This is a genomic window from Agromyces sp. NPDC055661, assembly GCF_053618135.1.
The window spans coordinates 2,212,912-2,268,618 of sequence record NZ_JBSHHC010000001.1 but is presented as its reverse complement, the minus strand read 5'-3'; the positions used below and the strand labels follow the sequence as shown (position 1 = coordinate 2,268,618).

Sequence of the window (55,707 nt, the reverse complement as noted above, 5' to 3'; positions counted from 1 at the left end):
CGACCGGTGCGTCGAGAGCGGATGCCGCGCGCCTGATCGCCGTGGGCACCGCGACGGCCGAGCGTCAGAGCATCAGCGGTGAGCGGCTCCCCTCGAGGCATCCTCACGTCGCCGCGGCGCTCGATTCGGGCACTATCGGTGTCGATGCGGCATCCGCGATCACCGCCATGCTCGATCGCGTGCGCATGCGCGCCGATCCGGTGCTGGCCGACTCCATCGAAGCGGTGCTGGTGGACCTCGCCGGCAGGGTTCCGCTCGAGCTGCTCATGCGCGCGATTCGCGAGGCCGAGGCGAGGCTCGACCGTGATGGGGTCGAGCCACGTGAGGAGGAACTCCGCAGCGAACGGTCGCTCACCATGCGGCAAGACAGTGCGGGCATGGTGCACCTGCATGCGCGCCTCGATCCCGAGAATGCGGCCCCGGTCAAGGCCGCGATCGAGGCGCTGGTGAGCGATGTGCTCCGACGCCGCGAACCCGCCGAGCAGGATTCGGGCGTCGTGGTCGCCGACCAGCGGTCGATCCCGCAGATCCAGGCCGACGCGCTCGCCGCGCTCGCCCGTCATGCCCTCGGTTGCGAGCAGACACTCGCACCGCTCGCGAAGACGACCGTCGTGATCCGGCTCGATCTCGACACCCTTCGAGAAGGCCTCGGCCACGCCTGCATCGACGGCCTCGACCAGCCCGTCTCCGCAGCAACCGCCCGGCGCATGTCGGCGGATGCTCAGCTCATCCCCGCCGTCCTCGGGGGCGAGAGCGTTCCGCTCGACCTCGGTCGGTCCGCCCGACTCTTCAGCCGCGCGCAGCGCCTCGCCCTCGCCGAGCGCGATGGCGGCTGCGCCTCGTGCGGCCAGAACATCGCGTACGTCGACGCTCACCACATCAGATGGTGGGATCGCGATGCTGGGCCGACCGACCTGAGCAACGGCGTCATGCTCTGCAGCTTCTGCCACCACCAGATCCACCGGGAAGGGTGGGGCATCCGCGCCAGCCGCAGCGAGGTCTGGTTCATCCCGCCACCGCACGTCGACGTCACGCAGACACCGCGGCTCGGGGGACGAGCGCGGTTCTCGCTGGCCCCGACCGACGTCGCGGCATGAGCTTCAGCGAGTCCGCCGCCTCACCTCGACGGATCGGAGTGCGTCGGTGCGCTCGAGCCAGTGCGCGTGGGGCTCGACACCGCTTCGTGCCGTCCCGGATGCCGCGGCATCCGTCACTTGATGTATCGGTTCTCGTCGACGACGAGTTCCTGCACGGTCTTCGGGGCGTACTTGCGTGGCCTCAGCCTCATGGCCTGCTTCTCGATGATGAACCAGCTAGCCGCCGCGAGGGGGATCGTGCACGCCAATCCCACGAGCGCGAACGGGAGGATGCCCCACCGGTAGACGCCGAGGGTCGCGAGGATCTGCTGCACGGGGAATGCGTACACGTACACGCCGTAGGAGATGTCGTTGGCGAATCGGAGCCTGGGCGACTTCACGAGCGCTCCGACGCCGAGGAGCAGGACGGCGAGTGGCAGCGCGCCGAGCACCCGGTAGTCGGGGAGGAACATCGTCGCGACCACGGCGACCGCGCAGCCGGCCATGACCGGCCAGTTCACTGGGATCCGCGACTGGTACAGGTACACGACGGCCCCGGCCAGGAACATGAGTGCGAACCGGGCGACGACGTCGAGCTGCACGAACGAGACGTCGACGAATCGGGCTGCGATCGATCCGACGACGGCGAGCAGGAACAGGGCGGGGACGACCAGCCGCCTGGTGAGGAGACGCGTGAGACCGAGGACGAGCACGCCGAGATAGCAGAGGAACTCCCAGCGGAGCGTCCAGAGGGAGCCGTTCCACGCGTCGGGATACGGCACGTCGGTCAGGGTTCCGTCGATACCGGTCTGGTTGATCGAGAGGACCGCGTTGGAGACCACGTAGGACCCGTTCGAGGGGCCGATGGACTGCCACGGCCACAGCCCGCCGGCGATCAGTGCAGAGAGCGGCGCCAGCACGAACGCGGTGATGATGAGGCACGTCCAGTAGCCGGGGAAGATCCGCAGCACCCGCGCGGCGAGGAACCGACCCCAATCCGGATCGCGCATCCACGCGCCCACGATCAGGAACCCTGAGACCGCGAAGAAGCCGTCGACCCAGATCTGGCCCATGAGCTGCCGGGCGGGCGCGAACTCCACCTCCGCACCCGACAGGGGGAAGGCGTGCCAGAAGATCACGCCGGCCGCGAGCACGAGCCGGATGAAGTTGAGTGAGTTCGCCTTCGGGTCGAACACCTCGGCGAGTGAACGACGCGCCATCGCGTCGAACGTACCGCTCTCGCGGGTTATATGCGAGGATTCCTCAGGAATTGCAGCTGCTCAACCAGGGCTCCGCCGGGCCAGCCTGGAGGGGAGCGGCCCGCGGCATCCGCTCGGTTCGTCAACCGTCAGCTCACCGACACGCGCCCATATGCGTCGACCCGCACGATCTTGGTCTCGATCTTGCGGTTGACGACGCGGATGATGATCACGATGAGCCAGAGGCCCGCGGTGATGAGTACGAGAAGGAGGTTCCAGAACCAGCCGATGCGCTTCTTGCGCTGGAGCACGGCCTGGCCGGCGGAGACCGAGCTCACGGTCCAGCCCTGGTTCGCGTAGCGGGCGACCTCGGCGTTGAGGATCGCGGCACGGGTGGTGTCGTCGACGGGGACGGGAGCTGAGCTGGGCTTCGGATTCGTCACAGGGTCGAGCGTACGCGTCGGATGCCGCGCGGCTGAAGCCCTTCTGCGCCAATCGCGAGGCGCGAGTTCAGTCGCCCGCCGGCGCCGTCGGCGGCGGATCGTCCGGCACGAGCTCCGCGGCGAGCGACAGCGCGAGCGGCTCGGCGAGGTTCGGCAGCGAGCCCGCCCAGTCCTCCTGCGAGTCGTGCGTGTAGGTCACCGCGACCGCGATCGTGACCGATCGCTCGTCCGAAGCCCGCGAGGCGGGCAACGTCACGACCGCGCTCGCGTAGCCGCCGAACGAGGGCGTCTGCTTCACCCAGTCGCCGCTGAGGACGACGCCGAGCCCGTACGAGTAGTTCTCGTCCAGGGTGTGGCAGGCGCGGCATCCGTCGAGCGGCTCGCCGAACCCGATGAGCACCGGATCGATCATCGCCTGCCACGACTCCTCGTCGAGCACCTCGCCGCGGCCGACGATCGCGTCGAAGCTCGACGCCATGTCGCTGATCGTGGTGGTCTCGACCGCGCCGTCCGCGATCGTCCAGGAGGGGTTCCAGAAGGTCGAGTCCTCCCACGTGCCGCGCTCCGCGGTGAAGGCGTGCACGGCGGGCGCGGGGATCGCCGGGCCCTGGTCCGCCACGATGTCGTCGAGGTCGAGCGGGTCGAGCACGTACTCGGCGATGAGGTCCTCGAGCGACGTCCCGGTCGCCTCCTCGAGCAGCTGCCCGAGCACGACGTAGCCGCTGTGCGAGTAGTCCCAGTTCTCGCCGGGCGCGAACGTGCGCCCCTGGTCGATGCTGAGCTCGAGCAGCTCCTCCGTGGTCCACGGGAGGAACGGGTCCTTCACCAGCGTGTCGACGAAGCCCGGGTTGGCGACGTGGTCGGGGTAGCCGGCGGTCATGTCCGCGAGCATCCGCGGCGTGACCTGGTCGGACTCGGGCAGGTCGGGCAGGTACTCGTCGATCGGCTCGTCGAGGTCGATCACGCCCTCCTCGGCGAGCGCCAGCATCACGGTGCTCATGTACGTGATCGCGACCGCGCCGTTGCGGAACCGCCCGTCGAGCGTCACGGGCACCCCGCTCATCGCGTCGCCGAGCGCGGCCTGCGCCGCGACCTCGCCGTCGATCCGGATCTCGACGAGCAGTGAGCCGAGGGCGTGGTCGTCGAAGTGCTGCTCGGCTGCCTCGTCGAGGAGCGCCTGCACCGCGGCATCCGTCGTCGTGGCGCCCCCGTCGTCGGGCGTGGGCAGTGCGGTCTGGGTGCTTCCGGCGTCGGTGGCGTCGGTGCCGGTCGGGCCCGCGGTGCATCCGGCGAGCACGAGCACGGATGCCGCGACGGCGGCGATCCCGCCCGCGAAGTGTCGAGTCGAGCTGGGCATGATCGGCTCCGATCCCCCGGTGCACGGCCGCAGCCGGCCGTGCGGCTCAGTTTTCTCCCCGGCTCGGATGCCCCGCAAGGCCCGCGTTCGGGCCGGTGCGGCCGGCCGGCTGTCGACCGGCCGACGGCGGCCGCGACCCGCACGCTTCCCCCTGCGTGCGGGCCGCAGCCCGAGGCATCCGCTCACGCTCAGCGCTCGCGCCTCGCCTCAGTCGCCCTTGACGTTCACGAGCTGCCGCAGCACGTGCCGCACCTTGACCAGCTCGGACGCGTCGGACATGACCCGGTCGATCGGCTTGTAGGCCTGCGGGATCTCGTCGAGGAACGCGTCGGTGTCCCGGAACTCGATGCCGACCATGGCCTCCCGCAGCTGCTCGTGGGTGAACAGCTGCCGGGCCTTCGTCCGCGAGTACTCCCGGCCGGCTCCGTGCGGCGACGAGTTGAGCGACATCGGGTGGCCGAGCCCCTCGACCACGTACGACGCGGTGCCCATCGAGCCGGGGATGAGGCCGGGCCGACCGAGGTCGGCCTGGATCGCGCCCTTTCGCGACACCCATACCCGCTTGCCGAAGTGCTCCTCGCTCTCGGTGAAGTTGTGGTGGCAGTTGATCCGCTCCTGCTCCTCCACCGGCGTGCCGACCCACTCGCCGACCTGCCGCGCGACGCGGTCCATCATCTCCTCCCGGTTGAGCAGCGCGAAGTGCTGCGCCCACCGGAGCTCGGCGATGTACCGCGTGAACTCGGGCGTGCCCTCGACGAGGTACGCGAGGTCGGGGTCGGGCAGGTCGATCCACCACTGCTTCGCCAGCCGCTTCGCGACGGCGATGTGGTGCTGCGCGATCTTGTTGCCCACGCCCCGGCTTCCCGAGTGCAGGAACAGCCACACGCGGTCGAGCTCGTCGACGGACACCTCGATGAAGTGGTTGCCGCTGCCGAGCGAACCGAGCTGCTCTCGCCAGTTCCCCGCGTACCGTGCCGGGTCGAAGCCCTTCGCCTCGGCGAGCGCCTCGAGCTCCGCGATCCGCGGCTCGGCGGTCGCGACGATCTTGCGGTTCTGCTTGCCAGCCGAGAGCGGGACGGCCCGCTCGATCTGCTCCCGCACCGGTCGCCGGTCGGCGGGCAGGTCGGATGCCGCGAACTGCGTCCGGACCGCGATCATGCCGCAGCCGATGTCGACGCCGACGGCCGCCGGCATGATCGCGCCGAGCGTCGGTATGACGGACCCCACCGTGGCGCCGAGGCCCAGGTGCGCGTCGGGCATCAGCGCGAGGTGCGGGTAGATGAACGGCATGGTCGACGAGGTGCGGGCCTGGTCGACGGTCTTGCCGTCGATCAGGCTCGCCCACGAGACGAGCCGCTTCGAGATGGTCTCCATGTTCCTTTCCTGTCTGGTGTGCTGTGCGGATGTCCCGAGCCCGAGGGCTCCCGTCGCGCGCAGACAGGAAAGCACCCCGGGCCTCGAACGGGCACCGGGGTGACGAAGGTCGCGGTCGGATGCCGCGGCGTCAGGGTGCCTGGTCGAGGAGCTGGTCGAGTTCGCTCGGGCGATTCATCGCCCTGCGAGCTTGCGCCGTGCGGGCGCGCTCGATGGAAGGCTGATCGAACGTGCGCTGCAGATACACGGCCGTGTCCTTCCGTCCAGTTCCGGGGATGCTGCGCGGGATGCGCAGCTTTCGAACACTAGTGGTGCGGGTGGCGGGGCGTCAACGATCCCGTTCGGCGATTCGGACTGCCGGGCGGATTCGAGAACCAGGTACCGAAGTTCCGAAGTTCCGAAGTTCCGAAGTTCCGCACCTTCCGGCGAGGAACTCTCCCGAGCACCAACCGGAAGTCGTGGCCGGCGCTCGCGGACATCACCGCGCCGACGCTCATCGTCGGCGGCGGACCGACGAGCCACGTGCCGCAGGAACTGCTCGTCGAGGCATCCGAGCGCATCGCCGAGTGCACGCTCGTAACGATTCCGGTCGGCCACAACGTGCACGAGGCGGCATCCGACGCCTTCATCGAGGTCGTCGAGCGTTGGCTGCGGGACGCGAGCTGACCTCACGCCGCGGTTGACGTCGGTGCGATGTTCTGGTTCACCCGGAAGAAGTTGTCGGGATCGTAGGCGGCCTTGACTCGGGCCAGCCGCTCGAGGTTGTCGCCGTAGGTCGCGCGGAGCCGGTCGGGCGATTCATCCGTCATCATGAAGTTGACGTAGCCGCCGCGGTCGGAGAAGGGGTGCACGGCGTCCCAGTAGTCGCGGACCCAGTGCTCGAGGCCCGCCGCGGCATCCGGGTCGGGATGCGCACCCAGGATCACCATGTTCCAGGTGGTGTCGCGGGTGTTCCAGGCCGTGTCGTTGCGGCCCACGCCGTGCACCGCACCGTCGATCGGGTAGAGGTGCATCAGGGACACGGCCCCCGGGGGAATGCGCCCCGCCTGCTCGATGTGCGCCTCGATGGCCTCGTCGGGCAGGTCGCGGACGAAGTCGCCGCGCCAGTAGCACTGCAGTCCCTTCGGGAAGAGCGGATCGAACGCCTGGTTCCATGCCGGGAATGGCATCTCCCCCCGCCAGTCGAACAGGGGCTCCGGCAGAAGGTCCATCAGCGGGGCCAGCGCCGCGGCGCCCGCCTCGGCCGTCCCGCTGAAGCACGTGATCAGGGCGCACGCATGCTTGCCCCGGTGCTCGGCCGGGAACGGATCCCCCGCCGGCACCGTCTTCAGCCCGAAGAACGTGGCGAGCTCCACCGGTGAGTCCGGGAGGAAGTCCCGGTACGCACGCGCCACGGTGCGCGCATCCGCGAGGTCGAAGAAGACCGGTCCTGCGAAGACCTGGTCCACCGGATGGGCCTGGAAGAGGAAGCTGACCACCACGCCGAAGTTGCCGCCGCCACCGCGAAGCGCCCAGAACAGGTCGGCATTGGTCGACTCGTCGGCGATGACGATCCGTCCGTCGGCCAGCACGACGTCGGCCTCGAGCAGGTTGTCGATGGTGAGCCCGTACTGGCGCGTGAGGTACCCCGTCCCACCGCCGAGGGCCAGGCCGGCCACGCCGGTGCTCGCGACGATGCCGAACGGCACCGCCAGTCCGTAGGCGTGCGTGGCATGGTCGACGTCGCCGGCGGTGCAGCCGGCCTCGACCCGGACGGCCCGCCGGACCGGGTCGACGCGGATGCCGCGCATGGCCGACAGGTCGATCACCAGTCCGTCGTCCACGGTGCCGAGGCCGGGGCCGCTGTGTCCGCCGCCCCGCACCGCCACGATCACGTCGTGCTCGCGCGCCCAGTTCACCGCGGCCACCACGTCGGCGACGTCCGCGCATCGGGCGACGGCGAGGGGGAACTTGTCGATCATGCCGTTGAAGACCGATCGCGCCTCGTCGTACTCGGGGTCGCTCCGGTCGATGACCCGCCCCCGCAACAGCGAGCCGAGCTCGCCGACGGCGTCTGCCGTCGTCAGTTCGATGGTCATGGTTCCGTTCCTTCGTTGTCGCTCATCCGCCCCGGTGGGAGGATGTACCTCGACGCTAGGCACCGGCACCACGGCGCGGAACGCCCGTGCGTCCAGAGGTCTTGGCCGTTCGTCCGAACCATGCCTACGCCCGTTGCCGTGGATCCGCCACCGATGCCCCGGCGTCCGGAGGTGGGCCATGGATGTCCTGTCCGATGTGCTGCTCGCCGTTCACCTCAACGGTGCGGTGTTCTTCGACGTCGACGCCCGGTCGCCGTTCACGACGGAGAGTCCGCCCGCCGCCGTGATCGCGGAGCGGTTCGGCACCGAGGCCGACCACGTCATCGGATTCCACGTGGTCACCGAGGGCAGCTGCTGGGCCGAATCGGTCGACCGCCCGGGACCCCCGGTGCTGCTGCACACGGGGGAGATGGTGATCTTCCCGGCCGGCGACGCCAACACGATGGGATCGAGCCCCGGGATGCGCGGAAAGCCCGACCTGTCGCTCTTCTACCACCCGCTCGAGTCCGCCCTCCCGATCAACATCGACATGAACCAGGGAGCGGATGCCGAGCGCTGCCGGTTCGTGTGCGGCTACCTCGCCTGCGACGCCCGTCCGTTCAACCCACTGCTCGAGTCGTTGCCCGACGTCGTGCACGGCCCGGTGTCCGCCGAGGCCTGGCGCTGGATGTCGGCGCTCCTGGACGCCGCGATCGAGGCGAGCGCCGTCCACGATGCGGGACGTGAGGCGATGCTGGCGAAGGCGTCGGAGCTGGTGTTCGTCGAGGCGCTCCGAGAGCACATCGCCGGCCTCCCGCCCGAGACCCGGAACTGGGTGGCGGGCCTCCGGGACGCCCAGGTCGGTGCCGCGCTCCGGCTCATCCACCGGCGCTACGCCGAGCCATGGACGATGGACCTCCTGGCCCACGAGGTCGGGATGTCACGTTCGTCGTTCGCGGACCGGTTCACCTCCTTCGCCCAGGTGCCGCCGATGGGGTATCTCACCCGCTGGCGCCTCCAGCTCGCCGCACGCCTCCTCCAGGACGGCTCGCGCAGCGTCTCGCAGGCGGCGGCAGCGGTGGGCTACCAGTCCGAGTCTGCGTTCAATCGCGCATTCAAGCGAGAGGTCGGCGTGGCGCCGGGCGTCTGGCGCCGTCACCTGCAGCCGGACTGAACGGGTCGGCGCCGCGGCACGGCGCGCGAAGACGTGGCGTGTCACGGATGCCGCGGCATCCGCCCGCGACCATAGGCTGGCCTGAGCGTCAGCCGAACGAGGGGGAATGAATGGCCGAGCGTGTCAACATCGACGACTTCGCGGGGGCGGAGACGAGCCGGATGTTCGCGGCGATCGCCGCGCAGGCGGGCGGGACGGGGACGTGGTTCCACAACCGCACGCCGACGCCGCTCGACAACCAGCCGGTGATCCGGCAGAACCGTGACACGCTCTACAGCGCGTACCTGCTCGACGCGTCGGAGGGCGCGACCCTGACGATCCCCGATGCGGGCGACCGCTACCTCTCGGTGATGATCGTGAACAACGACCACTACATCCCGCTCGTGCTGCACGAGCCCGGCGAGCACCGGCTGCACGCCGACGACCTCGGGACCCGGTACGTGCTGATCGGGGTGCGCATCCTCGTCGACCCCGACGATGCCGAGGACGTCGCCGCGGTGAACGCGCTGCAGGACGCGTTCGCGGTCGACGCGGCATCCGCCGAGCCGTTCGTGCTGCCCGAGTACGACCAGGCCTCGTTCGACGAGACGCGCAACGCGTTGCTCGCGCTCTCGCGCGGGCTCGACGGGTATGCCGGCGCGTTCGGCACCCGCGACCGGGTCGACCCGGTGCGTCACCTCATCGCATCGGCGGCGGCGTGGGGCGGCCTGCCCGAGTCGGAGGCGTTCTACACGAACGTCGACCCGCGCCTTCCGGTCGGCGAGTACGCGATCAGGGTGGGCGACGTGCCGGCCGACGCGTTCTGGTCGGTGTCGCTCTACAACGCCGCCGGCTACTTCGAGCAGGTCGACGGCGGCCTCGTGAGCGTGAACAGCGTGACCGCCGAGCGGAACGACGACGGCACCGCGACGATCAGCTTCGGCGGACCCGACGACGGTCGTCCGAACCGGCTCGGGCTCATGGAGGGATGGAACTACCTCGTGCGGTTCTACCGTCCGAGGCCCGAAGTCGTCGACGGCACGTGGACGTTCCCGGAGGTCGAGCCGGTCGGGTGAGCCCGATGGATGCCGCGGCATCCGTCACGGCTGAAGCGAGCGGATGCCGCGGGGCGCCCTACGGGAGCGGCACCCGGTGCTCCTCCTCGTCGAGCACCCAAGCGTGCGAAGCGGTCGCGCGGTAGAGGCGATGCGGCGCGAAGCCGCTCACGTCCGACGGCCTCCACGCCCGCAGCCCCTGCGCCACGGAGCGTTCGTTGAACACCTCGAGTGGGCCCGACAGGTCACCCTCCGAGAGCTCCTCGGCCGTCGCCTCGACGTAGACGGCGATCGCGCCGCCGACCGAGACCGTCGAGTCGAAGATCGCGATCGAGACCTCGGGCCGCTCGGTGACGTTGCGCGAATGGCGGGTCTCGAACCGCGACACCCAGATGAACTCGCGCAAGTCGCGTTCGGCGAACCACACGGGAGTGGCCCACGGGCGACCGGCAGCGTCGGCGGTGGCCAGCGTCATGTAGGTGATCGCGTCGAGCACGCGGCGCGCGGCATCCGTCGCCGATTCGCCTCGGACGAGCGGGGCGCTCGGCTCGGGGGGCGGGCTCGTGAGGTTGGTGGCCATGCTCATGGCTACCAGTTCGAGCCTGCCGCAGGGAAGGGCCGACGTCGTAGGCTTCGATCGCGAGGAGGTGCCCGATGACGAAACGGATGCCGAAGGCGCTGTACGAGCGCGAGCTCATGTCGCTGCAGGCGGAGCTGGTGGACATGCAGGCGTGGGTGCAGCAGACGGGTGCGCGCGTCGTGGTGATCTTCGAGGGACGGGATGCCGCCGGCAAGGGCTCCACGATCAAGCGGGTGTCGGAGTACATGAACCCGCGCGTCACGCGCATCGTGGCGCTGCCGACGCCCAGCGCGCGCGACAAGACGCGCTGGTACTTCCAGCGATACGTGCCGCACCTGCCGGCGGGCGGCGAGATCGTGCTCATGGACCGCTCCTGGTACAACCGGGCCGGCGTCGAACGGGTCATGGGCTACTGCACGAACGAGGAGTACCACCGGTTCCTGCACCAGACGCCGATCTTCGAGCGGCTGCTCGTGGAGGACGGCATCATCCTGCTGAAGTACTGGTTCAGCGTGTCCGACGTCGTGCAGGAGGAGCGGTTCCGTTCGCGCCTCGAGGACCCGATGCGGCGCTGGAAGCTCAGCCCGAACGACGTCATGTCGATCACGAAGTGGGAGGACTACTCGCGCGCCAAGGACACCATGTTCGTGCACACCGACATCGCCGAGGCCCCCTGGTTCGAGGTTCGCAGCGATGACAAGCGGCGCTCGCGAATCAACATGATGACCCACCTGCTCTCGCAGATCCCCTACGAGCGCGTCGAGCCCGAGCCGATCGTGATCCCGCCGCGTCCGGCGCCGGGCGGGTACGAGCGGCCGCCGCGGGACTGGTCGAACATCGTGCCCGACTACGCGCAGGAGCTCATCGACGGGCACACGTCGGACGGATGAGCGGCAGCGGCGCGGGCGCTACTCGGCGCCGAGCGCGTGCCGCGCGTAGCGGTACTTCTCGGCGAGGCGCAGCTGCATCTCGAAATCGAGCCGACGCAGTCGCCACGGCGCCGTGTTGTCGTCGATGTCGGCGAGCTTCACGCGCAGGGCGACCGGGTTGCGGCGGATGCCGGCGTAGTACTCGTCGGGCGAGACCTCGGGCGTGCGCGTCAGCAGGAGCACGACCTCGATGATCTCGGGCAGCACGCCGGCCTCGTGCAGCTCCTGCACGGTGACCGGCGTGTCCTCGAGCACGTCGTGGAGCCACGCGGATGCCGCCTCGATGGGCTCCTCGACGGGGTCGAACTGCTCGGCGACGCGACCGGGGTGGTCGACGTAGGCGGCGCCGCTGCGGTCGAGCTGCCCGCGGTGGGCGATGAACGCGATGCCCTTCGCGAGTGCCACTTGCGCGATGGCGCCGGCCGCCTGCAGCGAGATGCCCGTCGGGTGCGTCGGCGCCGGTGCGGGCGCGGCATCCGCGACGTCCGTGTCGCGGGGAACCCCGCCGATCGGCCCCTCGAATCCGACCGTGGTCGTCTCCATCATCATCGCCTCGAACTCCCCGGTCATCGGATCCACGTCGTCGGTCTCCCCCTCGTCGGTGTGGTCGGTCGGTTCGGCAGGCTCGGGTACATCGGATGCCTCGGCTTCCGTCGCGGGAACCGGCTCGCCCCCGTCGGCATCGTCGTCTTCAGGTTCCGGCTCCTGCGCCGGTGTCCCCTCGATGTCGGCATCCGCCGCCAAGTCGGACTCCGCAGCGACGGTGCCGTCAGCCTCGATCTCTCCATCCGGGTCGACCTCGTCCGCTTCGGCGATCGGATCCCGCCCGCGCACCGGACGCACGAACCGCAGCTCGGCCTCGAGCTCGCCGAGTTCGCGTTCGTCGAGTTCGAGCAGCGACCGGGTGCCGCTCTCGCGGCGGCGCTCGAACGAGACCTCGTCCACCTCGGTGAGGTCGTCGCCGTCGCGGGTCGTGAAGTACCGGCGGCGCGAGCCGTCGGTCACGGCGACGATGACGGAGTCGTAGTCGCCGCTCGGCTCGAACGAGCTCAGGAAGTACCGACGACGATCGGGCAGCGGATGCCGCACCACCTCGACCGGGGCAACCTCGGGTCGCCGCGCGTGCGCACCGGCCCGGCGCGAACGCTCCCCCGGACGCTCGAGCTCCGCCGAGGGCGCGCCGAATCCGGACACGTGCTCGTCTTCGGCGGGGGCGGTCAACCGTGCTCCATGGGGCGGCTGGTCCGTCGGGTCGGCGGAACTGGTGGGGACTGCGGGCTTGGCGGTTCGGATGCGGCGGGCGGGGCACCCGCGCACGATTGATGGTAGGGCGTAACCACCATCGCCGCAGCCGCGCGGCACGGCATGGCCCAACTTCACCGGATGCCGCGGCATCCTGCAGGAGTACCGTGGACGGGTCGGCGGCGCCCGGCCGCCGGGACACGAAGGGGGAACCACCGTGGCCGATTTCGAAGCGCAGGCGGCGATCTCGAAGGCGCGTGAGGCCGCGAGCCTCGCGAGCTACGACATCCAGAAGCTGCCCGAGGACTCAGTCGAGCGCCAGGCGCTCCACAACCTGCTGACCGCGGTCGACTCGCTCATCAACGCGGTCGACGCCGACGACGACGCGGGCTGAGCGCACCCCGGGCGCGGGCGGCGTCGACGCGCAGCGACGAGAGTCTCCCGCTGCGCAGCACTGTGGCGTTGTGGCGTTGTGGCGTTGTGGCACGCGATCCCGGAAGACGGACTCGGTTCGATGCGTCGACGATCACGGGCGAACGGGCAGTGGCGCGGGGCATCCGCGTGCCGTGATCTGGGGCGCGCGCGATCGGTGCGGACCCGCGCCGCGTCTGCCACGATCGAGGCATGAGCGACCCGACGAAAGCGCCGGCCGGGTGGTACGAAGACGGCTCGGGTGGGCGGCGGTACTGGGACGGTGAGGCCTGGACGCCGTACACCGCGCCGGCGGATGCCACGGCGACGACGCCGATCGGGACCGACGACCCGACCGTGTCGTTCGACGGGCCGACGATCCCCTACGTCTGGGGCGGGGGCGCAGCGACGGGCGACGCCTCCGCGTACGGGGAGGGCGTGCCGGCGGCATCCGGGTACGGCGACTCGGCGACCGTGCCGAGCGGGTGGAACGACCCGACCGCGCGATACGACGACCCCGACCTGAGCGCGTTCACGGCGAGCCCCACCGCGCCGACCGAGAACTACGGCACGCAGTACGTCGCGCAGAACGGCCCGCAGTACGGCCCGCAGCCGACGATGGTCATGGCGCCGCAGCATCCGTTCACCGAGCCGTCGAACCCGGGGCCGAACGTGGTCGGCATCATCGCGCTCGTCGTGGCGATCGTGGGGTTCGTGTTCGCGTGCATCCCCGACGTGATGGGGGTCGCGTGGATCCTGCTGCCCGTCGCGTTCGTGCTGTCGCTCGTCGGGCTGTTCGCGCGGGGCGCGAAGTGGCCGGCCGTCACGGGGCTCGTCATCTCGATCGTCGCGACGGTCGTCGGCATCGTGGTGTTCGTCAACGCGCTCGTCGGCTCGTTCGGCGACGTGTGGGACACGATCGACGACGCGATCCCCGACGCGACCGACATCCCGCAGCCGGGCGACCCAGCTCCATTCGGCGAGCCGGAGCAACCGGCCGCACCCGTCGGGAACCTCGTCTTCGGCGACACCATGACGTGGGACGACGGCGTCGCCCTCACGGTCTCGGCGCCCGAGGCCTACACGCCGAGCGCGTTCGCGGTCGGCTCGACGCTCGCGAGCAACGTCGTCTTCACGATGACGATCACGAACAACTCGAACGAGAACCTGCAGCCCGTGCCGTTCCCGACGCTGACGTCGGGCGACCAGGAGGCCAGCCAGATCTTCGACGTCGGCGAGGACCTCGAGGGCAACGGCGACGACGTCGGCATCCCGCCCACCGCCATCGTTCCGCCGGGCGGGTCGATCTCGTGGCGCGTCGCGTGGTCGGTCGCCGATCCTGCCTCCCTCACGATGGAGGCGTCGCCGAGCTTCGCCTACGCGAACGCGACGTTCACGATCGTGCCGTAGCGACCGACCGGATCCGCTCGCGCCGCCCGGGCACGCCGTCGGCGACCGGTTCCCACACGCCGCCGCGCTGCACCTCGTAGGCGCGGAACGCGCAGGGGATGCCGTTCGCCGAGAGGAGGTCGGGCGAGTCCATGAGCTGGAAGTGCAGGTGCGGCGACGTGGAGTTTCCGGTGTGGCCGACGCGTCCGAGCAGGTCGCCCGCGGCGACGCGCTGTCCCGGCTCAACCGCGACCGTGTCGGGCGCGATGTGGGCGAAACCCGCGTAGACCTCGCGCCCACCCGCCGCCGGCAGGGTCGCGCGCAGGATCACGTGGTTCCCCATGATCGACGGCAGCTTGTCGGGCGTGAACGTCACGGCGTTCTTGAGCATTCGGAAGACCTCGCCGGTCGGCACGATCCACTCGCGCTCGGCCATGCCGTCGACCGCGGCCACGACCTCGCCGTCGAACGGCGCGTGGATCGGCTGGCCCCACGCGTAGCACTCGCGCGTTCGACCGCCGACCGTTTCGGTGCGCCAGGATCCGCCGGGGTGCACGTGCACGCCCGGCCGGTCGTCGACCTTCACGAAGTCGTACGCGTAGCGCTGCCCGAGCATGTCGGTGCCGTGGCTCGGCACGCGATACGCGGGCGTCGTCACCGCCATCCACCCCTCGCCGCGCAGCGGGAAGTCCACGACGACGGGCGCGTCGAGCTCGGCCGGCCGACCCACGGCAGCGGCCGCCGCCGCCACGTCAGTACCGCCAGCGCACGGCGTCGGCCACGTTCTGCGGCGGGCGTCCGCCGTACGCGTCGGCCTCGTGTCGCCGCACCGCGACGTACGCGTCGAGCAGCACGTCGCCGAACACCTCGCGGTAGAACGCGCTCCCGTCGAGCAGGTCGAGCGCCGCGGCGAGGTCGGCGGGCAGGCGACGGATGCCGCGTGCCGCGCGCTGCTCGTCGGTCAGCCGTCCGGGGTCGATCTCGACGGGCTCGGGCAGCCGCGCGCTGCGGCGCACGCCGTCGACGGCCGCCGCGAGGACCGCCGCCACCGCGACGTACGGGTTCGCCGCGGCATCCATCGGCTTCACCTCGAGGTTCGCCTGGCTCGCGTGCGCGAGCACGTCGACGGTCTGCCCGGTGACGTACCGGATCGCCGCCTCGCGGTTCGCCGGCCCCCAGCAGATGTCGGCGCCGGCCCAGGTGCGCGGGCTCAGGCGCACGAACGAGAGGACGCTGCCGCCGAGCAGCGCGACGCTCTCCTCGAGCCGGTCGAGGATGCCGGCGATGAGGTGGCCGCCCTCCCACGTGACGCCGAGCCGGGTCGCCGGGTCGACGAGCAGCGCCTGCCCGTCGCGCGTCGCCGACAGGTGCACGTGGCATCCGTTCGTCGCGCCGCCGACCAGTGGCACGGGCGAGAACGACACGAGCAGCCCGTGCGCGGCGGCCGTGCGCAGGATCACCACCCGGGCGAGCGCGAGGTCGTCGACCGCGCGCAGCGGCTCGCGCGGCGCGAGCGCGAGCTCGTACTGCCCTGGCCCGAACTCGGGGTGGAACTGCGCGACCGGCACGCCCGCGGTGTCGAGCGCGGCGAGCACGTCGAGCATCCACGCCTCGACGTCGAGGGTCGCGCGCGTCGAGTACCCCGGTCCCTGTGCGGCGAGCTCGGGCTCGGCCGGGGTGCCGCGGAAGAGCGTGAACTCGAGCTCGAACCCGATCAGGAAGTCGAGGCCGGCAGCCGTGGCATCCGCTGCCACCCGGCGCAGCGCCGAGCGCGTGCAGGTCGGATGCACCGTGCCCTCGAGCGTGTGCAGGTCGGCGGGCGCCCATGCGAGCCCGGTCGCCGGGTCGAGCATCGCGACGGCCGACAGGTCGGGGATGCCGCGCAGGTCGCCGACGATCGGGTCGAGCGCCGCCGTCTCGTTGAGGTGGTCGTCGACCGAGAACAGGAATCCGACGCTGTTCGAGATCGTGATGCCGTGCGCGGCCGCGCCGGCGAGTGCCCGCGCCGGCAGCACCTTCGCCCGCGCGATCGAGGCGTTGTCGTGGTAGCTCACGAGCAGCGCGCGCACCTGGTCGAGGTCGACGGATGCCGCGCCGACGCTGTCGTTCGAAGTCCCCATGTCGTTCCTCCCCGGCGGGCCGAACCTATCCCGGGGCAGGCGCTTTCGGCAACGGTGGGGCATGTCGGTGCGGCAGGGGTGGGTCATGTCGGTTCGGCCGGGGGTGGGGAGGTTCCCTGCGGCGCAGGACGGAATTCGTCGACCAGTCGACCAGTCGATTTGTCGATTTGTCGATTTTGTCGATTTGTCGATTTGTTTACTCGTGAACTTTGCGACCGATTCTGCCGAAAGAACATGTACCCCGATCTGGGGCGGGCCCGTCCCCCACGCGCGGAAGGCCCTCTGCCAGCATCGAAGGCATGAGTGACGCACGGACACCCGCAGGCTGGTACCCCGACGGATCCGGCAACCTCCGCTACTGGGACGGGAACGCCTGGACCGAGCACACGGCGCCCGGTCCGGCTGCCGCGGTGCCGGGTGAGGCGACCGCTGCACCCGCCGACGCGGCATCCGCCGGCGACACCGCGGTGCTCTCCGAGGAGACGACGTGGCGTGAGTCGCCGACCGAGGTCGTGCCGCCGGTCGCGCCCGCCGCGTCCGTCCACGCGGGCGGCGTCCCGCCGATCCCGCCGGCACCGGACGCGCCGACGCAGCCGTACGGGCCCGCCGCCGGCCAGACCCAGCCGTACTACGCCGTCACCGGCGCGCCGGTCGCGGTCGCGGAGCAGCCCGGCGCTGCATCCTCGACGAAACCGCACGTGCTCGCGATCGTCGCGCTCGTGGTCGCGGCGGTCGGCTTCATCTTCGCGTGCATCCCGGGCGTCTTCATCGTCGGCTGGGTGCTGCTGCCGATCGCGTTCATCCTCTCGATCGTCGCGTTCTTCCTGAAGGGCGCGAAGTGGCCGGCGATCACCGCGCTCGCGCTGTCGGTCGTCGGCACGATTGTGGGCGTGGTCATCTTCGTCGTGCTGGTGTCGGGGGCGTTCAACCAGGCGGTCGAGGAGTTCGACGACGCGATCGCCGAGGCGTCCGAGGCGGCCGAGACCCCGCTCGACCAGGAGGAGCCGGCCGAGGAGCCCGACACCGCACCGGTCGGCAATCTCGCCTTCGGCGACACCATGGTGTGGGAGGACGACGTGGAGCTGACGGTCTCGGCGCCCGTGCCCTACTCGCCGACCGAGTTCGCGGCGGGCGCGACGCTCCCGAACAACATCGTCTTCACGATGACGATCACGAACAACTCGACAGAGAACCTCGAGCCGCTGCCGTTCGCGCAGCTGTCGTCGGGCGGCCAGGAGGCCAGCCAGATCTTCGACATCACGGCCGACGGCGAGGACGTCGGCGTGCCGCCGACCACGGTGATCCTGCCGGGCGAGTCCGTCACGTGGCGCACCGCCTGGTCGGTCGCCGACCCGGCGTCGCTCACGATGCAGGTCGCCCCGAGCTTCGCGTACGAGGACGCCGTCTTCACCAACATCCCGTAGCGACCCGGCGGCTCACCCGGCCGTGTCGGCCATGGTGAACGCCGGCACAGCCGGGCGGATGCCGCGGGGTCGCGCCCCGCGGCATCCGATCAGTCGTCAGGCGACGGCGGGCTCCCGCGTCAGGGCGGCGTAGCGGCCGGCGTGCAGCCGCGCCAGGTCGAGGTCGCCGGCGAGCAGGGCCTCGGCGCAGCCGCGAGCGGCCTCGTCGGTCTCGAGCTGCCGCGTGACGTCCTCGGCGTTGGTCCGGAGGGCGCGCAGGAGGCGGTCCCGGTCTTCGTAGATCATGTTCTCCTCGATTTCCGTCATGGCGATCATGACGACGTCCCCCGGTGCAGGCGAGGATAGCTCAGATGGCTGGAGATAGCCAACGCCGGTTGGTTTTCGGCCGGCAGCGGGCGCTGCGGCGGGCACGACCGAGCGGATGCCGCGAGGTCGCCCCGCGGCATCCGCTCACCGTGCGCTGCTGCGCCGCTGCGCTGCTGCGCAGTCGCGAGTCAGCGCTCGACGTCGTAGACGTACTTGACGACGCCGTTCGGGTACGCCTCGAACTCGACGAGCTTGAGCGTGCCCTGCTCGCGTCCGTTGAAGAGGCGCTTGCCCTCGCCGAGCGTGACGGGGAACTGCAGCAGGTGGTAGCGGTCGACCAGGCCGGCCTCGGCGAGCGCCTGCGCGAGCGTCGGGCTGCCGTGCACCAGAATGGTGCCCTCGCCGTCGCCCTCCTTCAGCGCGGCCACCTCGTCGAGGGAGCGCAGCACCGAGGTGTTGTTCCACTCGGGGTCGGTGAGCGTGGTCGACACGACGTACTTCGGCATGGCGTTGTACTCGGCGAACTCGTCCATCTTCGGCCAGATCGGCGCGAACTCGTCGTAGCTCTGGCGGCCGATGAGCAGGGCGCCGGCCTCCTCCTGCTCGGTGCCCTTGATCTCGTAGGCCTCCTCGACGAACGGGACCTCCTTGAAGGTCCAGCCCGCACGCGGGTGATCGCCGCCTCCGGGGGAGTCGACGACGCCGTCGAGGGTGATGAACTCGGTGACGATGAGGGTGCGCATGGCGGATCCTTCTCCTGGGCCGTTTCGAGGCGGACGATCCGTCTCATTCTGGACGTCGAACGACCCCGCGCCCAGATCGACATCGGGCGCGGATTCCTTGTCGCACCGTCGGGTCGGGCCGATACTGGCAGCATGCCCACCGCCGGAGCGGCGCGGGCGGTCGATTGGGTGGCCCGCTACGACGAGCTCTCCGCCGGGCGCGAGGCGCTCGGCGCCGAGGAGCTCGACGAGCTCGGCCTCGCGGCGTGGTTCCTCGGACGCGAGGCCGACTCCGTGCAGGCATGGAGCGACGCCCACGAGGCCTACCTCGCCGCCGGCGACACGGATGCCGCGATCCGCTGCGCGTTCTGGCTCTGCTACACGCTCGGTCAGCATGCCGACTACGTGCGGGCCGGCGCCTGGATGGCGCGGCTGATCGATCTCGCCGGCGACACTCCCACGGCGCGGTCGGGCGCCGCCGCACTGCTCTGCCGTGCCGTCGCCACCTTCGAGTTCGGCGGCGTCGAGGAGTCGGTCGAGCTCAGCGGCCGGGCGATCCGGCTCGCGCACTCGGCGGGCGACCTCGACCTCGAGGTGCTCGCCACCATGGCGCTCGGCCGGTCGCTCGTCGCGAGCGGCGACCCGCGTGCGGGCTTCGCCTGCCTCGACCGCGTGATGCTGACGATCTCGACCGAGGGCGTCAGCGACCGGGTGGCGGGCCCGGCCTACTGCGCGGTCATCGCGAGCTGCCTCGACCGCTGGGACGTGGAGCGGGCGCGTGTCTGGACGCGCGACCTCAGCGACTGGTGCGACGCGCAGCGCGGACTCGAGCCGTTCCGCGGCGAATGCTCGGTCCATCGCGCGACCGTGCTGCAGCTCGTGGGCGAGTGGACGGAGGCGGCCGTCACCCTGTCGGAGGTCACGCTGCGCGAGCGTCGCGAGCAGACGCTCGAGAACGCCGTCTACGGTCTCGGCGAGCTGCACCGGCTGGCGGGCCGCGCCACCGAGGCCGAGGACGCCTACCGGCAGGCCGGCGCGCTCGGCCGCGAGGTGCAGCCCGGGCTCGCCCTGCTCCGCCGCGACAGCGGCCGCGCGGCGGCGGCTCGCAGCGGCATCGCGCGGGCGCTCGAAGCCGGTCCGGCACCGCGGACCCGTACCGAGCTCCTCGCCGCGCAGGTCGAGCTCGAGCTCGACGGCGGCGACCGCGCCGTCGCCGAACGCGCGTCCGCCGCCCTGCGCGACCTCGCGAACACCTTCGACACGCCCTACCTGCAGGCCCAGGCCGACCGCGCCGAAGCCCGGGTGCGCCTCGCAACCGATGCACCGGATGCCGCGCTGCCCCTGCTGCGCCGATCGTGGGCCGCGTGGCGACGGCTCGACGCCCCGTACGACGCCGCGATCACGCGCGTGCTCCTCGGCCGCGCGAGCCGCGCCCTCGGCGATGAGGAGGCCGCCCAGCTCGAGTTCGACGCCGCCCGCACGGTGCTCACCGACCTCGGCGCGGCGCCGGACCTCGCCCGGCTCGAGCGGATCGCGGTGCCGGGCGCGCGATCCGACGCCGCGGGCGGCCTCACCCGGCGCGAGGTCGAGGTGATCCGCCTGATCGCGAGCGGGCGGTCGAACCGCGAGATCGCCGACCACCTGTTCCTCAGCGAGCGCACCGTCGCCCGGCACGTGAGCAACATCCTCGCGAAGCTCGGCGTCGCCAATCGCGCGGGCGCCACGGCGTTCGCGTTCGAGCACGGGCTCGCCGCGTCCGCCTGAGGCATCCGGGCACCGGGGGGGGCCCGCGCGCACGGCTCGCCCGTGCCCGGAATTGGTCATTTCTGCCGACGCCGCCGCCTCGCGGCATCCGTACGTTCGCGTCAGGGACGCAGCAAGGGCGTCCGAGCAGACCGAGGAGGCCGCCATGTCCACCACCGTTCTCGACACCGCCGTGATCGGCGCGGGCGCCGCCGGGCTCATCGTGGGCAAGCGGCTCGCCGACCGGGGCATCCGCTTCGAGCTCTTCGACGAGCATGCCCGCGTGGGCGACGCGTGGCGCGAGCGCTACCGTTCACTGCGCCTGTTCACGCCGCGACGCTTCGCGAGCCTGCCCGGCATGCTCCTCGACGTCGGCCGGTTCGAGTACCCGACCGGCGCGCAGTTCGGCGACTACCTCGAGGGCTACGCCCGACGGTTCGACCTGCCCGTGCGCACCTCCTCGCGCGTCGCCTCCCTGAACCGGGAGCCCGACGGGCGCTTCCGGCTCGAGCTCGCCGACGGCGACGAGGTGCTCGCCGAGCGCGTGATCGTCGCGTCGGGCGCGCACCGCATCCCGGTCACGCCGGCGTTCGCAGCCGGCCTCGATCCGTCGATCCGCCAGCTGCATTCGCTCGACTACCGGGGCCCCGAGCAGTTCGCGGACGGGCCGGTGCTGGTGGTGGGCGCCGCGAACTCGGGCACGGATGTCGCGCTCGACGCCGCCCGCGCCGGCCACGCCGTGACGCTGGCGGGCCGCCACCCCGGCCATGCGCCGGTCGACATCGACACTGCGATCGGCAACGCGATGAGCGGCATCTTCCTCCGTCGACTGCGGCGCATCACGATCGACACCGAGCGAGGCCGCAGGATGCTGGCCGCCGTGCGCGGGCACGGGGTGATGCTCATCCGCAACTCGCTCCGCGACCTCGAGCGCGCGGGCGTCGTGCAGGTCGGCCGCGTGCGCGGCGTCGAGGCGGGGCATCCGGTGCTCGATGACGGCACGGTCGTCGACGCCGCGACCGTGGTGTGGTGCACGGGCTCTCGGCCCGACCTCTCCTGGATCCGCGTCGACGGCATCGTCGGCGCCGACGGCGAGCCCGAGACGACCCGCGGTGTCGTCGACGGATGCCCCAGGCTCGCGTTCGTGGGCATGGAGTTCCAGTACTCCGTGGCCTCCGCGGCCCTCATCGGCATGGACCGGGATGCCGCGTTCGTCGTGGACGCGCTGTTCGGGGACGTGGCGCGTGTCGGGCTCGCGGAGGCGGTCTCAGCCCAGGCAGCCGACGTGACCGCCTAGCCACGACACGGAAGCGGGGGCGGAGCCTCGCGGCATCCGCCCCCTGGGAGGGTCTTCGTCACCCTCGGTCTCATCGCTGGACGCGCTGCATCCGCTCCTGGTGCAGGTATCCGAGACTCATGTCGTCCTCCACCTGCTCTGCGATCAGCCGGTCGAAGTCGGTGCCGCACACCCCCTTGGGCACGGCCTGCCGCACGTAGTCGGGCGCGTTGCACACCTCGGTCGAGGACTTCGGCACGCTCAGCTTCGCAGAGCCGGACCCCGCCGACGTCTGCCCGCACCCGGCCAGCAGCAGCACGGCCGCAGCTGCTGGAACCGCCCATCGGAGTGTTCGAGTGTTCATGGTCGTTCCCTTCCCCGCCGGCTCGCTGCCGCGGCCGGTCGAGGGCGACGCTACGGATGCCGCGAGCCCACCACATGACGTGGATGGGTCATCTTCCACGCCCGACGCCATAGTCAATTCGGGTCATCGACCCCCCGCCGCTGACGGCGCTATCGTGTGGAGCATGCGGAGCTGGCCAGCTCCCGCCCTGCCTTCGAGTTGGACGAACACCGGCGCCCCGCCCTTCGTGGCCCGACGCGAGGAGCTCCGTGCGCTGCACGAGGCCTACACGGCGGTCGAGGCCGGAGCCGGGGGAGCGGTCTTCCTGAGCGGCGACCCGGGCACGGGCAAGTCGCGGCTCCTCGCCACCATCGGGAGCGCCTTCCACTCGCTGGGCGGCGCCGTGCTCTACGGCGACTGCATCCAGGAGCTCGGCCGTCCGCTGGAGCCGTTCGACCAGGCGCTCGCGCCGCTGCTGTCGGCGCTCGGACCGGACGACGAGATCCCCGTGGCAGCGCTCGATGTCGTCCGCGAGACCTTCGCCGCGGGGGAGGGCGAAACGGCTCCATCGATCGGCCAGGATCGGCTCTTCCAGTCCATCCTCGACGTGCTGACCGCGGCGTCCGCGACCCGGCCCATCGTGCTCGCCCTCGACGACATGCACTGGGCGGCGGAGGATGTCGTGCGTCTGCTTCGACGCCTCGTCGTCGGCATCGCCGACTCGCGGATCCTCGTGCTCGTGGCGATGCGCCCCGACCCGCCCGACCGCTCCGAGCCGCTCACCGAGCTCATCGCCCAGCTGACGCACCTGCCGGGAGTCGAGCGGATGCCGCTGCCACCGTTCAGCCCGGCCGACCTGACCGAGTTCCTCGAGCTCGGCTTCGGGCTCCCCGCCGACGAGGCGGACGCGGCGGCCCTGGCCCTCGTCGAGGTCACCGGTGGGAACCCGTTCCTCGTGCGGACCACGTGGCGCCAGGTGGTGGACGCGATCGGAGCCCGCGACCGGCGCGTCGACATGCCGGATTCCGCCTTCGAGCCGCTCCGCCCTCGCATCGCGATGCTCTCGGATGCCGAACTCCGCGTGCTCCGAGTCGCCGCCGTGCTGGGTCACGAGGTCGACCTGGTGGAACTCCTCGCGATCAGCGAGATGCCGCAGGCGGACACGCTCGAGGCGATCGATGCCAGCGTGCACGCCGGGCTCCTGGAGCACCCTGCCCGGATGGGCACCCTCTTCCGGTTCCCGCACGCCATCGCTCGGCAGGCGGTGCTCGACGGCGTGCCGGATTCGGAGCTCATGCGCATCCACGCCCGGATCGCGGAGACGCTCGAGTCGCAGTTCCCCGCGGCACCGCGCCTCGTGCAGCGCCTCGCCTACCACTACGTGGCGGCGCGAGCACTCGGATTCGGCGATCGAGCCGTCGAGTACCTCATCCGGTCCGCCGAGTCCGCCGACCTCAGACTGGCCCACGAGCAGGCCGGCGGCCTGTTCGAGCAGGCGGCGGAACTGGCCGCGGTGCCGGCGCAGCGCGACGAGCTCCGACAACGATCGGCACGCAGCTGGGCCCTGGCGTCGGACTTCGCGCGGGCTCGGCAGCTCTACGAGCGGATGATGGAGACCTCCGACCCGCGGGTTCGGCTCCGGGCCGCGATCGGCTACGAGGACGGGGCGTGGCGAGAGGGCCTCGATGGCGCCCGCAGCGCTGAACTCCTGGCGGCTGCACTGGACGCGGTCCCGGCCGACGAGCGCGACCCCCTCCTCGTCGAAGGCCTCGGGAGCCTCGGACGCGCCATCGCCTTCACGGGGAAGCCCGACGACGGCGCCGCGATCGGCGACCGCGCGATCGCCCTCGCCCGCGAGCTCCACGACGACCGGACCCTGGCCGCCACGTTGCGCACCCGCATCTGGCAGTCGCTGCGGCCGGAGGGCATCCGGGAGCGGATCGCCGAGGCGGATGAGATGGAACCTCTGACCACCGGCATGTCCGAGGACTGGGCGGGGCTCACCGGGATCGTCCGGACGTTCGCCGGCTACGTCGTCGGCGATCCCGCCGTCATGGAGCGCGGCCAGTCCCGCCTGACCGCCAACTCGAAGCGATGGGGCGCCTACTGGACGTTCTGGTCCGAGTCCGCCCGTTTCGGACGGGCGTTCGCCGACGGACGGCTGGCGGACGCGAACCACATCCTCCGCGAGATCGGGATGATCGAACAGGGATTCCGTGGGGACCTGAATCCGGGATCGTATGCCGTGCAGGAGTACATGCTCCGCCGGGAGGGCGGGCGGCTCGGCATCGCGGCATCCGTGATCACGGGGGACGAATCACCCACCGCCACGTGGGCTCCGGGGTTGCTCGCGCTCTATACCGAGCTCGGCATGTCGGAACCCAGCCGTCGGATCCTGCACTGGCTGCTCGAACGGGAGACCGAGCAGCTCCGATGCTCGGCGGACTGGCCGGGGCGGCTCGCGTTCATGGCCGAAGCAGCGCTGGCCCTCGAGGACACGACTGCGGCGAGCACGCTCCTCCCGCATCTCGAGGACTACTCGGGCTGCAACCTCGTCTCGGGATTCTTCGTCGCACAGTTCGGCCCCGCCGACCTCTACCTGGGCCGGCTCCGGGAACTCCTCGGAACGGGCGATCCGTCGGCCGACTTCGGGCGTGCGATCGTGCTCGGCGAGGAGTTCCACGCCCCGCTGCACGTGGCGTACGCGTGCGCGGCGGCCGGCGCCTTCGCACGCCGCCACGGCGATGCGAACGAAGCCGAGGCCTTCACCGAGCGCGCACGGGCGATCGCCGAGCCGCTCGGGCTCGTCCGCGTGCTGAGGGGGCTGCCCGAGGCATCCGCCGCACCGAGCATCGGTGGACTCACGCCGCGCGAGATCGAGGTGCTGCGCCTGCTCGCGGACGGACTCAGCAACCGCGAGATCGCGACGGAACTGGTGATCAGCGAGCACACTGCCGCGAACCACGTGCGCAGCATCCTCACGAAGGTCGGCGCGCCGAACCGCACGCGTGCCGCACGCTTCGCGCGTGAGCAGGGTCTCGCCTGATCTCAGGACACCGGCGCGTACGTCCCGTTCGGCAGCCCGATGCTGTCGACCTCGATGATGACGTCGGCCGGGATGCCCGCGCGCGCCGCGGCGGCGAGGATCGCGTCGGGTGACGGCGCCTCGTAGACGCAGTAGCTCTTGCGACGATCCACCGAGAGGAAGGAGTAGAGCCAGCGCACCGACTCCTGGTCGTTGATCAGCCCGAGTTCCCGGGCGCCGTCCGGAGAGTTGACGACCTTCTCGGCATAGTTGCGTTCGATGATGTAATACGGCATCGCACACCCCCGCGTGCTCGTTTCACGGCCGAGGGTACTCCCCGTCCCGGCTGTCCGGAACCGCACCGGTCACCCTCGTTCGGGCCACGTCGGGGCGTACCGTGGAACGGTGCGAGCGGACCACGAACGGGGCGAGCCGGAGATCGGTGAGATCCTCGACGGCGCCGTGTGCTGGCTCGCCGCGACGTGCACCGAGTGCGGCGCCCTCATCGAGGGCGGCACCTGCTGGAACTGCGGCGCCCGGCGCGTCGACGAGCAGGGCGTGCGGCCCGGGACGGCGGAGGACTGACATGGCGGACGGCGCGACGCGACTCACCGGACTGCTGGGCATCGAGCATCCGATCGTGCTCGGGCCCTTCGGCGGCCTGTCGTCGGTCGAGCTCACCGCGGCGGTGAGCGAGCTCGGCGGGCTCGGCTCGTTCGGGCTCTACGGCTACGACGCCGGCCGCATCGCCGAGACGGCAGCGGCGCTGCGAGCGGCGACCGACCGACCGTTCAACCTCAACGTGTGGCTTCCGCTGACGGATGCGCCGACCGACGCCCCGTTCGACCGCGACGCCTACGACCGCACCGTCGCGGCGCTCCGTCCGTTCTTCGACGAGGTCGGGCTTCCCGTGCCGACCGAACCGCCCGCCACCTACCTCCCGCCGTTCGCGGAGCAGTGGGCGGCCGTTCTCGAGGCGCGGCCCGCCGTCGCGAGCTTCGTGTTCGGCGTGCCGCCCGCCGACGTTGTCGAGAGCGCGCGGGCGCGCGGCATCCGCCTGGTCGGCACCGCGACGTCGGTCGACGAGGCCGTCGCCCTCGACGCGAGCGGCGTCGACGCGATCGTCGCGACCGGGCTCGAGGCGGGCGGACACCGGGTGTCGTTCCTGCGCGAGCCCGAGCAGTCGCTCATCGGGTCGATCGCGCTCGTCCCGCAGGTGGTCGACGCCGTATCGGTGCCCGTCATCGCGGCGGGCGGCATCGCCGATCGCCGGGGCGTCGCCGCGGCGCTGGCACTCGGCGCGTCGGGCGTGCAGGTCGGCACGGCATTCCTGCGTACGCGCCAGTCGGCCGCGAACGACGCCCATCGCGCGGCCATCGGCGACACGGCCGCGCACGAGACCGTGCTCACCCGCGCCATGAGCGGACGACTGGCGCGCGGCCGGCTGAACCGCGCCATTCGCGAGATCGAGGCATCCGGGGCCATCGCGCCCTTCCCCGTGCAGAACTGGCTCACCGGAAGGTTCCGCGCCGAGGCCGGCCGCCAGGGCCGCGGCGACCTGCAGTCGCTCTGGATGGGCCAGGCGGCGCCGCTCGCGGTGCGCGACGACGTGCGGGCGGTGTTCGAGGAGCTCGCGGCTGGGGTCGGGTCCTCGGGCGCCGCCTGAACGTCGCCTCCCCGACGACCGGTGCGCGGTTTGGCATGATCGTGCGCATGGGTGCAACGGATGCCGCGAGCGAGGTCGTCGTCGTCACGGGCGCGTCGGGGCGCATCGGCCGGCGCGTGGTGCCGCTCTTGCGCAGACCGGGTCGGGTGCTGCGCCTCGTCGACCTCGATGTGCCCGAGGACGCCGCGGCATCCGACGACCTCGCACTCGGCGCGATCGAGTGGCACCGCACCTCGATCGAGGACGAGGAGGCGCTCGGCCGAGTCGTCGCCGGCGCCGGAGCGGTCGTGCACCTCGCCGCGCTCTCATCGGAGCGTCCGTGGGCCGACCTGCTGCGCGTGAACATCGACGGCACGCAGAAGGTGCTCGAGGCGGCCCGCGCCGCGGGGGTGCGCCGGGTGTTCCTGGCGAGCAGCGTGCACGCCGTCGGGTTCGCCGAGGTCGCGGAAGCTGCACACGACGAACCGCTGCTGCCGCGGCCCGACACGTACTACGGGGTCAGCAAGGCGGCCCTCGAGGCGCTCGGCAGCCTCTACGCCGACCGGTTCGGCATGAGCATCGTGACGGCGCGCATCTGCCACTTCGCGCCCGACCCCGGCCAGGGCGGCACGCTCGGCCTCAGCCTGGCGCAGTGGTTCTCGGTCGACGACGCCGTGCGGCTCATCGAGGCGTCGCTGCGCGTCGACGACGGACGCCACCACCTCGTGTGGGGAGTGTCCGCGAACGCGCCCTCGCGATTCTCGCTCGAGGCGGGTCGCGCGATCGGGTTCGAGCCGCAGGACGACGCGGTCCGCATCGCGACCGAGCGTGACGGCTCCGCGCCCGTCATCCCGGGGCCTCGCGGGCCGCTCGGTGGCATGTTCACCGACGACGAGCATCCCGTCGGCGGGACCTGGTAGCGGTCCGACCGTCCCGGCCGTGCCCAGCCCGGGTCAGTCCTCCTGCTGCTCCTCCAGGCGGGTGGCGTCGCGGCCCCACCAGGTCGTGATGTCGACACCGTGGTTCTCGGCGTCGGCGAGCGTCCACCACTCCGGAGCGAAGGAGTCGTCGGCCATCCGCCCACCCGCCGCGATGGCTGCGTCGATGCGGGCGTGCACCTGGTCGTGCGGCACGCTCACGTCGATGTGCATGCGCCCGCGGCCGGGCGCGACGCGCTCCTCTGGCTGGAGGAAGAACGACGGGTTGCGCCGCAGCGGGTCGGCGAGGTGGGACCCGTTCGGCCGCACGTAGCCGAGCACGGCGGTCCAGAACGGCATGACGTCGGCCGACGGCGGCGAGGCGACGGCCGCCTGCACGATCTGCAGCGCCGACGGGTCGGCGTCGAGTCCCAGGTCGCGCGCCACCTCGGAGATGCGCCTCGCGAGCTCGATGTCGCGTGTGCTCAGGTTCCGGATGCCCCGAGTGATGAGCTTCACCGCGACGCCCTCGCGGCGCAGGTCGACGTCGGGGTCGTGCCGCGTGGGTGCCGCGAGCTCGGCGACCGCCGCCACGAACCTGGCGGCCTGCGCATACGACGTGGCGCGGAAGAACGCGTGCGCGCCCCAGTAGAGCACGCGCCAGTCGTCGACGCCGTCGGCGTCGTGGAACTGTTGCGGCGTGATCGGCTCGACATCCATGCGCCCCATGCTGGCGGGGCGGGGCCGTCGTGGCAATGGTCGACGCTAGGAGCGGCGGGCCTGCGCGGCGGAGCCCGGCGCCGACTGGTCGTCCAGGTTCTCCTCAGCTGCCTCCTGCTCCGCACAGGCCTCCTCGGGTCCTTCGGCCGCGACGAGTTCGCGGCGCTTGCGTGTCACGAGGTAGGAGCCGAGCAGCACGAGCACGAAACCGACGATCGTCCACACGCTGATGCGCTCGCCGAGGATCAGCACGCCCGCGAGGATCGCTACCGCCGGGTTCACGTACGTGATCGCGGTCGCCTTGACCGGGCCGATCTCCCCGATGAGCGCGACCATGAGCAGGAACGCCAGGGCGCTGCAGATCACCGCGAGCACGACGATCGACAGGATGACGGAGGTCGAGGGCCACGTCGTGGGCCACGCGCCGGTGAAGAGCACGAACGGCACGTACACGACCGCCGTCGCGGCGAGCGACACGGCGACCACGCCAACGCCGGGGAGGTCGGACATCCAGCGCGCGAGGATCGCCGGGCCGAGCGCGTAGCCGACCACGACGACGGCCATCTCGGCGACGGCGATGAGGTCGGACCCGGCGATGTCGAGGCCGACGAGCGCGGCGACGCCGAGCATGCCGAAGCCGATGCCGAGCCAGTTGAGTCTCGTGAGCTTCTCGGGCCGGCCCATGATGAACGCGATGGCCACGCCGGCGAGCGGCACCGTGGCGAGCAGCAGGCCGGCGGTCGAGCTCGGGAGCTTCTGCTCGGCCGAGCTCAGGAAGTACCACGGCAGGATGATCTCGACGAGCGTGTAGGCCGCCATCGGCTTCCACCGCCGCACGACCTGCCAGACCTCGCGACGGAGGAACGCGAGCGGCATCAGCAGGAGCGCGGCCAGCGCCGACCGCCCGAGCACCACCATGGCGGGGTCGAGCTCGCTCACCGCCACCTTGATGAACAGGTAGGGGATGCCCCAGGCGACGCCGAGCGCGGCGAAGAGGATCAGCCCACGACGAGTCACCAGCCAATTCTGCTTCGAACCACCGACATCTCGCGACCGGTCGCCTGCCGAGCTTGCGCGACTTCCGGCCAACTGCGGTTCGAGCGTCTCCACGCTGGGCGTCGGGATCCTGCCGCAGAACCGGTCGATTCGTCGATTCGCCCACAAGCCGATTTGTCGATTCGTCGATTCGTCGATTCGTCGATTCGTCTACAAGTCGATTTGTCGATGTGTTGACAAGTCGATTTGTCGACGAATGAACGAATCGCCCCGTTCCAAGAGGAGGAACCCACCTGGAACGAGGCGATCGAACGGTCGAGAGGGCGGGCTCAGCCCTGCGCGAGCAGCTCGAGCGTGTCGATCACGCGGTTCGAGAAGCCCCACTCGTTGTCGTACCAGGCGACGACCTTCACGTGCTTGCCGTCCACGCGCGTGAGCGCCGCGTCGAAGATCGACGACGCCGGGTTGCCGGTGATGTCCGACGAGACCAGCGGGTCCTCCGAGTACTCGAGGACACCGGCGAGCGGCCCGGCGGCAGCAGCCTGGTAGGCGGCGAGCACCTCGTCGCGCGTGACCTCGCGGGAGACGGTCGTGTTGAGCTCGACGATCGAGCCCACGGGCACGGGCACGCGGATCGAGTCGCCCGACAGCTTCCCGTCGAGGCCAGGCAGCACGAGGCCGATCGCCTTCGCGGCGCCGGTCGTGGTAGGCACGATGTTCACGCCGGCGGCGCGGGCGCGACGCGGGTCACGGTGCGGGCCGTCCTGGAGGTTCTGCTCCTGCGTGTAGGCGTGCACCGTGGTCATGAAGCCGTGCTCGATGCCGGCGAGGTCGTCCAGCACCTTGGCGAGCGGCGCGAGCGCGTTCGTGGTGCACGACGCGTTCGACACGATGGTGTGGGATGCCGCGTCGTACGCGTCGGTGTTCACGCCGTAGGCGAGCGTCACGTCGGCGCCGTCGGAGGGCGCGCTCACGAGCACCTTGCGCGCGCCGGCGTCGAGGTGCGCCGTGGCGGCCTCGGCGGAGGTGAAGCGGCCGGTCGACTCGAGCACGACGTCGACCTCCAGTTCCTTCCAGGGCAGGTTCGCGGGGTCGCGCTCGGCGAGCACCTTGATGCGGCGGCCGTCGACGACGAGCTCGTCGCCCTCGACCTCGACGGGGCGGCCGAGGCGGCCGAGGGAACTGTCGAAGCGCAGCAGCTGGGCCAACGCCTTCGGGTCGGTGAGGTCGTTCACGGCGACGATCTCGAGGTCGGATTCGCGCTCGAGGAGGGCACGCAGCGTGTTGCGGCCGATGCGTCCGAAGCCGTTCACGGCGATGCGGGTCATGCGGGGGTTCCTTTCGTTCCCGGTGGTACCCCACGAGGATCGTCGATGCGCGGCATCCGCGGCAGTGGCCGAAGCGACAGCATGCGCAAGGATCGCGCCACGCTCGCGAGCGCCGTGAATGACGCAGCGGATGCCGCGACTCAGCGCCCGACGGGAACGAGGTCGACCTCGCGCAGCTCCCCCGCATCCGCGATCGCCGTCATCATGGTGCACACGGGCTGGCGCCGCCGATCGGTCGACGATCCGGGGTTGAGCAGGCGGATGCCGCGTGGCGTGACCGTGTCCCACGGGATGTGGCTGTGCCCGAAGACGAGCACGTCGAGCTCGGGGCGCCCGTCGCCGGGACCGGCGTACGCGGCATCCGCTCGGAGCTCGCGCCCGCTCTTGGGGCCGGTCTCGTGCACGACGCCGAACCGCAGGCCCTCGAGCTCGAAGCGTGCGACCTCGGGCAGCCGCGCCCGCAGCGCCGCGCCGTCGTTGTTGCCGAAGACCCCGACGAGCCGGGCGGCTCGGGCCTCGAGGGCGTCGAGCGTCGCGACGTCCACCCAGTCGCCGGCGTGCACGACCAGGTCGGCCTCGTCGACCGCGCGCCACACCTGGTCGGGCAGGCGGGTCGCCCGCGCCGGGACGTGCGTGTCGGACATGAGCAGGAGCCGGGTGGGCATGGGTCCATCCTCGCGCCGCGGCGCCCGGACCGGGCAGAATCGTTCGGATGATCCCCTACGAGCACACCGCCGGCGTCGGCTGGGCGCGCTTCTTCGCATGGGCCTCGCTCGGGCTCGGCGCGGCATCCCTCGCCGTGGCGTTCCTCGTGCCGCTCGCGGCGGAGATCGGACGCGTCGCCGTGGTCGCGTTCTTCGGCGGCTTCGCGATCTGGTTCGGGCTCATGGCGCGGAGCCGCTTCCGCGCGATCGACCACCCCGTGTCATGGGCGGCGGTGCTCGGGACGGTCCTCGGCATCCTCACGATGGTGGTCATGGCGTACGCGATGTTCGCGCTCATCATGGCGATCTACTACGGCGTGCTGCTGCCGATGGCGCCGAACTGGATCGCGGGCATCTCGAACCCCGGCGTCGGGATCGTGCCGGGCGTCGACGTGTAGCTCAGGCCGTTTCCTCGCGCGATCGGCGCAGCACGACGAACAGCCCGACTGCGGCGACGGCGACCACCGCGGCTCCGAGCGGGGGCAGCGCCGCCACCCCGGAGGCGTCGACGACGAGTGCGGCCAGTGCGGCGCCGATCGCGATGCCGAGGTTGAACACGACCGGGATGAGCGCGCCCGCGAGCGCGCGTCGCTCGGCGCCGGCGAGACGCAGGATCATCGTCTGCGCCAGCGCCGGCAGCGCCCCGGATGCCACGCCCCAGACTGCGACCACCGCGATACCGACGATCGGGTGCACGCCGACGAACTCGAGTGCCGCGACGGCGACTGCCGTGACGACGGCGCCGGCGACGAGCACCCGCGCCGTGCGCGCGCCGAACCGTCCCGCGAGCACGATCCCGAGCCACGACGCGATGCCGAACGCGAGCAGCATGCCGCCGACGCCGCCGGGCATCGCCTCCGCGGGCGCCTCGACGAGTCGCGTGATGAACGTGTAGACGCCGTAGTGTCCGACGAGCAGCAGCGCGACGAGTCCCACGATCGCGAGCATCGGGCGCAGGCTTCCGGATGCCCCGCGCGATGCCGGGGCGGACGCGGAATCCGCCGCCGGGGCACCGTTCGGCGTGACCGCGATCGGCGCGACATCGGACGCGGCATCCGTCGGCGTGATCGGGATCGACCCCGGGGCCACGGTGGCCGGACGCCGCACGACTGTGCGCACGAGCACCGCCGCCACGACCGCCGCCCCGGCGAGCCCGACGAATGCCGCCCGCCAACCGACGCCCTGCGCGACGAGGCTCCCGATCGGCGTGCCCAGGACGGTGCCGAGCGTCGCCCCGCCGAGCACCACGGCGACCGCGCGGGCCAGATCGCGGTCGGCGACGAGGTCGGCGGTGTATGCGTTCGTCGTCGCCCAGAGCAGGCCGACGGCGAGGGCGCCCGCGAGTCGTCCGCCGACGGCGATCGGGTACGTCGGCGCGAGCGCCGTCACCGCGACGGATGCCGCGAGCCCCATGAGGCTCCATACGACGACGCTCCGCCGGTCGAGGCGCCGCGTGAACCGCACGAGCGGCAGGCTGCCGACGACGACCACGGCCGCCCACAGCGAGACCAGGAGCCCGGTCTGCGCCTCGGTCACGCCGAGCCCCGCGCTCATCTCGGGCAGGACCGCGGTCGGGAGCATCTCGGCGGCGACCATCACGAACGCCGTGCCGCCGAGCACCAGCAGCGACGGCCACGGGAGGCGCGGCGGCGGCGCGGGGCGCGCGGAGAGTGCGGCGAAGGCGGGGGTGATCCGGGTGCTGGTGCGGTCCATGCTTCGACGCTAAACTTTGACATTGATGTCAATGTCAAGGTCTGTCTCGCACATCGCATCGAAGGAGGAGGCGACCCCATGAAGATCGGCGAGCTCGCGAGCCGCGCGGGCGTCTCCCCGCGCCTGGTGCGGTACTACGAGCAGCAGGGGCTGCTCGCCCCCGACCGGCGGCCCAACGGATATCGCGACTACGACGAGGAGCACGTCGACCGCGTCATCCGGGTCGCCGGCCTGGTGCAGGCGGGACTGACGACGCGCCTCGTGAAGGAGGTGCTCGAGCTCGAGGACGCCGCGGCCGACGAGCGCCCGAGCTGCCCCCGCACCGTCGCCGACATGCTCGCGCACGAGCTCACCGGCATCGAGGAGCGCATCGCGTGCCTGAGCCGGAGCCGCGACACGATCCGCGACTTCCTCGCGCGCACCGAGCACGCGGCCGTGCTGTCGGAGCGGGAGGCTGCGCTGGCCTGAACGCTGGGTCTCGATACGGCTGCTTCGCGGCCTACTCGACCACCGCGTAGCTGCATCGCGGCCTACTCGACCATGGGGACGCTACGCAGCCGGCTCCGCGAAGGTGTGCCGGTACTCGCTCGGCGACGTGCCGAGGATGCGGTGGAAGTGCAGCCGCAGGTTCGCACCCGTGCCGAGGCCGACCCGGTCGGCGATCTGCTCGACGCCGAGGTCCGTGCGCTCGAGGAGCTCGCGCGCGAGGTCGATGCGCGCGCGCAGGATCCACTGCATCGGCGTGTAGCCGGTGTCCTCGACGAAGCGGCGCGAGAACGTCCGCGGCGACACGTTCGCGTTGCGCGCGAGGTCGCCGAGCGTGAGCGGCTGCTCGAGGCGCTCGACCGCCCACTGCCGCGTCGCCGCGAACAGCTCGCCGAGCGGCTCGGGCAGCGCGCGCGGCACGTACTGCGCCTGCCCGCCGCTGCGATACGGCGCGGCGACGAGCCGACGGGCGACGTGGTTCGAGAGTCCGACGCCGTGGTCGCGTCGCACGAGGTGCAGGCACAGGTCGATCCCGGATGCCGCACCCGCCGACGTGAGCACGCTCCCCTCGTCGACGAACAGCACGTTCTCGTCGACCCTGATCGACGGATGCCGCGCCTGCAGCGCGTGCGTGTAGTGCCAGTGCGTCGTGGCGCGCCGCCCGTCGAGCAGCCCGGTCGCCGCGAGTGCGAACGCGCCCGTGGAGATCGCCGCGAGCCGGGCGCCGCGCGCGTGCGCCGCGCGCAGGGCGTCCACGACCTCGGCCGGCGGGTCCTCCCGGTCGGGACGCCGGTAGCCCGGGATGAAGATCGTCTCGGCCCACTCGAACGCCTCGAGCCCGTCGGCCACGTGGTACGAGAGTCCATCGCCGCCCGTCACCATGCCGGGATGCGCACCGCACACGCGCACCTCGTAGGGCATGCTCTGCCGGGTCGAGAAGATCTGCGCCGGGATGCCGACGTCGAGCGGCTTCGCCCCGTCGAGCACGAGCACGGCGACCCGATGGTTCCTGCGCTGCATCCGGCCAGACTGCCATGGTGCGCAAGGATGCCGCCACCCGCGCCGTCGGCGATCCGCGCGCCGCGACCAGACTTCGCGAATGCATGAGATTCCGTCGGATGCGGCTTCCCAGCGGAGCATCCGCGGGAATCTCATGCATTTCAGTCGGCCCGAGGGCCTTCGTGACCCGTTCGAGACCGGCTCGTGACCCCTTCGTGATCGTCGTGACCGGATCGATACCGTCGTGACCGGATCGAGAGGTTCGCGCCCCCCGCCCGGTCGGATGATGGTCCCACGGCACCGCCGCGCACCCGTCGGTCGAGTGGAAGGCCCCACGATGTCGGCAGCACCTCCGAGCAGCACCCCGTCCGCACCTCCGTCGACGGCCTCCCGGGCCCAGGTTCCGGCATCGCCGACGGGCGACGTCGACTCGATGCCGGTCACCGTCGTGCCGCAGCGCCCGCCCGGCGTCACCGGGTGGCTCGACGCGCTCGGGACGGTCTCGCTCGTCGTCGGCATCTGCGCCGCCCTGCTCACGATGGTCACGCCGTTCCGCGATCCGATCGCGACGGGCGGCCTCGCCGCGCTGGCCGTGCTCGCCCTGGTGCTCGGCATCGTCGTGCGGGTGCGCGCGGTGCGCGCCGGCCAGCGCGCGACGAACGCGTTCATCGGCATCATCCTGTCGGTCGTGGCGCTCGCGCTCCTCGCGATCTCGTTCATCCCGTACCTGTTCATGTCGGTGCTCGCCGAGCGGTTCGACGAGCCGCCGGCGGCACCGCCAGCCGTCGTGCGCCCCGTCGACGACGAGCTGCGGCAGCTCGAGGCATCCGCCCGCTCGGCCGAGCAGATGATGGGCGTCGCGCAGCAGGCGACCGGCACCTACCCGACGACGCTCGCGGTCACGACCGACGGCGACCGCCTGATGACGCCCGACGGGCTCGTCGTCGCCGGACTGCCCGACGGCACCGAGGTGAACTACGAGACGAGCGTCGACGGCACGCGGTACGATCTCGTGCTCTTCGGCCAGTACGGCGGGCGCGTGGCGCTGAACTCCGAGCAGGGCATCGTGAGCTCCACGCCGGGGCCGGCCGAGGGCTGACGCCGCATGCGTCGAGCCCGCGGAGGACGGGGGCTCGGCCGCGAACCGGGACGAGAACGCCCCGACCTGACCACCGCCATGACCGGCCTGCCCGGCGATCACACCAGCCGACCCGCTGGTCGGATCCCCGGATCAGCGCAGCTCGACGAGAGTCGTGACGTCGTCGTCGGGCAGCTCGTCGGCGACCGCGGTGACCTCGACGGACTCGAGCGACACCAGGCTGCCGTAGGAGCTGAGGAAGGCCGTGTCGGCCGCGTCGCGGCCCGTCGAGATGCGCAGCAGGGTCGACCTCGGCGCCAGCGTCGTCGCGTCGACGACCTGCCAGGCGTCCTCGATGTACGCCTCGGCGACGGCGTGGAAGTCCATCGGATCCAGACCGGGCGCGTAGACCGCGGCGAGCCGGGCCGGCACGTCGAGCGCGCGGAGCAGCGCCACGACGAGGTGGGCGTAGTCGCGGCACACGCCCTGACGCGCGAGGAGTGTCCGCACCGCGCCGTCTGTCGGCTGACTCGACCCCGGCACGTAGGCGAGTCGTGTGCCGACCCACGACGACACGGCGTCGAGCAGCGGCGCACCTTCGAGCCCCGCGAACTCGGCCGCGGCGGTCGGCCCGAGCCGGTCGGACTCGCAGTACCGGCTGGGCCGCAGGTACTCCAGCAGTTCGACGTCCGAGCGGGCCGGCGACGGATGATGACCGTCGACCGTCGCGGCGTACGAGAGCGACACCGTGCCGGGCCCGGCCTCGACGACGTGGATGCGACTGCCCCCGGCGTCCGTCAGCTCGGCCGCCTCGACCGGCGCCTCGTTCACGGTCAGGTGGAGACGCTCGCGGGTCGCCCCGCCCGCGACCGCGACCATGAACGCAAGACGGGCCCGGTCGACCACGGTCAGGGTGAGCTCGGCCGACACCGATCGTTGCATGCGAGTACCCTCTGCTTCGCCATCGAGTGAGACGTGCCGAGCGGCACCCGTCCATTGTGGCGCGGCGCACGGCGGCCGAACAGGGGTTGCGCGTCGTGGGCCACGTGGTCGACGACCTGCCGCCCGCGCGACATCCGTCACGAATCCGAGCGGACCCCTTCCGCTGCGCGTCGAGTCATGGCTAGGCTGTGAAACGGTTCAGAGTGTAGATCGGTCTACATAGATCGATCTCCACCATGCCGTAGGGCTCTTGGCGGGGCACGCCTGTCAGGGGGACGACCTTCAAGGAAGAGGGAGAACGATGGACACGATCACCGCACGACCGGCGCGCAGCCGGTGGCGGCGGCTCGCCGCCGTCGCCATCGGCGCGACGCTCGCGGCCGGCGCCGTCGTCGCGACGGCGGCCGCACCGGCCATCGCCGAGGACTGCTCGGCGTATCCGTGGATGGATGCGTCGAAGAGCTCCGAGGTTCGCGCGAACGCACTGCTCGCCGCGAGCACGCAGAATCAGAAGTACCGCTGGCTGGTCGAGCAGCCGGCGAACAGCCCGCAGCAGACCACGTTCTCGGGCGTGGTCTACCCCGTGCAGGTGCCGTGCACGCCGACGGTGATCTACGCCAACGGCCCCGACGGCGTCTACACGAAGGCCGGCACGACGGCGTGGCCCGGTCCCATCGCGGTCGCCTCGACGTGGAACCTCGAGCTCGGCGAGGAGAAGGCCGTCGCGCATGCGAGCGAGTCGTTCGACAGCCGCAGCGCCGTCGTGCTCGGCCCGGGCATCGCGAGCGGTCGCACTCCGCTCTCGGGTCGCACCTCCGAGTACTTCGGCGAGGACCCGCTGCTCTCGGGCCTCATGGCCGCGGCCAACGTCGAGGGCCTCGAGCACGGCAACCCCGACAAGCCCGTCGTCGCCAACCTCAAGCACTACGTGGCGAACGAGCAGGAGACCGACCGCCAGACGAGCTCCTCCAACATGGACGAGCGCACGCTGCGCCAGGTCTACGACCTGCCCTACGAGATCGCGATCAAGGAGAGCGACCCCGGCAGCGTCATGTGCTCGTACAACCAGGTCAACGGCGTCTACGCCTGCGAGAACCCGATCCTCACGACGAGCCTGGGCCAGCAGGCCGGCTTCGACGGCTACGTCATGAGCGACTTCGGCTCGGTGCACTCGACGTCCGCGTCGATGAACGCGGGGCTCGACCAGGAGCTCAACCGGCCGGTCTGGTACACGCCCGCACGTCTCGACGCCGCCCTCGCGGCGAAGGAGATCACGCAGGCGCAGATCGACAAGGCCGCCTTCGACGTGGTGCACACCTACATCGAGAAGGGCCTGTTCGATCACCCGGTCCCGGCGACGGCGATCCCCAACGTGTCGACGCCCGCCCACAAGGCGCTCGCCCGTGAGATCGCCGAGCAGAGCACGGTGCTCCTCAAGAACGACGGCGTGCTGCCGCTCGGCGAGGATGCCCCGACGGTCGCCGTCATCGGCCAGACCGCGTCGTCGACGCCGACCGCCGGTGTGAGCGCGAAGACCGGCTGCGCCTGGTTCCTCGTGTTCGCACGGAGCACCGCGCTCAACTGCGACGCCATCGCCGACCCCCTGAGCGCCATCACGCAGCGGGTCCAGCAGGCCGGGGGCCAAGTGCTCTACGCCAACGGCGCCGACACCGCACAGGCCGCGGCCGTCGCGGCGCAGGCGGACGTCTCGATCGTCTTCGGCCACTACACGATGGGCGAGACGACCGACCTGGCCGACCTGCACCTCGACGCCAACGGCGACGCCCTCATCTCGGCGGTGGCCGCGGCATCCGACAAGACCGTCGCGGTGCTCAACGCGGGCAGCGCGGTGGAGATGCCGTGGCTCGGCGACGTCGACGCGGTGCTGCACGCGTGGCACTCGGGCGAGCAGTTCGGTCCGGCGCTCGCCGAGCTCCTCTGGGGCGACGTGAACCCGTCGGCGAAGCTGCCGATGACCTTCCCGAAGTCGGTGTCCGACACGCCGACCGGCACGTCGACCGCGCAGTACCCGGGCATCTTCTCCGACGGCTCGACGACCCGCCCCGCGGGCACCAACGAGATCCGCCAGGTGAACTACACCGAGGGCCTGCAGGTCGGCTACAAGTGGTACGACGAGCAGGGCATCGACCCGCTGTTCGAGTTCGGCTACGGCCTGTCGTACACCTCGTTCGAGTACTCGAACCTCAAGGTGAAGGTCGACCGCGATCGCCGCACGAACGAGCGCGCGACGGCGACGGTCTCGTTCACGGTCACGAACACGGGCGACCGCGACGGCACCGAGATCCCGCAGGTGTACCTCACGCTGCCGGATGCCGCGGGCGAGCCGGGCAAGCGCCTGGTCTCGTTCGACCGCGTCGAGCTCGCGGCCGGCGAGAGCACCCGCGTCGAGCTCGTGGTGGACTCGGCGGCGAGCAACCACCCGTTCTCCATCTGGGACGTGAACACCGACCGCTGGGTCTCCCCGAAGGGCCGCTACGAGATCGCGGTCGGCTCCTCGTCTCGCGACCTGCGCCTGACCGACTCGCTGCAGCTCAACATCACCATGCCGGCGGCATCGGCGAACGGCCGCGGCTGATCGACTGACGCGCCTCAGGCGCGACGGACCGACGTCCGGGGCGGTGGTGCGGCCGCCGTCCCGGACGTCACTCATGTCAGCGGTTGACGAGCGCACCGGAGTCAGCGCTCCTGCGCCACTTCCACCTGCTCTGCGCCAGTTCGGATGGCGCGGACGCCGTCGAAGTGGCGCAGAGCGCGATCCGGGGGAGGCGCGACCGGTCGAGGCCGCTCAGCTCCCGACGACCGGCACCCAGACGCGCATGCGCGACGGGCCGCGCTCGGCCCAGTCGTGGTAGCGCACGAACGGCACCTCGGCGCGCGCGCCGGTGCGCTCGTCAGCGACGGTCACGATCACCGCGTCATCGGCGGCGTCCCGCGGTTCGGCCGCAGCGTCCACGCGCAGGTCGGCGAAGTCGGATGCCGCGAGCGCCGTGCCAACGAGGTCGACCGACTCGAGCGCGAACACCTCGGGCCCGCGCTCCACCACGAGGCATCCGCGCACCGCATCGACCCGGGAGCCGGGACGCGTGAACCGCGGCGCGACCGGCAGCTCGAGCACGACCTCGTCGCCGGCCGCGAACGCCCGCTCGACGCGAGCGACGCCCGGCTCGGCCAGGACCCGCGCGGGCGCGGCGGCCGTACCGTCCGCCGGCACGACCGCGAGCGAGGCCCCCGAAGCCCACGCCGGAACGCGCAGCGAGAGCGTCCACGGCGCCGGGGCATCCGTCAGCACCCGCACGCGCACGACCCCCGAAGCCGGGTACTCGGTCGACACGTCGAGGGCGACCTCCTGCCCGTCGGCGAGCATGGTGCGGATCGACGCGGGTGCGTACTGGTGCAGCTGGATGCCCGAGGCATCCGCCGTCGCGACGTAGGCCGCGAGGCTCGCGAAGGTGCGCGCCGTGTTCGGCGGGCAGCACGAGACGTCGAACCACGGCGCGCGCAGCGACGAGTGGGCGCGCGGCGAGACGACGTCGGCCTCGGCCTCGGAGCCCGGCTGCCGCTGGTGCAGGGTGTTCGCGTAGTAGAACGCGGTGCCCTGCGCCGACGGCGACGTCTCGATCACGTTGAAGAGCGTGCGCTCGATCTGGTCGGCGTGACGCGGGTCGCCCTGCGCGAGCAGCAGCCGCCAACTGAACATCACGGATGCCACGCCCGCGCACGTCTCGGAGTAGGCCCGGTCGGCGGGCAGCTCCCAGTCGTCGCCGAACGCCTCGTCCTGGTGGTGCGAGCCCTGCCCGCCCGTGACGTACGTGCGGCGGGCGACGGTCGCGTCCCACTGGCGGTCGAGCGCGCGCAGCAGCTCGTCGTCGCCGGTCTCGACCGCGACATCCGTGGCGCCGGAGGCGAGATAGTTCGCACGCACGGCGTGACCGCGCAGCACGTCGGCGTCGCGCACGGCGAGGTCGTCCTGGTAGTACGAGCGGCCCCACTCGATGTCGCGCAGCGTGCCGCGACCATGACGCTCGACGAACAGTCGGGCCTGCTCGATGTAGCGCGGCTCCCCCAGTGCGCGACCGAGCTCCGCGAGGCCGACCTCCACCTCGGCGTGACCGCAGATGCGCTCGTCGCCGCCCTCGCCGAAGACCTCGCACACGAGATCGGCCGCGCGGCGGGCGACCGCGACCAGTCCATCGTCGGCGTCGGGGCGCGTGCGCACCCGGGCGACCGCCGCCTGGAAGAGGTGCCCGAGGCAGTACAGCTCGTGCCCCCACTCGAGGTCGGACCAGCGCGGACCCTGCCCGGGCCGGCCGAACTGCGTGTTGAGGTAGCCGTCCTCCTCCTGCGCCGCGGCGACCCGGGCGACGATGCGGTGCAGGCGCGCCTCCAGGTCCTCGTCGCCGCCGCGGCGGCCGATCTCCCACGACACGGCCTCGAGGTACTTGTAGACCTCGGAGTCCGAGAACTCGCGTCCGCGGCGCCCCTCGGGCAGCCGGCCGGATGCCGCGAGGTCGAAGTTCGGGAGCCAGCCCTCCCGCTCGAGCCATCCCTCGATGTGCGCGAGCGTGTTGGTGCCGTTCACCTCCTGGCGGTGGTGCCAGAACCCGCCCGTGATGGTCACCTCGTCGAGGCCGAGCGGGCGCAGGGCTCCCGAGCTCGGTGCGACGGGCACGAGGTGGGCGGTGGTGGTGGTTGCGGTGCGGGTCATGTTCATCCCTTGAAGGCGCCCGACATGAAGCCGCGCACGTAGTGACGTTGGAGGATCAGGAAGAGGAGGATGCACGGCAGGGCGAGCACGACGACGCCCGCCTCCGTGGCTCCGTAGTCGACGACGCCCTGCACCTGGCCGCGCAGGTTCGAGATCGCGAGGGGCAGGGTCATCCGGTTGGTGTCGCTGATGAGGATCAGCGGGGCCATGAAGTCGTTCCAGGCGGCGAGGAAGGCGAACAGCCCCACGGTGATGAGGCCCGGCTTCACCGCCGGCACGAGCACCTGCCACAGGACGCGCCAGCTCGAGCATCCGTCGACCATCGCGGCCTCGTCGAGCTCGCGGGGCACCGACTCGAACGAGATGCGCATCATGAACATCGAGAACGGCAGCTGGAACATCGTGAGCACGAGGGCGACGCCGACGAGCGAGTTCGACAGCCCCACTGCGTTCAGCAGCACGTAGAGCGGGATGAGCAGCGTCGTGTACGGCACCATCAGGATCGCGAGCGTGGACAGGAACAGCAGGTCCTTGCCCGGGAACCGGAACCGCGCGAACGCGTACCCGCCGAGCAGCGAGATCACGAGGGTCAGCAGCACGGTCAGCAGCGAGACGAACGTCGAGTTGAACAGGTAGACCCAGATGCCCGCCTGGTAGTTCGCGAGCGTCGCGTAGTTGCCGAAGCCCCAGCCGTCGACCTGGTTCGTGCCGGGCAACGGCGAGACCGACGAGATCGCCGTCCAGATGAGCGGGTAGAGGAAGAGGAGCGCGAGCGCCCCGGTCACGACCCAGTACGGCGTGCGCATGGCGATGCCGGCGAACGAGGTCGGCGCGGGCCGCTTGCCTCCGCCGCCGCCGAAGCGGCCCCGCCCGCCGCGGGAGCCGCGGTAGTCGGGCGCGACGATCGCGATCGTGCTGTCGGAGCGGGGATCCGACTCGTCGGAGGGCCGGCGCGTGGTGGTGGTGCTCATCAGTCCTCGGCCTTCCGGTTGAACGCGCGGATCTGCGCGATGTTGATCACGATGAGCGCGAGCAGCACGATCACCGAGAGGGCGCCGGCGACGCCGAGGTCGTTCTGGCCCTGGAACGCGACGCTGTAGATGAGCTGCACGATCGTGATGGTCGAGTTGTCGGGGCCGCCCTTCGTGAGGATGTAGAACTGCTCGAACGCGAGCAGCGAGCCGGTGACGCACAGCACGGTCGTGAGCGCGAGCGTCGGCCGCAGGAGCGGGAGGGTCACGCTGCGGAACGTCTGCCAGCGCGAGGCGCCGTCGATGCGCGCCGCCTCGTACACGTCGTCGGGGATGCCCTGCAGGCCCACGAGCATGAGCAGCATGTAGAAGCCCGCGTAGCGCCAGACGATGAGGAAGATCGTCGACCACAGCGCGCCGTCTGGCGTGCCGAGGAACGTGAAGCCCCACGCCTTCATCAGCCCGGCGAACGGCCCGGCGATCGGCGAGTAGAGCACGTAGAACAGCAGCGACGCGGATGCCAGGCCGAGGGCGCTCGGCACGAGGAACGACGTGCGCAGCAGCCCCTTCCAGCGCGTCGACTCCTGCACCAGGAGGGCGAGCCCGAGGCTCAGCGCCAGCAGGATGATCGTCGTGAGGATCGTGTACTTCAGGGTGAAGATGACCGAGTCCCAGAAGAACCGGTTCGACACCGCGTCCTGGTAGTTCTCGGGGAAGTTCAAGCCCTGGTTGCCGCCGAGCAGCGGCCAGTCGGAGCCCGACATCTGCAGCACGAGCAGCAGCGGCAGGGCGAAGAGGAGGAGCACGAAGAGCGCGGTCGGCAGGGCGTAGAGCCAGCCGGTGATCGCGCCGCGCCGGCCGGGGTGGCGACGCCGACGGGCGGATGCCGCGGCCGCTTCGGCCGCTTCGGCGGGGAGGGTGGCGGTCATGGTGGAGCCTTTCGATGGGGCCGGTCGGCCGGCGCGCGGCATGGACGTCCGCGCGCCGGCCGGTCGTGGTGCGACTACTGGGAGAGCACCGCCGTGATCTCGTCGTTGTCGGCGTCGACGGAGTCCCCGTCGCCCAGCACCGCGTTCCGCACGAGCGTGAGCCACGGGCTCGACGGCGCGTTGAACGCCTGCTGGAAGTTGATCGCGACCGGGGTGTCGCCGTGGCCGGCCACCTCGTTGATCGTGATCAGGCGCGGGTCCTTCTGCGAGTACTCGTTGTCGGCGAGGTCCGAGCGGGACACCACGTCGTTGTCCTTCGCGAGCACCTGCACCTGCGCGTCCTCCGACATCAGCCAGTTGAGGAAGTTCCACGCCTGCGCGGCCTTCTTCGAGTCCTTCGAGATGCCGATGCCGTCACCGCCGACGAACGTCGAGCCGCCGCCCTTCGGGCCGGGGATGCCCGCGACGCCCACGTCGAACGGCGTCGAGGAGAGCAGCGTGGCCGGGTAGAACTGGAGGCCGACCTTGCCCTCGGTGAAGCCGGCGGTCCAGGTCGGGCCCGCCTCGTCCTGCGACGAGGGGAGCACGGCGCCCGAGTCCCACAGGTCCTTCCACGTCGAGTAGACGTCCTTGGCGGTGTCGCTGTTCAGCAGCGACTCGGCGCCGTCGTCGGAGAGCACCTCCTCGCCGTCGGCCCAGACGCTCGGGAACCACGTGAAGACGAGGCATCCGCCGCAGTTGAGGCCCGTCGCCGTGCCGTACGTGTCGGGCTTGTTCAGGGCCTGGATGGCCTTGGCCCACTCGGCGTACTCCTCGAGGTTCGCCGGACCCGCCTCGGCGTCGAGGCCGGCCTCGGTCGCGAGCTCCTTGTTCCAGAACATCATCGAGAGGTCGAGCACGAACGGGAGCACGTACTCCTGGCCGTCGAGGGTGCCGGCCGAGAGGTGGCCCTGGTTGATGCTGTCCTTGAAGTCGAAGCCGTCGATGTTGGCCGTGATGTCCTGGAACAGGCCCTGCTTCACCCAGTTCGGCACGTAGACGATGTCGGCCGCGAACAGGTCGGGCAGGCCGCCCGAACCGGCCGCGGCGCCCACCTTGGCCACGTAGTCGTCGTTCGGCACGACCGTGAGCTCGACCTGGTTCTCGTGCGACGCGTTGTAGGCGTCGACGAGGAGGTTGGCCTGCTTCTCGAGGGGTGCACGGGTCCAGAGGGTGAGGGTCGAGCCGTCGTCGACGCCTTCGGCGCCCGCCTGCGCAAGCGGAGTGCTGGCCGGCTCGGCGCCCTGCGAGCAGGCGGCGAGTCCCACCGTGAGGGCGCCGGCGGCGAGCAGGGCCGTGGCCCGCGTCATCCGGCGAGTGATGCGTGTCATCTGAAGATCTCCTAGCTCATCATCGAGCGGGCTCGGGGGAAGCCCGGAATGTGATTGCACGGCTTCGGTTCCGAAACTCACCGAAATGCCTTTCGGCACGCTACTCTGGCGATGTCACCGGCGTCAAGCACGACTTCCGGTAGCGTTTCAGTCGGAAGGGCGACACGGATGGCTCGAACAGACTCCCCCGGCGGCCGGGCGGCCACGCTGAGCGATGTCGCGCGCCTCGCGGGGGTGTCGCTCGCCACCGCGTCGAAGGCCATCAACGGGCGCGACCAGGTGGCGCCCGCCACGCGCAAGCGCGTCATCGCCGCCGCCGAGGAACTGTCGTTCACGCCGAACGAGCTCGCGCGCAGCCTCATCGCCGGCCGCACCGGCACCGTCGGCCTCCTCACGAGCGACCTCGAGGGCCGCTTCGTGATCCCGATCCTCATGGGCGCCGAGGACGCGTTCGGCGCCGGGCAGGTGAACGTGTTCCTCTGCGACGCCCGCGGCGACGCGATCCGCGAGCAGCACCACCTCCGTGCGCTGCTCAACCGCCGCGTCGACGGCATCATCGTCGTGGGGCGGCAGACCGACCCGCGCCCCTCCCTCGGCCACGACATCCCCGTCCCCGTCGTCTACGCGTACGCGCCGTCGGACGACCCGACGGACGTCTCCGTCACGCCCGACAACGTCGCCGGCGGCCGCCTCGCGGTCGAGCACCTCATCGCGACCGGGCGGCGGCGCATCGCCCACATCAGCGGCGACCCGACGTACGCGGCGGCGCAGGACCGCGCCGTCGGCGTGCGGGCAGCGCTCGGCGACGCCGGACTCGAGCTCGTGGGCGACGTGCTGTTCTCCGAGTGGTCGGAGCACTGGGGTCGCGACGCGTCGGCGCTGCTGCTCTCGCAGCACCCCGACATCGACGGCATCTTCTGCGCATCCGACCAGATCGCCCGCGGCGCGCTCGACACGCTCCGCGACCTCGGCAAGCGGGTGCCCGAGGACATCGCGGTCATCGGCTACGACAACTGGGAGGTGCTCGCCACGAACTCGCGCCCCGAGCTCACGAGCATCGACGCGAACCTGCAGCAGCTCGGCCGGGCCGCCGCCATGCGCATCTTCGAGGCGATCGACGGCGAGGCGCCCGACGCCGTCGTCGACCACCTGCCGGTGCGGCTGGTGATCCGCGGCTCGACGATCCCGCGACGCTGAGCGCGGCTCGCGGGCGCGTCAGGCGGCGAGCGCGAGCAGCAGCACGACGCTCGCGAGGTTGCGCAGCGAGTGCACGAGCACGGCGACGAGGAGGTTGCCACGCGTCAGCCACATCGTGCCCGCGAGCACGAGCCCCATGCTCGCGTAGACGAGCACCGAGACGAGGTCGGCGACGTCCTTCAGGTGCCAGAGGCCGAAGAGCAGGCTCGAGCCGACGATGAGCAACCACGCCGGGAGGCGGTGCCGCAGGCGCCAGGCGAGGGCCTCCCGGAACACGAGCTCCTCCACGATCGGCCCGAACACGACCGCGGCGAGCGCGATGACCCACCACGTGTCCGCGCCGCCGAGGGCGGCCACGAGCTGCGCCTGGTTCACCCCGGTCGGGCTTCCGCCGAGCAGAAGCACCACGAGGCTGACGATGGTCGGCAGCACGAAGATCGACACGAGGCCCGCCACGAACAGCCCGAACGTCACCCACGGGCGCTCCCGCGTCAGCCGGAAGCTGCGGACCCAGGTGTCGCGGTACACCCAGCTGCCGACGGCCGCGAAGACGACCACGATCGCGAGGTTGGCCCAGGTGGCGACGACGGGGTCGATCCCGCCGGTGACCGCGAACACCACCGCGCCGACGAAGAACGAGGCGAGGTACGTGATGACGAAGATCGCGCGCGCGACGCGACCCCCGGTGCGCTCAGGGGCAGCGGATGCCGCGGGCGCGACGTTCGCGTCGGGCGCGTCGGGCGCGTCGGGCGGCGCGTCAGGCGCCACGGGCGCGACGCGCGCCGCCTCGTCTCGGAAATCGACCACGACGTGAGCGTACGCGATCGCTCAGACCCAGAACCCCACGTGCACGTCCGTCGCCTCGGGCAGCTCGGCCGGACCGGCCACCGCGAGCGGGCGGCCACCCCGCGCGAAGACCTCGCGGCACGGCAGCTCCAGGGTCGGCACGCCCTCCTGCGCGGCGACGAGGTCGCGCAGCCCCGACTCCGAGAGGGCGTAGACGACCCGCGCGATGCCGCTCCAGTAGATCGCGCCGGCGCACATCGCGCAGGGCTCGGTGCTCGTGTAGAGCGTCGCCGTGGCGAGCTCCTCGGGCGTGAGCGCCCGCGACGCCGCCCGCACCGCGTTCGTCTCGGCGTGACCGGTCGGGTCGCCCGTCGTGACCACGGTGTTCATGGCCTCCACCGCACGGCCGTCGGCGGCGACCACGATCGACCCGAATGGGTGGTCGGTGCGAGTGCGCGCGTCGCCCGCGAGGGCGGTGCACCGGCGCAGCCACGCGACGTCGGTGTCGGTCACGAGGGTCGGATCGGCCTGGTCTGGCATGCGCGGAGTCTAGCCGCGGCATCCGGGCGCCGGCGACGCTCGCGAGGCGCGCCGGCGCCCGCTCGATGTCAGCGAGTGGGAGCCGAGGCCTGCGCAGCCGTCCACTGCTCGAACGTCGTCGCGCCGAGGCGGGCGCTCGAGGCATCCGCCGGCACCAGGGAACCGTCGTCGAGCTTCGTGCCGAAGTACTCGGCCGCGGGGTCGGCGACCACGGTGCGCTCGTCGCCGCGCGCCGCGAGTGCGGCGGCGATGAACTCGTCGAAGCGGAACTCCTCGGGCCCGGCGATCTCTACGTCGCCCTTCACGGGCTCGCCCGTCGCGACCGCGGCCACGGCGTCGGCCACGTCGTCGGACGCGATCGGCCGGAACTTCACCGGCGCGATGCGCACCGTCTCGCCGTCGGTCGCACCGTCGGCGATCGCCTTGCCGAACTCGAAGAACTGGGTGGCGTGCACGATCGAGTACGGCACGCCGCCGTCGCGGATGAGCCGCTCCTGCGCGACCTTCGCGCGCATGTAACCGCTGTCGGGCAGGCCGTCGGACCCGACGATCGACAGCGCGACGTGGTGCGCGACGCCGGCCGCCTGCTCGGCCGCGAGGAGCGTGTTCGTCGAGGTCTCGAAGAACGCGAGCACGTCGTCGGGCGCGAACGACGGCGAGTTCGACACGTCGATCACCACCTGTGCGCCCTCGAGCGCCTCGGCGACCCCCTCACCCGTGAGCGTGTTCACCCCGGTGTTCGGCGAGGCCGCCACGACCTCGTGCCCCTGCGCGGTGAGCCGCTGCGCGACCTTCGACCCGATGAGCCCGGTTCCGCCGATGATGACGATCTTCACGATGATCCCTTCCGTCGGGGCATCCGCCACCCCGTTCAGAAGCTCCGACCGGGTGGCCTCCCGAACTGTGACACGGATGCCACGACGGGAGCAAGATGTCCGTATGAGCGGCGAACTCGTGCTCGTGACCGGCGGTTCCGGCTTCATCGGCGTGCACTGCATCGTGCAGCTCCTCGAGGCGGGGTACCGCGTCCGCACCAGCCTGCGGTCGCTCGCGCGGGCCGACGAGGTGCGCGCCATGGTGGTCGAGGGCGGGGCGGATGCCGCGGGCGTCGAGTTCGTCGAGCTCGACCTGCAGCGCGACGACGGCTGGCTCGAGGCGGCGACGGGCGCGACGTACGTGCTCCACGTCGCCTCGCCGTTCCCGCCGACGCAGCCGAAGGATCCCGACGAGCTCATCGTGCCGGCCCGCGACGGAGCCGTGCGCGCGTTGCGCGCGGCCCGCGACGCGCGGGTACGACGCGTCGTGCTCACCTCGTCGTTCGCCGCCGTCGGCTACGGCGCGCCGCATCCCGACCGGCCGTACACCGAGGACGACTGGACCGACCCGAGCGACGAGCGCCTCACGCCGTACGTGCGATCGAAGGCCGTGGCCGAGCGCGCCGCCTGGGACTTCATCGACCGCGAGGCGCCCGACCTCGAGCTCGCCGTCGTCAACCCGGTCGCCGTCTTCGGTCCGACGCTCGGTCGCGACCTCTCGGCGTCGCTGCAGCTCATGCTCACCTTCCTCAACGGCGAGGTGCGCGGCATCCCGGATGCCGCGACGAACGCCGTCGACGTGCGCGACGTCGCCGCGCTGCACCTCGCCGCCATGACGCATCCCGATGCCACTGGCGAGCGGTTCCTCGCGGTCGCGGGCGACCCGGTGCCGTTCCGGGACCTCGCCGCCCTACTGCGCGAGAACCTCGGCGAGGCGGCACGGCACGTGCCGACGCGGACGGTGCCGAGCTGGGTCGTGCGCGTGGCCGCGCGCGTCAACCCCGACCTGCGCGCGATCCTGCCGCAACTCGGCCGTCGGCCGTACACCTCGCATGCGAAGGCCGAGCGGATGCTCGACTGGCATCCGCGCTCGAACGAGGAATCGATCCTCGCCTCGGCCGAGAGCCTGGTGCGGCAGGGGCTGGTACGGGGCTAGATCGCCTCGTCCCAGCGACCCGCGGCGTCGAGGAGGTCGACGTCGCTGCGATCGCCGAGCAGCTCCCAGCGCTGCAGCGACAGCGGCACGTTGCCGTTGCGCCACACGAAGTCGTGCACGTCGCGCACGGAGAGCTCGCGCCCCTCGGCGACGGCCGCCACCGCGGCATCCGTCACGAGTCGCAGCACCTCCTGCTTGCCGACGTGGTACGCCATCGCGAGGCCGGGCGTCGCCACGTAGTACGAGGTCTCCTCGGTCGCGGTGCCGACGTCCATGGGCACCTCGCGCACGAAGAAGTCGATGGCCTCGGGCAGGCTGAACGCGCCCGTCGCGAGGTTCACGTCGACGACGACGCGCAGCGCGCGCAGCCGGATGAAGTTGTGCACGATCGCCTGCGAGTGCGGCGCGTCGGCGAAGAGGCCGGCCGTGAGCATCAGCTCCTCGTTGTAGTGCGCGATGCCCTCGTTGGCGACCGAGTCGATGAAGTGTCGTCGCATCGGGTTCGGCTGCGCCCACGAGAGCGCGAGCTGCTGGCTGTGCGCACCCTCGTGGATGATGCCGAGCCGCGGGTCGCGCGCGCTCGCGGCGGCGAAGTACGGCAGGTCGGGCGACGGTTCGGGTACGAACGAGGTCGCGTGCTCGTCGACCCGGCGGATGCTCGTGAGGTCGTCGTTCACCCCGAGGAACGCGAGCGGCTCGAGGTAGTCGGGGGTCGGCGCGTAGAGGTAACGCCGCAGCGACTCGGGCTGGCTGAGCAGGCCCGCCGCCTCGGTGAAGGCGCGCACCTCCAACTCGAGCTCGGCCTGATCGGTCGACTGGGCCTCGCCGGATGCCGGGAGCTCCGCCTCGGGCAGCCCGCGGAAGCGCGTGCGCGTCACGAGCTCCGCCACGAGGCTGCGCCGGTAGTCCTGCATGGCCGCGCGCACGAGCTCCTCGGGCTCGGCGGTCACGAGCGCCACGTGCCGCAGGTACCACGTGAAGGCGTCGCGTCCGACGATCACGTCGGGCCCGAGCCGGCCGGCGGAGGCCACGAGCCACTCGCGGTAGCGCTCGAGCGCGTCGCTCGCGCCGGCCAGGGCTGCAGCGAGCGCGGCGGCGGTCGCGGCATCCGTGAGCGGACGGACCGCGTCGACCGAACGGGCGAGCCGGGCGCCGATGTCGTCGAGCTCTGCTGCGGCGACGCGCGCGAGCGTCGCGACGCCGGCGCGCCCGAGGTTCGCGATCGCCTGCTCGACGCCCGCCGGGATCGCCTCGAGCACGCGCACCAGGTCTGACTGCCGCCGCGCGTCGAACGGCGGCGGCGCGAGCAGCAGGTCGAACCACGGGCCGAGCACCTGGGAGGTGAGGAACACCGCGTCGCGCTCCTGGTTGCGCAGCACGTCGAGCTCCCAGTGCACCCGGGCGAGCGCGGCGCCGAGCAACCGGTGGTCGACCTGGTCGGGGATCGGCAGCGCACCGACGCCCTCGTCGTCGATCGCCCGCCAGCGCGCGGCGAAGCCCTCGAGCTCGAGGCGGAACTCGTCGATCGCCGCCGGGTCGAACCGCGGCAGCCAGCCGTCGGGCCGGTCGACGCGCGGGATGTCGTCGGACGTGCGGAAGGACGTGGCGTCCCGCCACTCCCAGAACTCCACGCCGAGGCGGGTGATTTCGGCTGCGAGCGACGTCATGCGCCAACGCTATCGGGGGCCTCCGACGCCGCACCCGGGCGCTCCTCGACCACCGGTGGGATACTCGGGGGATGCGCGTCGTCATCGCCGGAGGCCACGGCAAGATCGCCCTCATCCTCGAACGCCTGCTCGTCGAAGCCGGGCACGAGCCCATCGCCATCATCCGCAATCCCGACCACCGCGACGACGTCGACGCCACCGGTGCGGCCGCCGTCGTGCTCGATCTCGAGGACGCATCCGTCGACGAGGTCGGCCAGGTGCTGAAGAACGCGGATGCCGCGGTGTTCGCCGCCGGCGCCGGACCCGGCTCGACCGCCGAACGCAAGTTCACCGTCGACCGCGACGCCGCGATCCTGCTCGCCGACGCCGCCGAAGCAGCCGGTGTCCCTCGGCTCATCGTGATCTCGGCCATCGCCACCGACGGGTTCGACCCCGAGTCGCAGGACATCTTCCAGCTCTACCTGCGGGCGAAGAGCGAAGCGGATGCCTCGATCCGCTCGCGCGACCTCGACTGGACGATCGTGCGGCCGGGCTCCCTGACGAACGACCCCGGCGTCGGGCGCATCCACGCCGCCGACGTCGTGCCCGGCGGCGGGCGCATCCCCCGCGCCGACGTCGCGGCGATCATCGCATCGCTGCTCGAGACGGGCGCGGCCTCGCGCACGCAGTTCGAGGTGGTGTCGGGCGACGAGCCGATCGCCGGGGCGCTCTCCGCCCTCGGCTGACCGGCGCCTCCGCGTAGCCTGAGGGCATGGGCATCACGGCGACGTTCCGGGCCACCAAGCGCGTCCCGATCCTGCAGGTCCTGAAGTCGGCGGTCGCCACGATCGTCGCCTGGCTCGTCGCCGGCTGGCTCATCCCGGGGCCGCTGCCGGTGTTCGCGGCGATCGCGGCCCTGCTCGTCGTGCAGCCGAGCGTGAACCAGTCGCTCGGCAAGGCGGTCGAGCGCTCGATCGGGGTCATCCTCGGCGTGATCATCGCCACGGGCATCGCGCTCGTCTTCGGACAGAACACGTGGGTCATCCTCGTCGCCATCGTCATCGCGATGCTCGTCGCCTGGGCGCTGAAGATGACGCCGGGCACCTCGAACCAGGTCGCGATCAGCGCGATGCTCGTGCTCGCGCTCGGCGCCTCCTCGCCCGAATACGCGCTCGACCGCGTGCTCGAGACGCTGATCGGCGCGGCGATCGGCATCATCATCAACGCGCTCATCGTGCCGCCCGTCGCGGTCGCGCCGGCGCGCGACGCCCTCGCCCGCCTCGGCGGCGAGCTCGCGGCATCCGTCGACCGACTCGCACACGCCCTCGAGACGCGGCGCACCCCGGCCGAGCTCGAATCGCTGATGATCGAGGCGCGGCTGCTGCGCCCGATGCGCGATGCCGCGGACGCCGCGATCGACGACGGCCAGGAGTCGCTCACCCTCAACCCGCGGCGCTCCGCCCACCGCGAGGAGCTCGCCCAGCTGCGCGAGCTGCTCGAACAGCTCAGCCCGATCGTCACGCAGCTCATCGGCATGACCCGCGCCTTCGCCGACCACTACGACGCCAGCCTGCACGACGAGCCGACCGTGCGCGCCATCGCCGAGCAGCTCCGCCGCGTCGCCCACGACGTGCGGCTTGCGGCTCGCGTCGCCGAGCCCGAGCCCGAGCCGCTGACCTCCGAGAACCCGGCCCTCACCTCGGCGCTGGTCATCGCCGCGCCGAAGACCGCGCACTGGATCCTCGTCGGCTCCCTCATGGAGGACCTGCGCCGCATCCGCGAGGAGCTCGGGGCCGAGGAGTGACCGGCGGCGGGGGGGGCGCGCCACCACGGCCCCGTCAATCGGAAGTTCGACGCCGCGACGCGACCGGCTGCCTAGGCTTGGGCCTGCAAACCCGACCGGGATCCACGAGACGACGGCAGGAGCGGTGGAGATGGCGACGACCGGCACGGCAGTGACGACGACCCGAGGCGGCGACCTCGCCCGGCAGCTCACCGTGGCGGTCAGCGCCGCGGTGGCGGTCGTCGGTTCGTTCATCGGCTCGGGCGCGGCCGGCGGCACGCCGGTGCAGGATGCCGCGGGCGGCGCGCTCGCGGCCGACGCCACCCTCATCGCTCCGGGCACGGGCGCCTTCTCGATCTGGTCGCTCATCTACTTCGGGCTCCTCGCGTACGCGGTGTGGCAGTTCCTGCCGGCGCAACGCACCGCGGAGCGGCACCGCCGCGTCGGCTACCTCGTCGCCGCCTCGCTGCTCCTCAACGCCGCGTGGATCCTCAGCATCCAGTTCGACCTGCTCTGGCTCAGCGTGCCGATCATCGTCGCGCTGCTCGTCGTGCTCGTGGCCGCCTTCCGGCGCTGCCTCGCGTTCCCGCCGCGGAACGCGCTCGACGCCCTCGTCACCGATGGCACGGTCGGGCTCTACCTCGGATGGGTGATCGTCGCGACGGCCGCGAACTTCACGGCCGCACTGGTCGCCGCGGGATTCGACGGCTGGGGCATCCCCGCCGAGACCTGGGCGGTCGTCGTGGTCGCGGTCGCGGGCCTCGTCGGCGTGGCGCTCGCCGCCTGGGATCGGGGGCGGATCGCGCCCACCCTCTCGCTCGCCTGGGGCCTGAGCTGGATCGCGATCGCGCGGCTCACGAATGCCCCCGAGTCCACCGTGACGGGCATCGCCGCGATCGTCGCGGCCGCCGCCGTCGTCCTGGTCACGGTCTCGGTGCGGGTCACCGTCGAGCTCCGTCGCCGCCGACGACCAGGAGCAGACGCCTGAGCCATCCCTCCGACATCCCGTCGCTTCCGTCGGGTCCACGGCGTCTCCCACGAGGTGCGCAATTCAGGTCGGCGTTCGGCGCGTCGCGACGCCACGCCGTCGACGGATGCCGCAACACACCTCCGGGCCTGAATTGCACACCGATCCTGTACAGTCCGGGGCGTCCATCGACGGGCCGTCTCCTCGCCATGGCGGCGATCGATGGCGAGCGGAGGGCTGGCTATCGTCGAGAGCGGAAAGGGGCGCGGATGTCGCAGGAGAGCGCGGGCAGACGAGGGTTCGACTTCTTCGGGGCAGGAGAGCTGCCGGCTCCGAACCTCCCCGCCGACGAGGTCGCGTCGATCGTGCGCGAGCGCTGGGGGATCGATGCCGAGCTCTCGCCGCTCGGCAGCCAGCAGGACCAGAACTTCCTCGCGCGCGTCGACGGCGAGCCGGTCGGCGTCGTGAAGATCACGAACCCGGCGTTCACGGCGACCGAGCTCGCCGCGCAGGAGGCGGCCGCCGCCCGCATCGCCGCGAGCGCACCGGCCGTGCGCATCGCGACCACCACGTCGGATGCCGCGGGCGCATCGCGCTCGGCCGTCGTACAGACCAGCGAGGGTCCCCTCAGCATCCGCATCATCGAGCACCTCGACGGTGGCACGCTCACGGGCGGCGCGTACCTCTCACCGGCGACCGTCGCGCGCATGGGTGAGCTCGCCGCGCGCACGAGCCTCGCGCTCGCCGACTTCGACCACGACGGGCTCGACCGCGTGCTCCAGTGGGATCCGCGGCACGCCGACCGCGTCGTCGAACTCCTGTCGCCGCACCACCCCGATCACGCCAGGCGACGACAGGTGACGGATGCCGCGGCCGCCGCCTGGGCCGACCTCGCCGTCGTGGCATCCGCTCTACCGTTGCAAGCCGTGCACCTCGACCTCACCGACGACAACGTCGTGTGCACGACCGACCGCGGGATCCGCCTGTCCGACGGGATCATCGACTTCGGCGACGTGACCCGCAGCTGGGCGGTCGCCGAGCTGGCGATCACCGTCTCGTCGTTGCTGCACCACGCGGGTGCCGAGCCCGTCTCCGTGCTGCCCGCGATCCGGGCGTTCCATGAGCTGCGGCCGCTCTCGACCGAAGAGGTCGCCGCGATCTGGCCGATCGTCGTGCTGCGCGGCGCCGTGCTCGTCGTGAGCGGCGAGCACCAGGTGCAGCTCGACGGCGGCGAGAACGCATATGCCGCCAGCGGCATCGACCGCGAATGGCGCATCTTCGAGCAGGCCGTCTCGGTGCCGACGGAGGTCATGACGGCGGTGATCGCCGACGCGCTCGGCGTCGCGCTCGCCACCCCCGGTGATCGAGGAGGGCCCGGCGGAGCCGGACCCGTATCGAGACCGGAGCACGAGGCGTCTCGATACGCGTCGCCTTCGGCGGCGCTCCTCGACGACCGGAGGGCGGCGCTCCTCGACGACCGGGTGTCGGCGCTCACGCCGGACATCGACGGCAGTCGCGCGACCCGCCTCGACGTCTCGATCACGTCCGATGATGTCGACGCCGGTGCATGGCTCGACGCCGACGTCGAGGATCGGCTCGCGCTCGCGGCGCTCGACGCCGGGGCATCCGTCGCGTGGCTCGACCGCGGCACGCCGCGCCTCACGGCGAGCCGGACGCACTCGACGACCTCGCCGGCGACGATCCCGACCGGTATCGACGTGTGGTTCGCGGAGCCGCAGCACCTCGTCGCGCCTGAGGGAGTTCAGCTCGTGATCGAAGCCGCCGACGGCGTGCGCATCGTCGACGGGCACATGCTGGCGCGAACGCGTCATCGGATTCGGCTCGAACGGCCCGAAGGACCGAGGGTTCCGCACCTCGTGCGGCCGGAGTACGCGGCGGGGTGGCGGGCGGTCTCAGCGGATCCGGCGGAGCTGTTGGGTCTCAGGAAGGGTTTCGAGACGCCTTCGACTCCGTCGGGCGCTCCTCAACCCGCGGTTCGGGACGCCGCGGCGCTCATCGAACGACGCGACCGTGCGTTCGCCGAGGTGCAGGAGCACTACTACGAGGCG

Annotated in this window: 52 protein-coding genes (2 of these 52 cut by a window edge); 24 read left to right on the top strand and 28 right to left on the bottom strand. The window is 71.6% G+C overall.

All coding sequences use genetic code 11. From position 1 onward, the window contains the following. Positions 1-1,097, top strand: the 3' portion of a protein-coding gene (locus ACWGO8_RS10475) for a DUF222 domain-containing protein (RefSeq protein ID WP_452043000.1). It extends 295 nt beyond the left edge of the window; 1,097 of the gene's 1,392 nt are visible here — the last part of the coding sequence; the start codon falls outside the window, past its left edge; its stop codon occupies positions 1,095-1,097. Positions 1,098-1,210: 113 nt separating this feature from the next. Here the strand turns inward: ACWGO8_RS10475 and ACWGO8_RS10470 are convergent, their stop codons facing one another. The 4 genes from ACWGO8_RS10470 to ACWGO8_RS10455 all read right to left on the bottom strand — a co-directional run bounded on the left by ACWGO8_RS10470 (position 1,211) and on the right by ACWGO8_RS10455 (position 5,449). Beyond that, on the bottom strand, positions 1,211-2,296 hold the full coding sequence (locus tag ACWGO8_RS10470; protein WP_452042999.1) for an acyltransferase family protein: 1,086 nt from the start codon (positions 2,294-2,296) through the stop codon (positions 1,211-1,213). Between the two features lie 128 nt (positions 2,297-2,424). Further along, positions 2,425-2,718 carry a hypothetical protein gene (locus ACWGO8_RS10465; RefSeq protein ID WP_376953497.1) on the bottom strand — a complete coding sequence of 98 codons (294 nt, stop codon included), beginning with the start codon at positions 2,716-2,718 and terminating at the stop codon, positions 2,425-2,427. A 67-nt stretch (positions 2,719-2,785) separates the two neighbouring features. Further along, the gene (locus ACWGO8_RS10460) at positions 2,786-4,075 is read right to left on the bottom strand and encodes a serine hydrolase domain-containing protein (protein ID WP_452042998.1); all 1,290 of its coding nucleotides are present in this window, start codon (positions 4,073-4,075) and stop codon (positions 2,786-2,788) included. 207 nt (positions 4,076-4,282) lie between these two features. Then, positions 4,283-5,449, bottom strand: coding sequence for an RtcB family protein (locus tag ACWGO8_RS10455; protein ID WP_452042997.1), 1,167 nt, complete (start codon positions 5,447-5,449; stop codon positions 4,283-4,285). Positions 5,450-5,971: 522 nt separating this feature from the next. Here ACWGO8_RS10455 and ACWGO8_RS10450 point away from each other — a divergent pair. After that, positions 5,972-6,115 carry a hypothetical protein gene (locus tag ACWGO8_RS10450; RefSeq protein WP_452042996.1) on the top strand — a complete coding sequence of 48 codons (144 nt, stop codon included), beginning with the start codon at positions 5,972-5,974 and terminating at the stop codon, positions 6,113-6,115. A 2-nt stretch (positions 6,116-6,117) separates the two neighbouring features. Here ACWGO8_RS10450 and ACWGO8_RS10445 read toward each other — a convergent pair whose 3' ends face one another. Further along, complete coding sequence (locus ACWGO8_RS10445) at positions 6,118-7,527, bottom strand: FAD-binding oxidoreductase (RefSeq protein ID WP_452042995.1); 1,410 nt, start codon at positions 7,525-7,527, stop codon at positions 6,118-6,120. Positions 7,528-7,705: 178 nt separating this feature from the next. On the opposite strand from ACWGO8_RS10445, the gene ACWGO8_RS10440 reads away from it, so the two are divergent. Both ACWGO8_RS10440 and ACWGO8_RS10435 read left to right on the top strand, forming a co-directional pair. Continuing rightward, positions 7,706-8,680, top strand: coding sequence for an AraC family transcriptional regulator (locus tag ACWGO8_RS10440; protein ID WP_452042994.1), 975 nt, complete (start codon positions 7,706-7,708; stop codon positions 8,678-8,680). A 110-nt stretch (positions 8,681-8,790) separates the two neighbouring features. Continuing rightward, positions 8,791-9,735 (top strand): DUF1254 domain-containing protein, encoded by a 945-nt coding sequence (locus ACWGO8_RS10435; RefSeq protein ID WP_452042993.1) that lies wholly within the window; start codon positions 8,791-8,793, stop codon positions 9,733-9,735. A gap of 58 nt (positions 9,736-9,793) precedes the next feature. Here ACWGO8_RS10435 and ACWGO8_RS10430 read toward each other — a convergent pair whose 3' ends face one another. After that, positions 9,794-10,294 (bottom strand): pyridoxamine 5'-phosphate oxidase family protein, encoded by a 501-nt coding sequence (locus ACWGO8_RS10430; RefSeq protein ID WP_452042992.1) that lies wholly within the window; start codon positions 10,292-10,294, stop codon positions 9,794-9,796. An 86-nt stretch (positions 10,295-10,380) separates the two neighbouring features. Here ACWGO8_RS10430 and ppk2 point away from each other — a divergent pair, with 86 nt between their 5' ends. Next, positions 10,381-11,184, top strand: a complete 804-nt coding sequence (gene ppk2 / locus ACWGO8_RS10425) for a polyphosphate kinase 2 (protein WP_452043548.1) — start codon at positions 10,381-10,383, stop codon at positions 11,182-11,184. Between the two features lie 18 nt (positions 11,185-11,202). Here the strand turns inward: ppk2 and ACWGO8_RS10420 are convergent, their stop codons facing one another. Beyond that, positions 11,203-12,444: a hypothetical protein gene (locus ACWGO8_RS10420; protein ID WP_452042991.1), complete on the bottom strand. Its 1,242-nt coding sequence runs from the start codon at positions 12,442-12,444 to the stop codon at positions 11,203-11,205. A 238-nt stretch (positions 12,445-12,682) separates the two neighbouring features. Here ACWGO8_RS10420 and ACWGO8_RS10415 point away from each other — a divergent pair, with 238 nt between their 5' ends. Both ACWGO8_RS10415 and ACWGO8_RS10410 read left to right on the top strand, forming a co-directional pair. Further along, entirely contained in the window at positions 12,683-12,859 is a 177-nt protein-coding gene (locus ACWGO8_RS10415; RefSeq protein ID WP_452042990.1) for a hypothetical protein, read from the top strand. A gap of 230 nt (positions 12,860-13,089) precedes the next feature. Next, entirely contained in the window at positions 13,090-14,286 is a 1,197-nt protein-coding gene (locus tag ACWGO8_RS10410) for a DUF2510 domain-containing protein (RefSeq protein WP_452042989.1), read from the top strand. Here the strand turns inward: ACWGO8_RS10410 and ACWGO8_RS10405 are convergent. Continuing rightward, a complete protein-coding gene (locus ACWGO8_RS10405) occupies positions 14,270-14,995 on the bottom strand; it encodes a M23 family metallopeptidase (RefSeq protein WP_452042988.1) in 726 nt (241 codons plus the stop codon). The two genes, ACWGO8_RS10410 and ACWGO8_RS10405, sit on opposite strands and share 17 nt — an antisense overlap. A gap of 22 nt (positions 14,996-15,017) precedes the next feature. Then, positions 15,018-16,385 (bottom strand): hypothetical protein, encoded by a 1,368-nt coding sequence (locus ACWGO8_RS10400; RefSeq protein WP_452042987.1) that lies wholly within the window; start codon positions 16,383-16,385, stop codon positions 15,018-15,020. Between the two features lie 299 nt (positions 16,386-16,684). On the opposite strand from ACWGO8_RS10400, the gene ACWGO8_RS10395 reads away from it, so the two are divergent. Beyond that, positions 16,685-17,809, top strand: coding sequence for a DUF2510 domain-containing protein (locus tag ACWGO8_RS10395; RefSeq protein WP_452042986.1), 1,125 nt, complete (start codon positions 16,685-16,687; stop codon positions 17,807-17,809). A 96-nt stretch (positions 17,810-17,905) separates the two neighbouring features. Here ACWGO8_RS10395 and ACWGO8_RS10390 read toward each other — a convergent pair whose 3' ends face one another. Together ACWGO8_RS10390 and ACWGO8_RS10385 are read right to left on the bottom strand one after the other, a co-directional pair. Next, positions 17,906-18,115 carry a hypothetical protein gene (locus ACWGO8_RS10390; RefSeq protein WP_452042985.1) on the bottom strand — a complete coding sequence of 70 codons (210 nt, stop codon included), beginning with the start codon at positions 18,113-18,115 and terminating at the stop codon, positions 17,906-17,908. Between the two features lie 188 nt (positions 18,116-18,303). Beyond that, complete coding sequence (locus tag ACWGO8_RS10385) at positions 18,304-18,858, bottom strand: dihydrofolate reductase family protein (protein ID WP_452042984.1); 555 nt, start codon at positions 18,856-18,858, stop codon at positions 18,304-18,306. A gap of 132 nt (positions 18,859-18,990) precedes the next feature. Between ACWGO8_RS10385 and ACWGO8_RS10380 the strand changes: the two genes are divergently transcribed. Then, the gene (locus ACWGO8_RS10380; RefSeq protein WP_452042983.1) at positions 18,991-20,601 is read left to right on the top strand and encodes a LuxR C-terminal-related transcriptional regulator; all 1,611 of its coding nucleotides are present in this window, start codon (positions 18,991-18,993) and stop codon (positions 20,599-20,601) included. A gap of 145 nt (positions 20,602-20,746) precedes the next feature. Then, the gene (locus ACWGO8_RS10375; protein WP_452042982.1) at positions 20,747-21,877 is read left to right on the top strand and encodes a flavin-containing monooxygenase; all 1,131 of its coding nucleotides are present in this window, start codon (positions 20,747-20,749) and stop codon (positions 21,875-21,877) included. A 70-nt stretch (positions 21,878-21,947) separates the two neighbouring features. Here ACWGO8_RS10375 and ACWGO8_RS10370 read toward each other — a convergent pair whose 3' ends face one another. Then, entirely contained in the window at positions 21,948-22,220 is a 273-nt protein-coding gene (locus ACWGO8_RS10370) for a hypothetical protein (protein WP_452042981.1), read from the bottom strand. Positions 22,221-22,383: 163 nt separating this feature from the next. On the opposite strand from ACWGO8_RS10370, the gene ACWGO8_RS10365 reads away from it, so the two are divergent. Continuing rightward, positions 22,384-25,245, top strand: coding sequence for an ATP-binding protein (locus ACWGO8_RS10365; protein ID WP_452042980.1), 2,862 nt, complete (start codon positions 22,384-22,386; stop codon positions 25,243-25,245). Between the two features lie 2 nt (positions 25,246-25,247). Here ACWGO8_RS10365 and ACWGO8_RS10360 read toward each other — a convergent pair whose 3' ends face one another. Next, positions 25,248-25,520 (bottom strand): nickel-binding protein, encoded by a 273-nt coding sequence (locus ACWGO8_RS10360; protein WP_452042979.1) that lies wholly within the window; start codon positions 25,518-25,520, stop codon positions 25,248-25,250. A gap of 109 nt (positions 25,521-25,629) precedes the next feature. Between ACWGO8_RS10360 and ACWGO8_RS10355 the strand changes: the two genes are divergently transcribed. Genes ACWGO8_RS10355 through ACWGO8_RS10345 form a run of 3 tightly spaced genes read left to right on the top strand, consistent with a single transcriptional unit; the run spans position 25,630 to position 27,789 of the window. Then, complete coding sequence (locus ACWGO8_RS10355) at positions 25,630-25,809, top strand: hypothetical protein (RefSeq protein ID WP_452042978.1); 180 nt, start codon at positions 25,630-25,632, stop codon at positions 25,807-25,809. Between the two features lies 1 nt (position 25,810). Further along, positions 25,811-26,890: an NAD(P)H-dependent flavin oxidoreductase gene (locus tag ACWGO8_RS10350; RefSeq protein ID WP_452042977.1), complete on the top strand. Its 1,080-nt coding sequence runs from the start codon at positions 25,811-25,813 to the stop codon at positions 26,888-26,890. Between the two features lie 47 nt (positions 26,891-26,937). Further along, on the top strand, positions 26,938-27,789 hold the full coding sequence (locus ACWGO8_RS10345; RefSeq protein WP_452042976.1) for an NAD-dependent epimerase/dehydratase family protein: 852 nt from the start codon (positions 26,938-26,940) through the stop codon (positions 27,787-27,789). Between the two features lie 33 nt (positions 27,790-27,822). Here the strand turns inward: ACWGO8_RS10345 and ACWGO8_RS10340 are convergent, their stop codons facing one another. From ACWGO8_RS10340 to ACWGO8_RS10325, 4 genes are all read right to left on the bottom strand, one after another. Continuing rightward, on the bottom strand, positions 27,823-28,506 hold the full coding sequence (locus ACWGO8_RS10340) for a VOC family protein (RefSeq protein WP_452042975.1): 684 nt from the start codon (positions 28,504-28,506) through the stop codon (positions 27,823-27,825). Positions 28,507-28,551: 45 nt separating this feature from the next. Then, the gene (locus ACWGO8_RS10335) at positions 28,552-29,523 is read right to left on the bottom strand and encodes a DMT family transporter (RefSeq protein WP_452042974.1); all 972 of its coding nucleotides are present in this window, start codon (positions 29,521-29,523) and stop codon (positions 28,552-28,554) included. 308 nt (positions 29,524-29,831) lie between these two features. After that, positions 29,832-30,830, bottom strand: a complete 999-nt coding sequence (gene gap / locus ACWGO8_RS10330; RefSeq protein ID WP_452042973.1) for a type I glyceraldehyde-3-phosphate dehydrogenase — start codon at positions 30,828-30,830, stop codon at positions 29,832-29,834. Between the two features lie 140 nt (positions 30,831-30,970). Then, positions 30,971-31,495: a metallophosphoesterase family protein gene (locus ACWGO8_RS10325; RefSeq protein WP_452042972.1), complete on the bottom strand. Its 525-nt coding sequence runs from the start codon at positions 31,493-31,495 to the stop codon at positions 30,971-30,973. Positions 31,496-31,542: 47 nt separating this feature from the next. Here ACWGO8_RS10325 and ACWGO8_RS10320 point away from each other — a divergent pair, with 47 nt between their 5' ends. Then, positions 31,543-31,932, top strand: a complete 390-nt coding sequence (locus ACWGO8_RS10320) for a hypothetical protein (RefSeq protein ID WP_452042971.1) — start codon at positions 31,543-31,545, stop codon at positions 31,930-31,932. A gap of 1 nt (position 31,933) precedes the next feature. Here ACWGO8_RS10320 and ACWGO8_RS10315 read toward each other — a convergent pair whose 3' ends face one another. Then, positions 31,934-33,247 carry an MFS transporter gene (locus tag ACWGO8_RS10315; RefSeq protein ID WP_452042970.1) on the bottom strand — a complete coding sequence of 438 codons (1,314 nt, stop codon included), beginning with the start codon at positions 33,245-33,247 and terminating at the stop codon, positions 31,934-31,936. Between the two features lie 78 nt (positions 33,248-33,325). Between ACWGO8_RS10315 and ACWGO8_RS10310 the strand changes: the two genes are divergently transcribed. Next, positions 33,326-33,715, top strand: a complete 390-nt coding sequence (locus ACWGO8_RS10310) for a MerR family transcriptional regulator (protein ID WP_452042969.1) — start codon at positions 33,326-33,328, stop codon at positions 33,713-33,715. 81 nt (positions 33,716-33,796) lie between these two features. Here the strand turns inward: ACWGO8_RS10310 and ACWGO8_RS10305 are convergent, their stop codons facing one another. Next, positions 33,797-34,753 carry a GlxA family transcriptional regulator gene (locus ACWGO8_RS10305; RefSeq protein WP_452042968.1) on the bottom strand — a complete coding sequence of 319 codons (957 nt, stop codon included), beginning with the start codon at positions 34,751-34,753 and terminating at the stop codon, positions 33,797-33,799. Between the two features lie 316 nt (positions 34,754-35,069). Between ACWGO8_RS10305 and ACWGO8_RS10300 the strand changes: the two genes are divergently transcribed. Next, on the top strand, positions 35,070-35,831 hold the full coding sequence (locus tag ACWGO8_RS10300) for a hypothetical protein (RefSeq protein WP_452042967.1): 762 nt from the start codon (positions 35,070-35,072) through the stop codon (positions 35,829-35,831). 132 nt (positions 35,832-35,963) lie between these two features. On the opposite strand, the gene ACWGO8_RS10295 is transcribed toward ACWGO8_RS10300, so the two are convergent. After that, positions 35,964-36,752 carry a transglutaminase-like domain-containing protein gene (locus ACWGO8_RS10295; protein ID WP_452042966.1) on the bottom strand — a complete coding sequence of 263 codons (789 nt, stop codon included), beginning with the start codon at positions 36,750-36,752 and terminating at the stop codon, positions 35,964-35,966. A gap of 301 nt (positions 36,753-37,053) precedes the next feature. On the opposite strand from ACWGO8_RS10295, the gene ACWGO8_RS10290 reads away from it, so the two are divergent. Then, positions 37,054-39,348 carry a beta-glucosidase gene (locus ACWGO8_RS10290; RefSeq protein ID WP_452042965.1) on the top strand — a complete coding sequence of 765 codons (2,295 nt, stop codon included), beginning with the start codon at positions 37,054-37,056 and terminating at the stop codon, positions 39,346-39,348. 210 nt (positions 39,349-39,558) lie between these two features. Here ACWGO8_RS10290 and ACWGO8_RS10285 read toward each other — a convergent pair whose 3' ends face one another. From ACWGO8_RS10285 to ACWGO8_RS10270, 4 genes are all read right to left on the bottom strand, one after another. Further along, on the bottom strand, positions 39,559-41,484 hold the full coding sequence (locus tag ACWGO8_RS10285; protein ID WP_452042964.1) for a glycoside hydrolase family 127 protein: 1,926 nt from the start codon (positions 41,482-41,484) through the stop codon (positions 39,559-39,561). Further along, positions 41,481-42,284, bottom strand: a complete 804-nt coding sequence (locus tag ACWGO8_RS10280; protein WP_376954311.1) for a carbohydrate ABC transporter permease — start codon at positions 42,282-42,284, stop codon at positions 41,481-41,483. Before ACWGO8_RS10280 ends, ACWGO8_RS10285 begins: the two co-directional genes overlap by 4 nt. Positions 42,285-42,448: 164 nt before the next feature. Beyond that, positions 42,449-43,378: a carbohydrate ABC transporter permease gene (locus ACWGO8_RS10275; RefSeq protein ID WP_452042963.1), complete on the bottom strand. Its 930-nt coding sequence runs from the start codon at positions 43,376-43,378 to the stop codon at positions 42,449-42,451. A 74-nt stretch (positions 43,379-43,452) separates the two neighbouring features. Next, entirely contained in the window at positions 43,453-44,748 is a 1,296-nt protein-coding gene (locus ACWGO8_RS10270; protein ID WP_452042962.1) for an ABC transporter substrate-binding protein, read from the bottom strand. A gap of 168 nt (positions 44,749-44,916) precedes the next feature. Here ACWGO8_RS10270 and ACWGO8_RS10265 point away from each other — a divergent pair, with 168 nt between their 5' ends. Beyond that, positions 44,917-45,945, top strand: coding sequence for a LacI family DNA-binding transcriptional regulator (locus ACWGO8_RS10265; RefSeq protein WP_452042961.1), 1,029 nt, complete (start codon positions 44,917-44,919; stop codon positions 45,943-45,945). An 18-nt stretch (positions 45,946-45,963) separates the two neighbouring features. Here ACWGO8_RS10265 and ACWGO8_RS10260 read toward each other — a convergent pair whose 3' ends face one another. From ACWGO8_RS10260 to ACWGO8_RS10250, 3 genes are all read right to left on the bottom strand, one after another. Beyond that, positions 45,964-46,752, bottom strand: coding sequence for a CPBP family intramembrane glutamic endopeptidase (locus ACWGO8_RS10260; protein WP_452042960.1), 789 nt, complete (start codon positions 46,750-46,752; stop codon positions 45,964-45,966). 21 nt (positions 46,753-46,773) lie between these two features. Then, on the bottom strand, positions 46,774-47,271 hold the full coding sequence (locus tag ACWGO8_RS10255; protein WP_452042959.1) for a nucleoside deaminase: 498 nt from the start codon (positions 47,269-47,271) through the stop codon (positions 46,774-46,776). Between the two features lie 68 nt (positions 47,272-47,339). Next, positions 47,340-48,107 carry an SDR family oxidoreductase gene (locus ACWGO8_RS10250; protein ID WP_452042958.1) on the bottom strand — a complete coding sequence of 256 codons (768 nt, stop codon included), beginning with the start codon at positions 48,105-48,107 and terminating at the stop codon, positions 47,340-47,342. Between the two features lie 103 nt (positions 48,108-48,210). Between ACWGO8_RS10250 and ACWGO8_RS10245 the strand changes: the two genes are divergently transcribed. Then, a complete protein-coding gene (locus ACWGO8_RS10245) occupies positions 48,211-49,242 on the top strand; it encodes an NAD-dependent epimerase/dehydratase family protein (protein ID WP_452042957.1) in 1,032 nt (343 codons plus the stop codon). Here ACWGO8_RS10245 and ACWGO8_RS10240 read toward each other — a convergent pair. Continuing rightward, a complete protein-coding gene (locus ACWGO8_RS10240) occupies positions 49,239-50,909 on the bottom strand; it encodes a DUF885 family protein (protein WP_452042956.1) in 1,671 nt (556 codons plus the stop codon). The genes ACWGO8_RS10245 and ACWGO8_RS10240 overlap by 4 nt on opposite strands. A 71-nt stretch (positions 50,910-50,980) precedes the next feature. Between ACWGO8_RS10240 and ACWGO8_RS10235 the strand changes: the two genes are divergently transcribed. The 4 genes from ACWGO8_RS10235 to ACWGO8_RS10220 all read left to right on the top strand — a co-directional run. Then, the gene (locus tag ACWGO8_RS10235; protein WP_452042955.1) at positions 50,981-51,634 is read left to right on the top strand and encodes an NAD(P)H-binding protein; all 654 of its coding nucleotides are present in this window, start codon (positions 50,981-50,983) and stop codon (positions 51,632-51,634) included. A 26-nt stretch (positions 51,635-51,660) separates the two neighbouring features. After that, positions 51,661-52,692, top strand: coding sequence for an FUSC family protein (locus ACWGO8_RS10230; protein WP_452042954.1), 1,032 nt, complete (start codon positions 51,661-51,663; stop codon positions 52,690-52,692). Positions 52,693-52,822: 130 nt separating this feature from the next. After that, positions 52,823-53,659 (top strand): tryptophan-rich sensory protein, encoded by an 837-nt coding sequence (locus ACWGO8_RS10225; protein WP_452042953.1) that lies wholly within the window; start codon positions 52,823-52,825, stop codon positions 53,657-53,659. A 248-nt stretch (positions 53,660-53,907) separates the two neighbouring features. Continuing rightward, positions 53,908-55,707, top strand: partial view of an aminotransferase class III-fold pyridoxal phosphate-dependent enzyme gene (locus tag ACWGO8_RS10220; RefSeq protein ID WP_452042952.1) — the 5' portion only. Its footprint extends 1,215 nt past the window's final position; only the first 1,800 of its 3,015 coding nucleotides appear in the window; the start codon lies at positions 53,908-53,910; its stop codon lies off the right edge, out of view.

What these genes read in the sequence shown, in the direction of transcription:
- ACWGO8_RS10470 (WP_452042999.1), bottom strand. Translation starts at nt 2,296, where the DNA reads ATGGCGCGTCGTTCACTCGCCGAGGTGTTCGACCCGAAGGCGAACTCA.
- ACWGO8_RS10460 (WP_452042998.1), bottom strand. Translation starts at nt 4,075, where the DNA reads ATGCCCAGCTCGACTCGACACTTCGCGGGCGGGATCGCCGCCGTCGCG.
- ACWGO8_RS10455 (WP_452042997.1), bottom strand. Translation starts at nt 5,449, where the DNA reads ATGGAGACCATCTCGAAGCGGCTCGTCTCGTGGGCGAGCCTGATCGAC.
- ACWGO8_RS10445 (WP_452042995.1), bottom strand. Translation starts at nt 7,527, where the DNA reads ATGACCATCGAACTGACGACGGCAGACGCCGTCGGCGAGCTCGGCTCG.
- ACWGO8_RS10440 (WP_452042994.1), top strand. Translation starts at nt 7,706, where the DNA reads ATGGATGTCCTGTCCGATGTGCTGCTCGCCGTTCACCTCAACGGTGCG.
- ACWGO8_RS10435 (WP_452042993.1), top strand. Translation starts at nt 8,791, where the DNA reads ATGGCCGAGCGTGTCAACATCGACGACTTCGCGGGGGCGGAGACGAGC.
- ACWGO8_RS10430 (WP_452042992.1), bottom strand. Translation starts at nt 10,294, where the DNA reads ATGGCCACCAACCTCACGAGCCCGCCCCCCGAGCCGAGCGCCCCGCTC.
- ppk2 (WP_452043548.1), top strand. Translation starts at nt 10,381, where the DNA reads ATGCCGAAGGCGCTGTACGAGCGCGAGCTCATGTCGCTGCAGGCGGAG.
- ACWGO8_RS10410 (WP_452042989.1), top strand. Translation starts at nt 13,090, where the DNA reads ATGAGCGACCCGACGAAAGCGCCGGCCGGGTGGTACGAAGACGGCTCG.
- ACWGO8_RS10400 (WP_452042987.1), bottom strand. Translation starts at nt 16,385, where the DNA reads ATGGGGACTTCGAACGACAGCGTCGGCGCGGCATCCGTCGACCTCGAC.
- ACWGO8_RS10395 (WP_452042986.1), top strand. Translation starts at nt 16,685, where the DNA reads ATGAGTGACGCACGGACACCCGCAGGCTGGTACCCCGACGGATCCGGC.
- ACWGO8_RS10390 (WP_452042985.1), bottom strand. Translation starts at nt 18,115, where the DNA reads ATGACGGAAATCGAGGAGAACATGATCTACGAAGACCGGGACCGCCTC.
- ACWGO8_RS10385 (WP_452042984.1), bottom strand. Translation starts at nt 18,858, where the DNA reads ATGCGCACCCTCATCGTCACCGAGTTCATCACCCTCGACGGCGTCGTC.
- ACWGO8_RS10380 (WP_452042983.1), top strand. Translation starts at nt 18,991, where the DNA reads ATGCCCACCGCCGGAGCGGCGCGGGCGGTCGATTGGGTGGCCCGCTAC.
- ACWGO8_RS10375 (WP_452042982.1), top strand. Translation starts at nt 20,747, where the DNA reads ATGTCCACCACCGTTCTCGACACCGCCGTGATCGGCGCGGGCGCCGCC.
- ACWGO8_RS10370 (WP_452042981.1), bottom strand. Translation starts at nt 22,220, where the DNA reads ATGAACACTCGAACACTCCGATGGGCGGTTCCAGCAGCTGCGGCCGTG.
- ACWGO8_RS10365 (WP_452042980.1), top strand. Translation starts at nt 22,384, where the DNA reads ATGCGGAGCTGGCCAGCTCCCGCCCTGCCTTCGAGTTGGACGAACACC.
- ACWGO8_RS10360 (WP_452042979.1), bottom strand. Translation starts at nt 25,520, where the DNA reads ATGCCGTATTACATCATCGAACGCAACTATGCCGAGAAGGTCGTCAAC.
- ACWGO8_RS10350 (WP_452042977.1), top strand. Translation starts at nt 25,811, where the DNA reads ATGGCGGACGGCGCGACGCGACTCACCGGACTGCTGGGCATCGAGCAT.
- ACWGO8_RS10345 (WP_452042976.1), top strand. Translation starts at nt 26,938, where the DNA reads ATGGGTGCAACGGATGCCGCGAGCGAGGTCGTCGTCGTCACGGGCGCG.
- ACWGO8_RS10340 (WP_452042975.1), bottom strand. Translation starts at nt 28,506, where the DNA reads ATGGATGTCGAGCCGATCACGCCGCAACAGTTCCACGACGCCGACGGC.
- gap (WP_452042973.1), bottom strand. Translation starts at nt 30,830, where the DNA reads ATGACCCGCATCGCCGTGAACGGCTTCGGACGCATCGGCCGCAACACG.
- ACWGO8_RS10325 (WP_452042972.1), bottom strand. Translation starts at nt 31,495, where the DNA reads ATGCCCACCCGGCTCCTGCTCATGTCCGACACGCACGTCCCGGCGCGG.
- ACWGO8_RS10320 (WP_452042971.1), top strand. Translation starts at nt 31,543, where the DNA reads ATGATCCCCTACGAGCACACCGCCGGCGTCGGCTGGGCGCGCTTCTTC.
- ACWGO8_RS10315 (WP_452042970.1), bottom strand. Translation starts at nt 33,247, where the DNA reads ATGGACCGCACCAGCACCCGGATCACCCCCGCCTTCGCCGCACTCTCC.
- ACWGO8_RS10310 (WP_452042969.1), top strand. Translation starts at nt 33,326, where the DNA reads ATGAAGATCGGCGAGCTCGCGAGCCGCGCGGGCGTCTCCCCGCGCCTG.
- ACWGO8_RS10305 (WP_452042968.1), bottom strand. Translation starts at nt 34,753, where the DNA reads ATGCAGCGCAGGAACCATCGGGTCGCCGTGCTCGTGCTCGACGGGGCG.
- ACWGO8_RS10300 (WP_452042967.1), top strand. Translation starts at nt 35,070, where the DNA reads ATGTCGGCAGCACCTCCGAGCAGCACCCCGTCCGCACCTCCGTCGACG.
- ACWGO8_RS10295 (WP_452042966.1), bottom strand. Translation starts at nt 36,752, where the DNA reads ATGCAACGATCGGTGTCGGCCGAGCTCACCCTGACCGTGGTCGACCGG.
- ACWGO8_RS10290 (WP_452042965.1), top strand. Translation starts at nt 37,054, where the DNA reads ATGGACACGATCACCGCACGACCGGCGCGCAGCCGGTGGCGGCGGCTC.
- ACWGO8_RS10285 (WP_452042964.1), bottom strand. Translation starts at nt 41,484, where the DNA reads ATGAACATGACCCGCACCGCAACCACCACCACCGCCCACCTCGTGCCC.
- ACWGO8_RS10280 (WP_376954311.1), bottom strand. Translation starts at nt 42,284, where the DNA reads ATGCGCACGCCGTACTGGGTCGTGACCGGGGCGCTCGCGCTCCTCTTC.
- ACWGO8_RS10275 (WP_452042963.1), bottom strand. Translation starts at nt 43,378, where the DNA reads ATGACCGCCACCCTCCCCGCCGAAGCGGCCGAAGCGGCCGCGGCATCC.
- ACWGO8_RS10270 (WP_452042962.1), bottom strand. Translation starts at nt 44,748, where the DNA reads ATGACACGCATCACTCGCCGGATGACGCGGGCCACGGCCCTGCTCGCC.
- ACWGO8_RS10265 (WP_452042961.1), top strand. Translation starts at nt 44,917, where the DNA reads ATGGCTCGAACAGACTCCCCCGGCGGCCGGGCGGCCACGCTGAGCGAT.
- ACWGO8_RS10255 (WP_452042959.1), bottom strand. Translation starts at nt 47,271, where the DNA reads ATGCCAGACCAGGCCGATCCGACCCTCGTGACCGACACCGACGTCGCG.
- ACWGO8_RS10245 (WP_452042957.1), top strand. Translation starts at nt 48,211, where the DNA reads ATGAGCGGCGAACTCGTGCTCGTGACCGGCGGTTCCGGCTTCATCGGC.
- ACWGO8_RS10240 (WP_452042956.1), bottom strand. Translation starts at nt 50,909, where the DNA reads ATGACGTCGCTCGCAGCCGAAATCACCCGCCTCGGCGTGGAGTTCTGG.
- ACWGO8_RS10235 (WP_452042955.1), top strand. Translation starts at nt 50,981, where the DNA reads ATGCGCGTCGTCATCGCCGGAGGCCACGGCAAGATCGCCCTCATCCTC.
- ACWGO8_RS10230 (WP_452042954.1), top strand. Translation starts at nt 51,661, where the DNA reads ATGGGCATCACGGCGACGTTCCGGGCCACCAAGCGCGTCCCGATCCTG.
- ACWGO8_RS10225 (WP_452042953.1), top strand. Translation starts at nt 52,823, where the DNA reads ATGGCGACGACCGGCACGGCAGTGACGACGACCCGAGGCGGCGACCTC.